This window comes from Sphingomonas mangrovi (assembly GCF_047975845.1).
Lineage (GTDB): Bacteria > Pseudomonadota > Alphaproteobacteria > Sphingomonadales > Sphingomonadaceae > Sphingomonas.
Window position 1 is genome coordinate 1 of the sequence record NZ_JBIUCZ010000004.1, and the last position, 56,883, is coordinate 56,883.

Here is a 56,883-nt window from a genome sequence, read left to right on the forward strand (position 1 = left end):
CTTCATCCGTGCCTTCGTCCGCGACTATAACCACACCCGATTGCGATGCCTTGACTACCAGGCGCCCGCTGAACGCCTCCTCAACCTCACGAAACACTACACGCAAGCAGGAGCACGGTTTTCCGATGCGCGTTACGCCCGGTTCAGGGTAAAGCTCCCCGACACGCCTTCCGCTTCGGCCGAGGGGGCGACCCACAGGCGGAACAGCCCCGGCTCGACGGTCGGGCGGTTGTCGCGGCCCAGGAACTGGAGGTCGGCGCGCGTCAGGGTGAAGCGCACCTCCGTCGAGTGGCCGGGCGCCAGCTTGATCTTGCGATAGTCCTTGAGCTCGCGCACCGGCCGGGTGAGGCTGGCGGTCTGGTCGTGGATATAGAGCTGCACCACCTCCTCGGCGGCACGTGTGCCGCGGTTGGTGATCGTCGCCCGCACCGTCAGCGTTCCGTCCCCGGCGAGGCTGCCGCCGCCCAGGTCGAGCGCCGAATAGGCGATCTTGCCGTAGGTGAGCCCGTGGCCGAACGGGAAGCGTGCGGCGTTCGACGCCTCGCGATAATGCGCCTTGTACGGCTGGAGCGGTCCGGGCGGGTTGGGGCGGCCGGTGCTCTTGTGCGCATAGTAATAGGGCACCTGCCCCGGAACCTGCGGGAAGCTGACCGGCAATCGCGCCGACGGGCTTTCGCGCCCGAACAGGATGTCGGCGGTGGCGGGGCCGCTCTCCGACCCCAGGAACCAGGTCACCAGAATCGCCGGCGCGGCGAGGACCGCACCTTCGAGCGCGAGCGCGCGGCCGTTCTTGAGCAGCACCACGATCGGCTTGCCGGTCTTCGCCACCGCCTCGGCCAGCGCCTGCTGCGCGGGCGGGAGCACGATCAGGTTGCGCGACTGCGCCTCGCCCGACATGTTCTGGCTCTCGCCGATCGCGAGCACGACGATGTCGGCGGCCTGGGCGGCGGCGACCGCCGCGTCGATCCCGCCCGGCAGCGGCTCGGTGACGCCCGAGCCGTCGGTCGCGGTCACCAGCGACGGGTCGGCCATCGCGGCGCGCACGCCGGTGAGCAGGTCGACGGCCTCGGCATCCGAGCCATAGACGTTCCACGTGCCGATCAGGTCGTGCTGCCCTTGCGCGAACGGGCCGATCAGCGCGATCCGCTTGCCCGAGCGGGGCAGGGGCAGCAGGTCGCCGTCGTTCTTGAGCATCACGATCGAGCGGCGCGCGACCTCGCGCGAGACGGCGAGGTTGGCGGTGGTACGCACGCGCGCCTTTTCTCGGCGGGGATCGATGCGGCGGAACGGATCGTCGAACAGGCCCAGCCGGACCTTCAGCGCGAGCACGCGCCGCACTGCCTGGTCCAGCCGCGCCATCGGCACCTCGCCCGCGGCAACCAGCTCGGGCAGGTGCTTGAGGTAGAAGCCGCTCTGCATGCTCATGTCGACGCCCGCCAGGAAGGCGAGCTTGGTCGCCTCGCGCGCATCGGCGGCGAAGCCGTGGTCGATCAGCTCGTAGTCGCCCGTGTAGTCTGAGACGACCAGTCCGCCGAAGCCCCATTCCTTGCGCAGCACGTCGTCGAGCAGCCACGGGTTGGCGGTGGCGGGGACGCCCGACAGCTCGTTGAACGCCGCCATCACCGTTCCGGACCCGGCGGCGAACGCCGTCTGGAATGGCGGGAAATAGATCTCGCGCAGCGTGTGTTCGGAGACGTCGACCGCACCATAATCGAGCCCGGCCTCGGCCGCGCCATAGGCGGCGAAATGCTTGGCACAGGACATCACGGAGTCGTTCGCCCACAGCGACTTGCCCTGGAAGCCGCGCACCCGCGCCGCCGCCATGTCGCTGCTCAGGCGGACGTCCTCGCCCGCACCCTCGACCCCGCGGCCCCAGCGCGCGTCGCGCGCCACGTCGACCATCGGCGCGAAGGTCCAGTCGATGCCGGCGGCGGCCGCCTCGACCGCGGCGACGCGTGCGGCCTTTTCCACCAGCGCGGGCTCGAAGCTCGCGGCCTCCGCCAGCGGCACGGGGAAGACCGTGCGGAAGCCGTGGATGATGTCGGCGGCGAAGATCAGCGGGATCTTGAGGCGCGACTCGCGCGTGGCGGCGCGCTGCATCTGCCGCGCCATCTCCGCGCCGTTGCCGTTGAACACGCCGCCCAGCCGGCCGGCGCGCGTTTCGGCGAGCTGCGCGTCGAAGGTGCCGTTCTCGGTCGCCGGATTGAGCGCGTTGGCCGCGCCGCCTGCCCAGGCCGCCGCCATCAGCGTGAGCTGGCCCGCCTTCTCCTCCACCGTCATCCGGCCGATCAGCGCCTCGACCGACGCCGGCAGCGCCTTCGTCTCCGCCGCGACGGTGCGTAGCAGCGCATGCGCCGGGCTCGCCCGCCACGCCGCCAGCGTCGCGGCACCCATCACCATCGCGCGCCTGGAAATGCGCAGGTCGTTCATCGTCTTCCTCCCCGTGATCCGTGCCGGTCTTGCCCGGCTTCTATCGCCTTCTTGCCGGCCGTGTCGAATTGCTGTAACCGGTTACACATACGATGATCGGCGGCGCGACGGCAAGCCGCAGGCATGGGTCGCATCGCGCGGCCCCGGGTTCAGGAAGGACGTCGAGAGGGCATGGCGCACGCCACCATCCGCGATGTGGCTCGCGAGGCGGACGTTTCGGTCGCCTCGGTGTCGCGCGTGCTCAACGGCCACAGCAACGTCCGTCCCGCCGTGCGCGATCGCGTCCAGGCCGCCGCCGCCGCGCTCGGCTATGTGCCGCACGCAGGCGCGCGCAACCTCAGCCTCGCGCGGACCAACGCGATCGGGGTGGTGCTGCCGGACCTCCACGGCGAGTTCTTTTCCGAGACCGCGCGTGGCATCGACCGAGAGGCATCGGCGCGCGGCTTGCAGCTGCTGCTCTCCAACGCCCATGCCGATCCGGCGCGCGCGATCGAGACGCTGCGCACCCTGCGCGGCCGCGTCGACGGCGTCATCGTGATGGCCCCCGACATCGACCCCGACCTGCTGTTCGCGCACCTGCCGGCGAGCATCCCCGCGGTGCTGATCAACTGCCGCGAGAACGGCAACGGCCGCGCCGAGCTGCGCGTCGACAACGTCGCGGGTGCTGCGGCGATGGTCGACCATCTCGTCGCCGTCGGGCGGCGGCGGATCGTCCACCTCGCCGGGCCCGAGGGCAACCGCGAGGCGCAGGCGCGCGTCGCCGGCTATTGCGCGGCGATGGCGCGCTACGGCCTCGCGCCGCGGGTGCTGCCCGGCGACTTCTTCGAGGAGGCGGGCGCTGCGGCGGCGGAGACGCTGCTCGACGAGCTCGACGATCCCAACGGCCCGGACGCGCTGTTCGCGGCCAACGACATGATGGCGATCGGCGCGATGATGCGCTTTCGCCGCGCCGCGGTCTCGGTACCGGGGTGCATCGCAATCGCCGGCTTCGACGACGTGCCGCTCGCGCGGCTGATCTCGCCGGCCCTCACCACCATGCGCGTCGACATCGCCGGGATCGGCGCGCGTGCGGTCGTCCGGCTCGCGACGCTGATCGAGGGAGGCACCGACCATGCGGTCGAGCCGCGTATCCCCGAACTGGTCGTCCGCGAGAGCACCGTGACGGCCACCTACGAAAAACAACCGGCACGCAGGGAACAAGGGTGAACAACATGAGCAGGACCAAGGCTTTGCGACTGGCGCTCGCTGGCGCGACGATGCTGGCGGCAGGCACGATCGCGGTCGCGCCCGCGGCGGCGCAGGTGGGGCAGGCGTCGTTGCGCGGCACCATCACCGCGCCCGCGGACAACCCGGTCGTCGAAGTCACGGCGATCGAGGTCGCGACAGGCGTCCGTCGTACCGTCACGGCCGGACCGGACGGCAGCTACAACTTCGCCTCGCTGGGCGCGGGCACCTACCGCCTCGAGATCCGCCAGCAGAACGGCACCCGCAACTCGGACGCCTTCACGCTGAACGTCGGCCAGACCGCCGGGCTCGACATCGACCTGACCGAAGCGCCGGCGGGCACGTCCGTCGAAGGGCAGGCGCCGCAGGCCGGTGAAACCGCCGACAGCAGCCAGGGCGCGGCCGAAGGCGACATCATCGTCACCGGCAGCCGCATCCGCTCGCTGGCAGGCGGCCAGGTCGGCATCAACATCACCCAGCGGCTGATCCAGCAACTGCCGCAGAACAGCCGCAACTTCCTGGCCTTTGCCGATCTGGCGCCGGGCGTCCGCTTCCTGGAAAGCTCCGACGGCAGCTCGCGCATTCAGGGCGGTGCGCAGGGCAGCAACTCGGTCAACGTGTTCATCGACGGTGTCAGCCAGAAGGATTACGTGCTGCGCGGCGGCCTGACCGGCCAGGACTCCTCGCCGGGCAACCCGTTCCCGCAGCTCGCCATCGGCGAGTATCAGGTCATCTCGTCCAACTATAAGGCCGAGTTCGACCAGGTCGGGTCGGTCGCCATCACCGCCAACACCAAGTCGGGCACCAACGAGTTCCACGGCGAAGGCTTCTTCGACTACACCGACCAGAGCCTGCGCGACCGCCGCCCGACCGAGCTCTACCCGAACAAGATCGCGAAGGTGGCGTCCACCGACAAGCAGTTCGGCATCGCGCTCGGCGGGCCGATCGTGAAGGACTTGGCGCACTTCTTCGCCACCTACGAAGGCAAGCGGCGCGAAGTGCCGGTCGACATCCTGCCGGGCAATGGCGTCGCCGTCGACACGCTGCCGGCCGAATATCGCGACATCTTCGGATCGTACAACGCGACCTTCAAGCAGGACCTGTACTTCGGCAAGCTCGACCTGACGCCGACCGATGGCGACCTGTTCGAACTCACCGGCAAGTACCGCGACGAATCCGGCTATCAGATCGGCAACGGCATCGCCGCCTATTCCACCGCGACGCTGAGCGAGGTGGAGGAAATCCGCGGCATGGCGCGGTGGCAGCATACCGACGATCGCTGGATCAACGATCTGCGCGTCTCGTACGAGGACGTCACCTGGTCGCCGCGGCCCGCCACCGACGGCATCAGCCAGCAGTTCCGCACGACGCAGCAGACGTCCACCGGCGTCAGCACCTTCGATCTGTTCCGCATCGGTGCCGGCCTGAGCTTTCAGGAGAAGGGGCAGAAGGGCTGGACCGTGCAGGACGACTTCACCTGGACCGGCTTCGACGGGCACACGATCAAAACCGGCGTCAAGGCGAAGTGGGTGAAGCTCAACTCGCTGCAGCAGAACCTCATCAACCCGCTGTTCAGCTACGACACCACGCTGCCGGTGGCGGACGGCTTCAACGACGAGATCCCGTACCAGCTCCAGTTCGGTGCGCTCGGGACGCTGGGCGATGCGCGCATCCGCTCCAACAACTTTCAGTTCGGCGCTTACATCCAGGACGACTGGGACGTAACCGACCGGCTGACGCTGAACATCGGCGTCCGTTGGGATTACGAGCGCACGCCGAGCTTCCTCGACTATGTCACGCCCCAGGAGAACCTGACGGCGGTGTCACCGGAGAACTATCCGAACCTCATCAACGCCGACTACGACATCAACGACTATATCTCGAACGGCAACAACCGCGATGCGTTCACGAGCGCGTGGCAGCCGCGGCTGGGCTTCACCTATCGTCTGGACGAGGCGCAGCGCTTCACGGTGTTCGGCGGCTACGGCCGTTCCTACGACCGCAACCAGTTCGACTTCATCCAGCAGGAACTGGGCAACGGGCGCTACCAGACGCGCACCTTCCAGTTCCAGGGTGCGGACACGCGGAATCCGTGCATCGTCACCAACCCGACCTGCATCCCCTTCGATCCGATCTACCTGACCGAGGAAGGGCGCCAGCAACTGCTTGGCGGGGGCGCGCCGGGCGGCCGCGAGTTCCGCTTCATCAACAACGATCTGAAAGTCCCCTATTCCGATCAGTTCAGCCTGGGGCTGCGCGGTCGGTTCAACCCGCTCGAGCTGGAGGTCGGCTACTCGCGGATCGTCAGCAAGGACGGCTTCGTCTATCTGCGCGGTAACCGCCGTCCGGACGGCTCGTTCTTCGGACCGTCGCCGACCACCGGCGAGCCGCAGGGGCCGGAGAACTTCTCGCCGGCGGGATATGGCAACATCATCATCGGCGACAACGGGCTCGAGACCCGCGCGGACTCCGCCTATTTCAAGCTCACTAAGGCCTATTCGGCAGCGTCGCCGTGGAGCGTCGACGCGACCTACACCTATACCGAGGCCGAGGATAACCGCCCGAACAACGACCAGTCGGCGTACTTCCTGCTCGATTACCCGAGCGCGAAGGACTATCCGTTCTTGCGGTCGGGCGTCGTGCCGCGGCATCGCTTCGTGGTGGCGGGTAGCGTCGATCTGCCGATCGACTTGTCGGTTTCGGCCAAGTTCCAGATCGAGTCGCCGACCTATCTGCGTGCCTTGGTCAACCGCGCCGATCCGTACGAGCGGGTGATCGTCGGAGCGGAGGCGCTGGGCAACGGTGATCGCGCAGGTCGTCGCCAGCTCGATCTCGCGTTCACCAAATACGTCCCGCTGGGCTTCGTGAACGATCAGACGCGGGTGCGCTTCCGCCTCGACATCCTCAATGTGATGAACGACCGCAACTACGTCGACTTCAACAACGATCCGAACGACGCGACGCGGACGCCGGGCTCGCCCAGCATCTATCGCGAGCGTTCGACCTACAGCATCGGCGGCAACCCGCCGCGCACGGTGAAGCTGTCGGCCGGCTTCTCCTTCTAACCCCCCCCCGAACTGGCGGGCGGCGCTTGTGCGCCGTCCGCCATTTTTCTGTTCAGCGAAAGGCGTCCCGATGTTCGACCGACGACAGCTCCTTCTGGCCGGAGCGGGTGGTGCGGCCGGTCTGGTGGCCGCCTGCTCGCCGGGCGGGCGGTTGCTGACCGGCGGCTCGGCGCCTGCGTCGGAAGCCACGGTGGCCTTGCCGTCGCTGATCGCCGACATCCAGCAGCGCACCTTCCGCTTCTTCTGGGAAACCACCGATCCCGCGACCGGGCTCGCGGCGGATCGCTGGCCGACGCCGTCGTTCGCGTCGATCGCCGCGGTCGGCTTCGCGCTCACCGCCTATCCGATCGGCGTCGTCCACGGCTGGGTGACGCGCGAGGCGGCGCGCGCGCGCACGCTCGCCACGCTCGATTTCTTCGCCAATGCCCCGCAGGGGCCGGACGCGACCGGGTTCAGCGGCTACAAGGGCTTCTTCTACCACTTTCTGGGCGTGACAAAGGGGCGCCGCTTCGCCCGCGCCGAGCTGTCGACCGTCGACACCGCGCTGCTGCTGGGCGGCGTGCTGTTCGCGCAGAGCTGGTTCGACGGCGACCATCCCGACGAGGTGCGCATCCGTGCGCTCGCCGACCAGATCTATGCCGCGGTCGAGTGGACGTGGATCACACCGCGCGCGCCGTTCCTGTCGATGGGCTGGCACCCGGAAAGCGGCTTCATCCCGCATGACTGGAACATCTACAACGAAGCGAAGCTGCTGTACGTGCTGGCGCTCGGATCGCCGACGCATCCGCTGCCCGCCGAGACCTGGGCGGCGTGGACGCAGACCTTCGAGCCGAGCTGGACCGGCCGCTTCGGCGGGGACCCGTACCTCCACTTCGCGCCGATGTTCGGCCATCAGTATAGCGAGACCTGGATCGACTTCCGCGGCATCCGCGATCCGTACATGGCCGCCAAGGGCATCGACTATTTCGAGAACAGCCGCCGCGCGACCTATGCGCAGCGCGCCTATGCGGCCGCCAATCCGGGCGGGTGGGACGGCTATAGCGCCGACGTGTGGGGGCTCACTGCCTGCGACGGGCCGGGCGATTTCAAGATCCGCATCGACGGGCGCGAGCGCGAGTTCTTCAGCTATTCGGCGCGCGGGCCGGGCGACCGCGACGACGGCACGCTGGCACCCACCGCCGCGCTCGGCTCGATCGCCTTCGCGCCGGAGATCGTGGTGCCCGCGGTCGAGGCGATGCACGCGCGCTACGGATCGGCGATCTACACCAAATACGGCTTCCTCGACGCGTTCAACCCGACGCTGACGGCGCCGCGCGCGCCGCTCAAGCACGGCAAGATCGTGCCCGGGATCGGCTGGGTCGACGTCGATCATCTCGGCATCGACCAGGGGCCGATCGTCTGCATGATCGAGAACTGGCGCTCGGGGCTGATCTGGCAGACGATGCGGAAGAACCCGCATATTCGCCGTGGCCTCCAGCGTGCGGGCTTCACCGGCGGGTGGCTGGCGTGACGCGGTCGCTGCTCGCGCTGCTGCTGGCCGCAGCCGCGCCTGCGGCGCTGGCGCAGGGCGCGGGTGAGGGGCTGCTCGACGGGTTCGAGACGCTGGCGCCGTGGCAGGCGAGCGCGTCCGACGGGGTGCGCTCCGCGATTCGCGCGGTGCCCGGCACGACCGGCCAGGCGATGCGGCTCGACTACGACTTCGGCCAGGTCTCCGGCTATGCCTTCGCGCACCGCGCGCTGCCGGTCGCGTTTCCCGACAACTACCTGCTGAGCTTCCGCATTCGCGGCACGGGCGGGGTCAACGACCTCCAGCTCAAGTTTGCCGACCCCTCGGGCGCGAACGTCTGGTGGCACGAGCGGCGCAACTTCCGCCCCTCTGCCGAGTGGCAGACGATCCGTATCCGCCCCCGTGACATGGCGTTCGCCTGGGGACCCACCGACGACAAGACGCTGCGCCGCACCGCCTCGGTCGAGCTGGTGCTGGTGCGCGGCCGCGACGGCGGTGCCGGGCATCTCGAGATCGACGACCTCAAGCTGGAGCCGCTGCCCGCGCCGGCAAGCCTGCCGCCGCCCAAGGCGAGCGATCCTGCGGCGATCGACGGACGGCGCGACACGGTCTGGCAGGCACGCGCCGGCCGGCCACTGACGATCGACTTCGGCGGTCCCAAGGAGCTCGGCGGACTGGTGCTGCACTGGCAGGAGGGCGCGTCGGCCTATGCGATCGAGGCGTCGGACGACGCACGCCGCTGGCGGATGTTGCGCACTGTCACCGACGGAAACGGCGGCGACGATCCAATTGCCTTGCCCGAAACGCTCACCCGCTACCTGCGCGTCGTGCTGCCCGAGGGCGCACACCCCGCGGCACTCGCCGAGCTGGAGGTGCAGCCGCTCGGTTTCGCCGCCACGCCGAACGCCTTCGTTGAGGCGCTCGCCAAGAAGGCGCCGCGCGGCAGCTTCCCGCGCGGCTTCACCGAGCAGAGCTACTGGACGCTGGTCGGCACCGACGGCGGATCGGCGAGCGGGCTGATCGGCGAGGACGGCGCGATCGAGGTGGCCAAGGGCGGCTTCTCGGTCGAGCCCTTCGTCGTGGCCGACGGGCGGCGCTTCACCTGGGCGGACGTGGCGATCGATCACAGCTTGGCCGAGGGGTATCTGCCGATCCCCACGGTCGGCTGGACGGCGCCGGGCTGGCGGCTGGAGACGTCGGTGTTCGCCGACGAGACCGCGCCGCGGCTGATGGCGCGATGGCGGCTGACGAACACCGGCAGCGCGCGGCGCACGCTACGGCTGGTGCTCGCGGTACGCCCGTTCCAGGTCAACGGCCCGCTCCAGTTCCTCAGCCAGCAGGGTGGGGTGAGCCGGATCGCGGCGGTGCGTTGGCAGGACGGTGCGCTGGCGGTCACGACGCCGCCGGCGATCCCCGGCGACCCGGTGATCACCCGCCGACTGCTGCCGCTGCGCACGCCCGATGCGGTCGGAACGCGCAGCTTCGACGGCGGCGGGCTGGAGATGCCCGCGCAACCCGGCACCGCGCGAGTGCTGGACGATCCGACCGGGCTGGGCTCGGCGGCGCTCGCCTACGACCTCACGCTGGCTCCCGGCGAAAGCGCCGAGCTGCCGATGGCGATCCCCTTCGGCGACGGGATGCCGATCGACGCGGAAGGCTTCGCCAAAGCACGCGCCGCGACCGTCGTCGAATGGAAGGCGAAGCTCGACCGGGTCGCCATCACCGTGCCTGCGGGCAAGCAGCCGGTGGCGGACACGGTGAAGAGCGCGCTCGCTCAGGTGCTGATGAGCCGTGACGGCCCGGCACTCAAGCCCGGTACGCGCTCGTACGACCGCAGCTGGATTCGCGACGGGGCGATGATCTCCGACACGCTGCTGCGGCTGGGCGTGGTCGATCCGGCACGGGCGTTCGCCGACTGGTACTCCACCAATCTGTTCGACAACGGCAAGGTGCCGTGCTGCGTCGATTTCCGCGGCCCCGATCCGGTCCCGGAGAACGACGCGCAGGGGCAGTATATCCACCTGCTCGTCCAGCTCTATCGCTACACCGGCGACCGCGCAGCGCTGGAGCGCGAATGGCCGCTGCTGGAAAAGGCATGGCGCTACATGGAGGCGCAGCGCCAGTCGGAGCGCACCGCCGCCAACCGCACGCCCGAACGGCGGATGCTGTACGGGCTGATGCCGCCGTCGATCAGCCACGAGGGCTATTCGGCCAAGCCGCAATACAGCCTGTGGGACGATTTCTGGGCGCTGACCGGCTACAAGGACCTGGCCGAGGCGGCGCGGCTGCTCGGCAAGCCGGAGGCGGCGGAGATCGCCCGCCAGCGCGACGAATTCGCTCGCGACATCCGGGCCGCGATCGACGCGGCGGCGGCCTATTGGAAGATCGACTATATTCCCGGCGCGACCAGCCTGGGCGATTTCGACGCGACCTCGACCACGATGGCGTTCGATCCGGCGGGTGAGGCCGACCAGCTCGACCAGCGGCTGCTGCGCAATACCTTCGAGCGCCAGTGGCGGCGGGTGATGGACCGCGACCAGCCGGGCGCCGACTGGGCGGACTATACGCCGTACGAGCTGCGCAACGTCTCGGCGATGGTGCGGCTGGGCTGGCGCGAGCGGGCGAACCAGCTGCTCGACTTCTACATGGACGATCGCCGCCCGCATGCGTGGAACGGCTGGGCCGAGGTGGTCGGCCGCGACCTCCGCGAGCGGCGATTCCTGGGTGACGTGCCGCACGCCTGGGTGGCGTCGGACTTCATCCGCTCGGCCCTCGACCTGTTCGCCTACGCCCGTGACGGCGATGATGCGATCGTGCTGGGCGGCGGGATGGACGAAAGCTGGCTGGCGGGTGCGGGCTCGGCGGTCCGCGGGCTGCGGACGCCCTCGGGCACGATCGATCTGGCGATGCGCGCCGATGCCGACCGGCTGGAGGTGACGGTAGGCGGCAGCGCGCGGCCTGCGGGCGGCTATGTGCTGCCGTGGCCGCTCGCCGGCGGGCCGGGGGCGGCGACGATCGACGGCAAGCCGGCGCGCTTCGCCGTGGACGGGCTGCACATCCCGGCGATCGGCAAGCCGGTGCGCGTGGTCGTGCGCCGCGGCCGCTAGGTCGGACCGACCGTCATCCATTCCCGTTCGTCTCGAGTAGGGATCGAGCTTGTCGAGAGCCCGTATCGAGAGAGATGCATGCGGCCTCCTCTCGATACGCCGTCTCGACAAGCTCGACGGCTACTCGAGGCGAACGGATATGGGGAAGGTCGGGTGCCGGAGCCGGACGCCGATCCGACTAGTTCGTCGTCGCCTCGACCTTGCTGTAGGGCGTGAACTCGCTCAGCCCGATCGACCCGGACGGGAAGCGACTGGTGCGGTCGACCAGCTGGACGATGTCGATGCTGCAAAGCTGCGACGTGAAGGTCCTGGTGACCAGAATGTCGTTGCTGTCGAGCAGCCCGGCACCCGAGGGCCGGTTCACGTAGATCTTGCCGTTGTAGAGGCGGTAGAGGATCGCGGTGTTGTCGACGATCTCGGTCGAGCGGATGTCGCGCAGGTTGATGCACTTCACCGGATCGCCCGCGGTGCGCCCTTCGAGCGCCTTGGCGAGTTTGGCTTCGTAGCGGTTGTCGGCCTGCGGCGCGGCGGCCGCAGCAGTACCGCCGGCGAGCAGCGCGGCGGCGAAGAGGGCGAGACGGAAACGCATCGCAGAACCTTTCGTTGATCGGCACGGGGATGCCACATTCCGGCTGAACGATCGATGAGCGCGATTGTCCCCACAGGCCGTCCGCGGTAGTTGAAACAAAATTACGGGCAGACGGCCAGCAGACGCCGCGTCCACAGGAGAGAATGCCGATGCGTATCATCGACCATGTCGTCGCCCGCGACGACCAGACGGCGGGCGGCGCCGGGAGCGGTGGCCGGACCGCGCGCGTCTTCGACCCCAACAGCGGACAGGTGCAGGCCGAGGTGCGGCTCGGCACCCGCGCCGACCTCGACCATGCGGTCGCGGCCGCGCAGGCGGCGCAGCCCGGCTGGGCGGCAACCAACCCGCAGCGCCGCGCGCGCGTGCTGTTCCGCTTCAAGGAACTGGTCGAGGCGGAGATGGACGCGCTCGCCCGGCTGCTGTCGTCGGAACACGGCAAGGTGCTCGCCGACTCGCGTGGCGACGTCCAGCGCGGGCTGGAGGTGATCGAGTTCGCATGCGGCATCCCGCATGTGCTGAAGGGCGAATACAGCCTGGGCGCGGGGCCGGGGATCGACGTCTATTCGATGCGGCAGCCGATCGGCATCGGCGCGGGGATCACCCCGTTCAACTTCCCCGCGATGATCCCGATGTGGATGTTCGGCATCGCCATCGCCTGCGGCAACGCCTTCATCCTCAAGCCCAGCGAGCGCGATCCGTCGGTGCCGGTGCGGCTCGCCGAGCTGATGCGCGAGGCGGGCGCGCCGAAAGGCATCCTGCAGGTCGTCCAGGGCGACAAGGAGATGGTCGACGCGATCCTCGATCATCCTGCGATCGGCGCGGTGAGCTTCGTCGGCAGCTCCGACATCGCCCATTATGTCTATCGCCGCGGGACCGAGGCGGGCAAGCGCGTCCAGGCAATGGGCGGGGCCAAGAACCACGGCGTCGTGCTGCCCGATGCCGACCTCGACCAGGTGGTCGCCGACCTGGCGGGCGCCGCGTTCGGTTCGGCGGGCGAGCGCTGCATGGCGCTGCCGGTGGTGGTGCCCGTCGGCGATCGCACCGCCGAGGCGCTGCGCGAGAAGCTGGTGCCCGCGATCGAGGCGCTGCGCGTCGGCGTTTCCACCGATGCGGAGGCGCATTACGGGCCGGTCGTGACGGCCGAACATCGCGCGCGCATCGAGAACTGGATCCAGCGCGGCGTCGACGAGGGCGCCGAGCTGGTGGTCGACGGTCGCGGCTTCGCACTGCAGGGGCACGAGGACGGCTTCTTCATCGGCCCGTCGCTGTTCGACCGGGTGACGCCGGACATGGCGAGCTATCGCGAGGAAATCTTCGGCCCGGTGCTCCAGATCGTCCGCGCGCCCGACTTCGAAACCGCGCTGCGGCTGCCGTCGGAGCACCAGTACGGCAACGGCGTCGCTGTCTTCACCCGCAACGGCCATGCCGCGCGCGAGTTCGCCGCGAGGGTCAAAGTCGGCATGGTCGGCATCAACGTGCCGATCCCGGTGCCGGTCGCCTATCACAGCTTTGGCGGGTGGAAGCGTTCGGGCTTCGGCGACGCCAACCAGCACGGCATGGAGGGCGTGCGCTTCTGGACCAAGGTCAAGACGGTGACGCAGCGCTGGCCGGACGGATCGGCATTGCCCACCGGCAGCGAAGACGGCGGCCCCAGCCGCGTGCAGGACGCGTTCGTCATCCCGACGATGGGGTGACCGGTGGGAATACGGATTCTCCTTTCTCGTCATGCTGACGGAAGTCAGCATCCATTCGCGGTACGTCTGGCAACTGCCGGAGCGGCAATGGATCCTGACTTCCGTCAGGATGACGAGCAAGAGTGACAGCTTATGACCAACCAGTTCGACCTCACCGAAGAGCAGCGCGAGATCCAGGAACTCGCGCGGCGGTTCACCGCCGATCGCATCACCCCGCATGCCGGCGAGTGGGACGAGAAGCACATTTTCCCGCGCGACGTCATCAAGGAGGCGGCGAGCCTGGGTTTCGCCGCGATCTACGTGTCGGAGGAAGCGGGGGGCATCAACCTCGGCCGGCTCGAAGCCGCGCTGATCATGGAGGCGATGGCCTATGGCTGCCCGTCGACCAGCGCGTTCATCTCGATCCACAACATGGCCTCGTGGATGCTCGACCGCTTCGGCTCGGATGCGCTGAAGGCGAAGTATCTCCCGGACCTCGTCACGATGGACCGGATGGCGAGCTATTGCCTGACTGAGCCGTCCTCGGGCTCCGACGCGGCGGCGCTGCGCACGCGCGCGGTGCGCGACGGCGACGACTATGTGCTGACCGGCACCAAGCAGTTCATCTCCGGCGCGGGCGAGAACGACCTCTACCTCGTGATGGCGCGCACCGGCGAGGAGGGGCCGCGCGGCATCTCGTGCTTCGCGGTGGAAAAGGACATGGCCGGCGTGTCGTTCGGCGCGCAGGAGCGCAAGCTCGGCTGGCATTCGCAGCCGACCGCGCAGGTCAACCTGGACGGCGTGCGCGTGCCGGCCGAGAACCTGGTGGGGCAGGAAGGCGAGGGCTTCCGCATCGCGATGAAGGGACTCGACGGCGGCCGGCTCAATATCGGCGCCTGTTCGCTGGGCGGGGCGCAGCGCTGCCTGGACGAGGCGATCCGCTACACCCGCGACCGCAAGCAGTTCGGCCGCGCGATCGCCGACTTCCAGAACACGCAGTTCACCCTCGCCGACATGGAGACCGAGCTGCAGGCCGCGCGCATGCTGCTCTACACGGCGGCGGCGAAGGTCACGGCGGAGGCGCCGGACCGGACGCGCTTCGCCGCGATGGCCAAACGCTTCGCCACCGACACCGGATCGTCCGTGGTGGATCGCGCGCTTCAGCTCCACGGTGGCTACGGCTACCTCATGGACTATCCGATCGAACGCTTCTGGCGCGACCTGCGCGTGCATTCGATTTTGGAGGGGACCAATCAGGTGATGCGGATGATCGTGGGACGGGAGCTGGTGCGCGAATGACGCAGGACGTGCGGATCGAAATCGACGGCAAGGCCGGGCGCATCCGGCTGGATCGCCCGCGCGCGCTGCATGCGCTGAACGAGGGCATGTGCGGCACGATGCTGGCGGCGCTGGAGAACTGGCGCGAGGATGCGGCGGTGGAGGTCGTGCTGATCGACCATGCCGAGGGTCGCGGCTTCTGCGCGGGCGGCGACGTCCGCCGCGCGGCCGAGAGCGGCAGGGGCGACGGCGTCGAGGCGCGCGCCTTCTTCGCCACCGAATACCGGCTCAACCACCGGCTGTTCACCTATGCCAAGCCGGTCGTCGCGTTCATGGATGGGGTGGTGATGGGCGGCGGCGTCGGCATCTCGCAGCCGGCGGGGTTCCGCATCGCGACCGAGAACACGCTGTTCGCGATGCCCGAGACCGCGATCGGGCTGTTCCCCGACGTGGGCGGCGGCTGGTATCTGTCGCGCCTGCCCGGGCGGATCGGCCAGTATCTGGCGCTGACCGGCGCGCGGATCGACGGCGCGGACTGCTGCGCGCTGGGGCTCGCCACCCATTATCTGCCCGCCGACCGGCTGGAGACTGCCAAGGCGCGGCTGGCCGAGGCGCCGCAGGAGGCGGCCGACAGACTCGACGAACTCGCCGAAGCGCCGCCTGAGGCCGGCATCCTCGCCTATCGCGACGCGATCGACCGGCTGTTCGCGTCCGATCGGCTGGAGGACATCCTCGCCGCGCTGGAGGCGGACGGCGGCGAATGGGCGACCGAGCAGGTGCGCGTGCTGCGCAGCCGTTCGCCCCTATCGATGAAGGTCGCGCTCAAGCTGCTGCTCGACGGCGCGACCATGCCGACGTTCGAGGACGAGATGCGGCAGGAATATGCGGTCGCGGCGCATATCGTGCAGCGCCCCGACTTCGCCGAGGGCGTGCGCGCGGTGCTGGTCGACAAGGACCATGCCCCGCGCTGGCAGCCCGACACGCCGGAGGGCGTGACCGACCACATGATCGACCGCATCTTCGCGCCGCTGCCGGCCGAGGACGAGTGGCGCCCGCAAGCGTGAAGGAGAGCCGCAATGGCCGAATATGAAACCATCCTCGTCGAGCAGCGTGACGCCGTCACGCTCATCACGCTCAACCGGCCCAAGGCGCTGAATGCGCTCAACGCACAGGTGCTGGCCGATCTGGTCGCGGCGCTGAGTGCGTTCGATCGGGACGCCTCGCAGGGCTGCGCCGTCATCACCGGCAGCGAAAAGGCGTTCGCGGCCGGCGCGGACATCAAGGAAATGGCCGAGATGGGCTTTGCCGACATGTACGGTACCAACCATTTCGCCGATTACGACCGGGTCACCGCGACCCGCAAGCCGGTGATCGCCGCGGTCGCCGGCTATGCGCTGGGCGGCGGGTGCGAGCTGGCGATGATGTGCGACTTCATCCTCGCCGCCGATACCGCGAAGTTCGGCCAGCCGGAGATCAAGCTGGGCGTCTCGCCCGGCATGGGCGGGTCGCAGCGGCTGGCGCGCGCGGTCGGCAAGGCCAAGGCGATGGAGATGTGCCTCACCGGCCGGATGATGGATGCCGAGGAAGCCGAACGCGCCGGCCTCGTCAGTCGGATCGTGCCCGCCGGCGATCTGGTGGAGGAGGCGGTGAGGACCGCCGCCACCATCGCCGGCATGGCGCCGCTGGCGGTCAAGGCGAACAAGGAGATGGTCAACGCCGCCTATGAGACCGGGCTGACCCAGGGCATCCAGTTCGAGCGCCGGCTGTTTCACGGGCTGTTCGCCACCGCCGACCAGACCGAGGGCATGGCCGCCTTCGTCGACAAGCGGCCGGGCAACTGGACCGGGCGCTAAGAGAGGGATTTCGCAAGATGGCACGGATCGGCTTCATCGGGCTCGGCAACATGGGCGGCGGCATGGCGGCGAACCTCGCCAGGGCGGGGCACGACGTGCGCGCCTTCGACCTATCGGCCGAGGCGATCGAGCGCGCGCGCGAGGCGGGCTGCCTGCCGACCGACGACGCGCGGGCAGCGGCGGACGATGCGGAGGCGGTGGTGACGATGTTGCCCGCCGGCCATCATGTCGCGCAGGTCTATGAAGAGGCGGTGTTCGGCGCGGCGGCACCGGGTGCGGTGCTGATCGACAGCTCGACGATCGACGTCGCGACGGCGCGGCGGCTGGCGGAGACGGCGACCGCCAAGGGGCTGCACGCGGTCGACGCGCCGGTGTCCGGCGGCATCGCCGGTGCCAGCGCCGGCACGCTGACCTTCATGGTCGGCGGCAGCGACGCGGCCTTCGCGCGCGCCGAGCCGCTGCTCCAGACGATGGGCAAGGCGGTGATCCACGCGGGCGAGGCCGGCGCGGGGCAGGCGGCCAAGGCGTGCAACAACATGCTGCTGGGCGCGACGATGATCGCGACCTGCGAGGCGTTCCTGCTCGCCGAGCGGCTCGGGCTCGATCCGCAGACCTTCTACGACATCAGCTCGGCGAGCTCGGGCCAGAGCTGGTCGATGACGAGCTATTGCCCGGTGCCCGGCGTCGGGCCGGAGACACCGGCCGACCACGACTATCAGGGCGGGTTCGCCGCGGCGCTGATGCTCAAGGACCTGCGGCTGGCGCTGGATGCCGCGAGCGGCGCCAACGTCGACACGCCGATGGGCGCGCGGGCGGCGGAGCTCTACGGCAGCTTCGTCAGCGACGGCGGGGCCACCACCGACTTCTCCGGCATCATCCGGATGCTGGGCAAGCGCGGGTAGGGCTGCCGACAACCGGCGCTTGCGGGGCGCCGTACTTTTCTGGCTTGGTTGCAGGCGTCGCGTTCGGCACAGGTCGCCGCGATGCGCCGTTTCTTTGTTCCCATTCTTGCCGGCGGTACGCTGCCGGATCGTCTGTTCGCCTGCCTGGGCGCCGTGTTCGGCATCGCGCTGACCGGCGCGATCAGCGTCTGGTTCCTGGGCGACATGGGGGCGCTGCCGCTGCTGGTCGCGCCGATGGGCGCGGCGGCGGTGCTGGTGTTCGCGGTGCCGGCGAGCCCGCTCGCCCAGCCGTGGTCGGTGGTGGGCGGCAACATCGTCTCGGCATTGGTGGGGGTGACCGCGGCGCGGTTCGTGCCGGTGCCGCACCTGGCTGCCGGCGTCGCGGTCGGCGGCGCGATCCTGGCGATGTCGCTGCTGCGCTGTCTGCATCCGCCGGGTGGCGCGGCGGCGCTGACGGCGGTGGTCGGCGGGCCGGCGGTGCTGGCGGCGGGCTATGGCTTCGCGCTGGTACCGGTCGGGCTGAACGCGGTGCTGCTGATGCTGGCGGGGGTCGCGTTTCACCGGCTGTCGGGCCACTCCTACCCGCATCGGCCGGGTCCTGCCGTGCCGGCGCCGGCCGAGAGCGTGCCGCACCCGGAGGATCTCGACCGCGCGCTCGCGGATCTGGGCGAGACGTTCGACGTCAGCCGCGAGGACCTCGACCTGCTGTTCCAGCGGATGGAGCACTACGCGGAGGAGCGGCGGGCGCGGGGCGGGTAGGCTCCTATCGACCTACCTCGTACCCCGGCGCAGGCCGGGGCCCAGGTGGGAAGGCCTTTGCGGTATCGTGCAATCCTGCGACGGTACCGCAACTGGGCCCCGGCCTTCGCCGGGGTACAGGAGCGCTCGTTAGGCTCTACTCGCGATCTGAAATCGTCGCCCCGACATGCTCCGCACCGCGCGCCTCGGCGAGCTTTTCCTGGCGGTGGCGCTCGGCGTAGCGGGCGCGGTCTTCGTCGCTGCGCTGGTGGTAGCAGGCGGGGCAGCTGACGCCTTCCTCGTAGAGCGGCGAGCCCTGGTCGGCGACGCTCACCGGCATGCGGCAGGCGTGGCACAGCGCGTGGCTGCCCGGGGCAAGGCCGTGGCCGACGGCGACACGCTGGTCGAAGACGAAGCATTCGCCGTTCCAGCGGCTGTCCGCCTCCGGAACCTCTTCCAGATACTTCAGGATGCCGCCCTTGAGGTGGTAGACCGCGTCCACGCCCTCGGCCCGCAGCAGCGCGGTGGCTTTTTCGCAACGGATGCCGCCGGTACAGAACATCGCCACCTTCGACTTGCCCGCGAGCAGCGTGTCGCGATGGTCGCGGAACCAAGCTGGGAAGTCGCGGAAGCTGTCGGTCGCGGGATCAACCGCGCCCTCGAAGGTGCCGACCGCGACCTCATAGGCGTTGCGCGTGTCGATCAGCACCACCTCCGGATCGGCGATCAGCGCGTTCCAGTCCTCGGGCGCGACATAGGTGCCGACCTGGCCGACGGGATCGACGTGCGGCTCGCCCATCGTCACGATCTCGCGCTTCAGCCGCACCTTCATGCGATGGAACGGCATGGTCGCGGCGCGCGACTCCTTGTGCTCCAGCGCGGCGCAGCCCGGCAGCGCGCGGATCGCCGCCAGCGCGCCCTCGATCGCCGCATCGGTGCCGGCGATGGTGCCGTTGATCCCCTCCGGCGCGAGCAGCAGCGTGCCTTTCACCCCCAGGCTGCAGCACGCCTTGGCCAGCGGCCCGCGCAAGCCGGCGGGATCGGCAAAGGCGGTGAAACGATAGAGCGCGACGACGCGGATCGGCAGGGGATCGGACACGGGTTTTCTCGAAATACGGGGGCGCCGCGGCTGTAGAGCATCGGGCGGGCGCTCGCCAGCAGCGCCGCGCCGCTTTTCGGCTGTTGCAGCCACGCGCAACTTTCGTTCGCGAAAAGCCATGCTACACTCGGGCAAAACAGAACAGATGGAGAGGCCGTTTTGACCCCCGACTTCGACTTCGCGCTCGGCGAGATGGCCGAGGCGATCCGCGACACCACGCGCCGCTTCGCGAGCGACCGCATCGCGCCGCTCGCCGCGCGCGTCGACGCGGAGGACTGGTTCCCGCGCGATCTCTGGCCCGCGATGGGCGAACTCGGCCTGCACGGCATCACCGTCGAGGAAGAGTTCGGCGGGCTGGGGCTCGGCTATCTCGAGCACGTCGTCGCGGTCGAGGAAGTCAGCCGCGCCTCCGCCTCGGTCGGGCTGAGCTATGGCGCGCACTCCAACCTATGCGTCAACCAGATCCGCCGCTGGGGCAATGCCGAGCAGAAGGCGAAGTATCTGCCCAAGCTGGTGTCGGGCGAGCATGTCGGCAGCCTGGCGATGTCCGAGGCGGGCGCCGGATCCGACGTGGTGTCGATGAAGCTGCGCGCCGAGGCGGTCGACGGCGGCTTTCGCCTGAACGGCACGAAGTTCTGGATCACCAACGCGGCCTATGCCGACACGCTCGTCGTCTACGCCAAGACGGGTGAGGGCAGTCGCGGCATCACCGCCTTCCTGATCGAAAAGGACATGGCCGGCTTCTCGATCGGGCAGAAGATCGACAAGATGGGGATGCGCGGCAGCCCCACCGCCGAGCTGGTGTTCAACGACTGTTTCGTGCCCGAAGAGAACGTCATGGGGCCGCTCAACGGCGGCGTCGGCGTGCTGATGTCGGGACTCGATTACGAGCGTGCGGTGCTGGCGGGCATCCAGCTCGGCATCATGCAGGCGTGTCTCGACGTGGTGCTGCCGTTCGTGCGCGAGCGGCGCCAGTTCGGCCGACCGATCGGCGAGTTCCAGCTGATGCAGGCCAAGGTCGCCGACATGTACGTCGCGCTCAATTCGGCGCGCGCGTACGTCTATGCGGTGGCGCGCAGCTGCGACGCCGGGCGGACGACGCGTTTCGACGCGGCGGGCGCGATCCTGCTGGCGAGCGAGAATGCGGTGAAGGTCGCGCTGGAGGCGATCCAGGCGCTGGGCGGCGCGGGCTATACCAAGGAGTGGCCGGTGGAGCGGTTCCTGCGCGACGCCAAGCTGCTCGACATCGGTGCTGGCACGAACGAGATCCGGCGGATGCTGATCGGGCGTGAGCTGGTCGGCAACAATCCGCCGGTGGCGCAGTGAGGATGAACCGGACGAACCGTCACCCTGAACTCGTTTCAGGGTCCATCTCTCCGCTTGCGATGTCGGTGCTTGGGGCACGGTGGATGCTGAAACAAGTTCAGCATGACGGGGGAGGAAGCCGGTGAGCGCGCCGGTCCTGTCGACCAACGTCGCGCCCGACAGCCAGACGTTCAAAGCCAACGCCGCACACAACCGCGCGCTGGCCGAGCGGCTCCGCGCTGACGTCGCAACCGCGGCTCTCGGCGGTAGCGAGCGTGCCCGCGAGCGCCACACCGCGCGCGGCAAGCTGCTGCCGCGCGAGCGCGTCGAGCGGCTGCTCGACCCCGGCGCGCCGTTCCTGGAGATCGGCCAGCTCGCCGCGCACGACCTCTACGGCGGCGAGGTGCCGGGCGCCGGGCTGATCGCCGGCATCGGCCGCGTGTCGGGCCGGCAGGTGATGATCGTCTGCAACGACGCGACGGTGAAGGGCGGGACCTACTACCCGCTCACCGTCAAGAAGCACCTGCGCGCGCAGGAGATCGCCGAGGCCAACCGGCTGCCGTGCATCTATCTCGTCGACAGCGGCGGCGCCAACCTGCCGCACCAGGCCGAGGTATTTCCGGACCGCGACCACTTCGGCCGCATCTTCTTCAACCAGGCCAACATGTCGGCGCTCGGCATTCCGCAGATCGCCTGCGTGATGGGCAGCTGCACCGCGGGCGGCGCCTATGTGCCCGCCATGTCGGACGAGAGCGTGATCGTGCGCAACCAGGGCACGATCTTCCTCGCCGGCCCGCCGCTGGTGAAGGCGGCGACGGGCGAGGAGATCAGCGCCGAGGAACTGGGCGGGGCGGAAACGCACGGCCGCACCTCCGGCGTGGTCGATCATGTCGCCGAGAACGACGAGCATGCGCTGACGATCGTGCGCGACATCGTTTCGACGCTGCCGCCGCCCGCGCAGGCCAGCGTCAACCGCCAGCCGCCGCGCCCGCCCAAGCACGACCCGCAGGAGCTCTACGGCATCGTGCCGCAGGACGTGCGCGCGCCGTACGACGTGCACGAGGTGATCGCGCGGCTGGTCGACGGCAGCGAGTTTCACGCGTTCAAGCCGCTCTACGGAAGCAGCCTGGTGTGTGGCTTCGCGCACATCTGGGGCCAGCCGGTCGCGATCCTCGCCAACAACGGCGTGCTGTTCAGCGAAAGCGCGGTGAAAGGGGCGCACTTCATCGAGCTCGCCTGCCAGCGCCGCGTGCCGTTGCTGTTCCTCCAGAACATCTCCGGCTTCATGGTGGGCGGCAAGTACGAGGCGGAGGGGATCGCCAAGCACGGCGCCAAGCTGGTGACCGCGGTCGCCACCGCCTCGGTGCCCAAGATTACGGTGCTGATCGGCGGCAGTTTCGGTGCCGGCAACTATGGCATGTGCGGGCGCGCCTATTCGCCCAGGTTCCTGTTCAGCTGGCCCAACAGCCGGATCAGCGTGATGGGCGGCGAGCAGGCGGCGAGCGTGCTCGCCACCGTCCACCGCGACGCCGATCGCTGGTCGCCGGAAGAAGCGGAAGCGTTCAAGGCGCCGATCCGCGAGAAGTATGAGGACGAAGGCAACCCCTGGCACGCCACCGCGCGGCTGTGGGACGACGGTATCCTCGATCCGGCGCAGACGCGCGACGTGCTCGGGCTGGCACTGGCGGCGACGCTGGAAGCACCGATCCCAGAGACGCCGCGCTTCGGCGTGTTCCGGATGTGAGCATGCTTCCCACCCGTCGCCCTGAACTCGTTTTAGGGCCCGCTTCGCCGCGGGCGCGGAGCTATCGGCGGCAGACCAAGCCCGACAGCAAGGTCATGCCAGTCCGGGTTTTCGGTGTCGATGAGGTTGATTTTCCAAGCACGGTGCCACCGCTTCAGCTGCTTCTCGCGCGCGATGGCGGTCGGCATGTCCGCGAACAGCTCGTACCGCACGAGGCGGTGGACGGCATAGGCGGAGGTGAACTGAGACCCATTGCTCTCGCGGTGCTCGTAGAGGCGCCGCACGAGATCGCTGGTGACGCCGATGTAGAGCGTGCCCAGCGGCTGGCTGGCCAGGATGTAGACGCAGGGCTGCTTCGGCATCGCCAACACCATAGCATCGCGCGTGGGGAGACATGGATGCTGAAACAAGTTCAGCATGACGGAGGGAAGGCATGATCGGCTCGTTGCTCATCGCCAACCGGGGCGAGATCGCGTGCCGGATCATCGGCACGGCGCGACGGCTGGGGATCCGCACCATCGCCGTCTACTCCGAGGCCGATGCGAACGCCCGGCACGTGCGGCTGGCGGATGCAGCGGTGGCGATCGGGCCGGCGCCGGCGCGCGAGAGTTATCTGGTGGGCGAGCGCATCCTCGCCGCCGCGCGCGAGAGCGGGGCGGAGGCGATTCATCCCGGCTACGGCTTCTTGTCCGAGAACGCCGACTTCGCGGAAGCGGTGGTCGCCGCCGGACTGGTGTGGATCGGGCCTGACGCGGCGAGCATCCGCGCGATGGGGCTGAAGGATGCCGCCAAGCAGCGGATGATCGACGCCGGCGTGCCGGTGACGCCGGGCTATCTCGGTGAGGACCAGAGCGCCGAACGGCTGGCGGCCGAGGCGCAGGCGATCGGCTATCCGGTGCTCATCAAGGCGGTGGCCGGCGGCGGCGGCAAGGGGATGCGGCGCGTGGACGATGCCGCGCAATTCGCCGAGCTGCTCCAGTCGTGCCGGCGCGAAGCGGCGTCGGCGTTCGGCGACGACCGCGTGCTGATCGAGAAATACATCGCCCGCCCGCGCCACATCGAGGTGCAGGTGTTCGGCGACACCCACGGCGACGTTGTCCACCTGTTCGAACGCGACTGCTCGCTCCAGCGCCGCCACCAGAAGGTGATCGAGGAAGCGCCCGCGCCCGGCATGGACGGCGACACGCGCGAGGCGATCTGCGCCGCCGCGGTGCGTGCGGCCAAGGCGGTCGACTATGTCGGGGCGGGGACGATCGAGTTCATCGCCGACGGATCGGACGGGCTGCGCGCCGACCGGATCTGGTTCATGGAAATGAACACGCGGCTGCAGGTCGAGCATCCTGTGACCGAGGAGATCACCGGCATCGACCTGGTCGAATGGCAGCTGCGGGTCGCGAGCGGCGAGCCGCTGCCGCTGCGCCAGGACGAGCTGGCGATCGGCGGCTGGGCGATCGAGGCGCGGCTCTATGCCGAGGACCCGGCGACGGGGTTTCTACCGTCCACCGGCCCGCTCGACGTGCTGCGGCTGCCGAATCCTGAGGCGGGCCTGCTCGACCTGCGCACGGACATGGGCGTCGAGGCGGGCGACCGCGTGTCCGACCAGTACGACCCGATGCTCGGCAAGCTGATCGCGCGCGGCGACACCCGCGAGGCCGCCGCGGAGGCGCTCGCCACCGCCTGCCGGCTCGCGCAGGTCTGGCCGGTGCGCACCAACCTGGGCTTCGCCGCGCGGTGTCTCAGCCATCCGGAGTTCCGCTCCGGCGCGGTCGACACCGGCTTCATCGAACGGCATCTGGCCGAACTGACCGAGCCGGCGCTGCCGCTCGATGCGATGGCGCGCTGGGCCGCCGACGAACTGGCGGCGCCGGAAGGCGAGGGGCCGTGGGAGCGGGGGAGCGGCTTCCGCCTCAACGCCGCCCCGCGTCGGGAGGTCGCGCTGGTCGACGATCGCGGCGGGCGCTACGCGGTAGACCTCATAGCCCCGGCAACGCAGGCGTTCGGCGGCTTCGACACCGACGAAGGCCCGGTGGTGCAGCACGACGGCGAGCTGCGCCGCTTCCGCCGCTTCCGCGCCGAGGGTGCGGCGGGCGGGGGCGCTGCCGACGGCAGCCTGCTGGCGCCGATGCCGGGCCGGGTCACCGCAGTCGACGTGGCGGCAGGGCAGGCGGTCGCCAAGGGCCAGCGGCTGCTGACGCTGGAGGCGATGAAGATGGAGCACGGGCTGGTCGCGCCGTTCGACGGCACGGTCGCCGAACTGCCGACGGCGGCGGGCGCGCAGGTGCGCGAAGGGGCGCTGCTGGTGCGTGTCGAGCGGGAGGAGGGCTGATGGCAGGACGCTTCTACGACCAGTGGCAGGTGGGCGACCGGCTGGTCCACGACATCCGCCGCACGGTGACCGAGACGGACAACCTGCTGTTCTCGACCATGACCCACAATCCGCAGCCGCTGCACCTGGATGCGGAGGCGGCGCGCGCGTCGGAGTTCGGGCAGATCCTGGTCAACGGCACCTTCACCTTCGCGCTGATGGTGGGGCTGTCAGTGGGCGACACGACGCTCGGCACGCTGGTCGCGAACCTAGGCTATGACAAGCTGGTCCATCCGCAGCCGGTGTTCCTGGGCGACACGCTGCGCGCCGAGACCGAGGTGGTGGAACTGCGCGACAGCCGCTCGCGGCCCGAGGCAGGGATCGTCACCTTCCGCCACCAGCTGTTCAACCAGCGCGACGCGGTGGTGTGCGACTGCCTGCGTACGGCGCTGTTGCGGCGGAGCGGATCGTGAGGCTGCGGTCGCTGCTGTTCGTTCCTGCCGACCGGCCCGAGCGTTTCGCCAAGGCGGCGGCGAGCGGCGCGGATGCGATCATCCTCGACCTGGAGGATTCGGTGCATCCGGATGCCAAGGAGGCCGCAGCGGCGGAAGTCGCGAAGTTCCTGGCGCAACCCGCCGACGGCGTGTTGCGGCTGGTGCGGATCAACCCGCTCGATGCCGGTCGGCTCGATGCCGACTTGGCGGTCGCGCATGCCGCCGACGCGATCGTGCTGCCCAAGGCGGAGGGCGCTGCGAGCGTTCGCCGGCTGGCCGAGCGGTTGGGCGAGGGTGCGCCGCCGATCCTGCCGATCGCGACCGAGACGCCCGCGGCGGTGTTCGCGCTCGGCAGCTACGCCGAGGTCGCCGACCGGCTCCTCGGCATCAGTTGGGGGGCCGAGGATCTGCCCGCCGCCATCGGGGCCGCCACTTCTCGTGAGGAGGACGGCCGGTATACGCCGCCTTACGAGATGGTGCGCGCGCTCGCGCTGTTCGGCGCGCATGCCGCGGGCGTGGCGGCGATCGACACCGTCTATCCCGCGCTCGCCGATGCCGAGGGGCTGGCGCGCTACGCGGCGCGCGCGGCGCGCGACGGCTTCACCGGCATGCTCGCGCTCCATCCGGCGCAGGTGCCGGTGATCAACGCCGCCTTCACCCCCACGCCCGCGCAGGTCGCCGACGCAGAGGCCGTGGTCGCCGCCTTCGCCGCGGCGCCGGGCGCGGGGGTCCTGCGCCACGAAGGCCGGATGCTCGACGCACCCCACCTCAAGCAGGCGCAGCGGCTGCTCCAGCGGGCGGGCGTCTAGCGGAGCAGGGCAAGCGCCGCGTCGGCAGCGGCTTCGCCGGTCGCCAACGCGCCGTGCGCGGTGGAGAAGTCGGTGCGCGAGCACGCCTCGCCGGCGAAGAGCAGGCGATCGTCGGGGCCGGCGAGCGTCGTGCGCGCATCCGCGTGGCCGGGCAGCGCGTGGCTGTACGATCCGCCGAACCCGTCGGCCTGTCCCCAGGCGGAGGCGGCGACCAGCCGCAGCCCGCGCGCAAAGTCGCTGCCGAGCAGCGCGCCCAGTTCCTCGCGCGCGAAGGCGGCGCTGGCATCGGCGCCCGCCGACTCGAGATCGGCGGCGCCGCTGCCGCCGAAGAAACCCTCCACCACCGGCCGGCCGAACGGTCGGAGGTAATAGCTGCCGGTCCCGGCCGAGTGCGGGTTGCCGAGCAGATGGCTTTCGGGCGGCACCGCCTCCGGATCGGCGAGGCGCAGGAACAGCTTGTTGGCGAGGCCGAGCGGCAGCCGGGCGGCAGCGTGGCAGCGGTCGTCGTAGCGCGCCGGCAGTCGCAGGCCGCCGTTGGCTAGCACCGGCGTCGCGACGGTGACGATCGCCACCCGCGCCCGCACGGCGCCGCGCGGCGTCTCCAGCACCAGCCGGTCGCCGTCGTCGCGGATGCGGCGGACGGGGGTGCTTGTCCGGACGGGGATCGGCGGCAGCTGCGAGGCGACGAGCGTGCCATAGCCTTCGGGAACCCGCCAGTTGGTGTCGCTGGCGGCATCGTCATAGGCGCGATAGTCGGCGACCGAGAGATCGGCGAGGCCGGTGCCGTTGATGTAGCCGCTCAGCGCCTCGACGTAGGCATTCCACCGCCCGTCCCTCGGCAGCGCGTCGGCGGCGCGGTCGCTGGCGGGAGGATCGTCGCGCAGCCGTGCGTCCCAGGTGGCGAACGCGGCGCCGGCGGCCTCCTGCTCGGCGGGCGGAAAGCCTACGTCGCGCAGCTGCTCGCCCCAGGCCGAGGTGCTGCGGTCGATCGCGAAGCCGGCGTGCTCGGCGATGCCCACCCAGGGATTGCGCTCGGCCGAATGCAGCCAGCCGCAGCCCAGATCGAGCGGCATGCCCTGGACGCCCAGCGTCCATGCCCGCCCGCCGATGCGGTCGCTTGCCTCGACCAGCAGCACGCTGCGCCCGCGTCCATGCAGCCGACGTGCGGCGCCGATGCCGGCGGCACCGGCGCCGATGATGGCGATGTCGATCTCGGTCATGGCAGGCGTGGCGGCTCGGACGAGCGCAGAAGCAGGGGCGGGTTCATGCCACCCCAACGCGCGACCCGTCCGGGCTTTCCGCCTACACCGCCTTGCTGAAGCGCTGCGCGTCAGGCTGGCGATAGCGGTCGAACGCCGCGGCGGCGAGGCGGGCGTACGGCCGTCCGTCGGCGAGCACCGTCACCCGGCTGCCGTCGAGCCGCACCAGGCCTTCTTCCGCCAGCTCGGCCAGCGCGGGCAGGGCGTCGGGGGCGGGGGCGGCGTCGACCTGGCCGTCGCACAGCAGCCGCTCGATCAGCCCGGAGCGCAGCCGGTCGTCGGCGGTGCGCTCTACGCCGCGCACCGCAGCGAGTCCGCCGTTGGCGACGCGCAGCCGATAGCGCCCGACATGTTTCTCGTTCTGCACCAGCAGGCCATCGTATTGGCTGATCGACGAGGCGCCGAGGCCGACGATCGCCTCGCCCGGCTCGTCGGTGAAGCCCTGGAAGTTGCGGCGCAGCGTCCCCGTTGCGGCGGCACGGGCGAGGCTGTCTTCGGGACGGGCGAAATGGTCGAAGCCGATCGCGGCATAGCCCGCGGCGACGAGGATGTCGTAGGCGAGCGCGCTCTGGGCGAAGCGCTGCGCGGCGTCGGGCAGTGCTTCGTCGGGGATCATCCGCTGGCGCGGCAACAATCGGGGCATATGCGCATAGCCAAACATCGCGATCCGGTCCGGCGCGAGGTCGAGCGCCGCAGCGAGCGTGTCGGCCAGATCCTCGGAGGTCTGGTGCGGCAGGCCGTACATGAGGTCGAGGTTGACCGCGGCGATCCCGGCGGCGCGCAGGTCGAGCACCGCCTGGCGCACCATCTCATAGGGCTGGATGCGGTTGATCGCGCGCTGGACGTGCGGTGCGAAGCACTGCGCGCCCAGGCTGACGCGGGTCACGCCGGCGCGTGCCAGCGCCTCGGCATAGCGCGCGTCGAGAGTCCGCGGATCGAGCTCGGCGGCGATCTCCAGCCGCTCGGCGCAGGCGAAGCTGCGGCGGAGCAGGTCGGTCAACCGCACGAAGTCCTCGGGCGGCAGCGCGTTGGGGCTGCCGCCGCCGAAGTGGATCGCCACGACCCGGCCGTGCATCCGCGCCGCCACCGCCGCGACTTCCTGCTCCAGCGCTGCGAGATAGGCGTCGAGCCGAGAGGCGCGGCCGATCGCGCCGGTGTTGCACCCGCAGTACCAGCAGATCTCGTGGCAATAGGGGATGTGGACGTAGAGCGAGACCGGCGTGTCCGGCGCGATCGCCGCCAGCGCCTCGGCCTGCTCGGCCGGGCCGACGCCGGCGTGGAACTCCGCCGCGGTCGGATAGCTGGTGTAGCGGGGCACGGAACGGCGCGCGAGATCGGGCAGATAGCGGTGCATGCGTTGCCTTTCCGCTCCCGGAGGTCCGCGTACGTTGATGCGCGTCAAACTCGGGCGCGGCGCTTTTGACGCCGGTCAACGCCGCGGCGCAGTGCGCCCCGCACAACGCCGGTCGGAGGTCCCCCCATGATCCACGCCCAGCCCCTGCACGACAGCATTCGGCCCTATGCGCGTCGGTGGCACGTGATCGACGAGATCGACCTCGTGCCCCTGCTGTCCGAGCACATCCGCACCGAGCAGCTCTGCCAGCTGCTGGAAGGGTGCGCCGACGGCCTGCCCGACCTCCCCGAAGCCGAGGAGATCGCCGAGCTGTGCCATCGCCTCGACGCGCATGCCACCGACCAGATCGCGCGCGAGGAGGCGTTGCTGGAAACGCTGTTCGGCGGGCCCGACGCGGAGCCGCTCGGCGACACGCTGCTCGGCCATGTCCGTGCGCGCCATGTCGCCTGCGCGGTGCAGGCGCAGGACCTGCTCTCGGCCCTGCGCCCGCACACGGTGGAGCGCGGGCCCTGCGCGGCGACGCTCGGCTATATGCTGCGCTGCTTCTTCGATGCGTGCCGGGGGGCGATCGCGTTCGAGGAACTGGCGATCCGCACGCTCGCCGACAAGCGGCTGACGATCGCGGCGCGGATGCTGCTCGACACGCGGCTGCAGGCGAGCTGCCGCAGCGGCTGAGCGGCGGCAGCCGGGACGCGGCTCAGGCCGGTTCGGCGCGTTCCTGGAGTGCGGCGCGGTCGCGCAGCGTGATCGCGCGGCCGCCGGGCAGTCCGATGACGCCAGCGGTCTTCAGCTTGGTCATCTGGCGGCTGACCGTCTCGATCGTCAGGCCGAGCACGTCGGCGATCTGGCCGCGGGTCAGCGGCAGGTCGAAGGTGATCGGCCCCTCGACGCTCGCGCGGCAGGCGGTGCTGCCGGCGCGATCGGCCATGTCGAGCAGGAAGCCGGCGATTTTCTCCTCGGCCGACTTGCGGCCCAGCATCAGCATGCGGCTGCGCGCCTCGTCGAGCGCGGCGAACGTCCGCTGGAGCAGCAGCCGCTCCATGCGGGCGTGATCCTCCAGCACCTGTTCGAACTGCTTGCGCGGAAAGACGCAGAGCTCGGAGTCGGTCAGCGCGGTGACGGTGAAGTCGGCGGCATCGGCATAGGGGCGGCCGATGAAGTCCGCCGGATAGTGCAGCCCAACGATCTGCTCGCGGCCGTCGGCGGTCGAGGCGCTGAGCTTGAGCACGCCGGACAACAGGTTGCCGCAGACAACGCTCTCGTCGCCGGCCCAGATCATCGTCTCGCCCTTGGTGAGGTGCTGGCGACGACCCAGCGCGTTCAGCGCCGTGAGTTCGCCGTCCGTCAGGCTGCCGCACAAAGCCAGGTCCCGCACCGAACAGTCGGCGCAAATCTCGATCGCTGCCATGACGCGCCCTATAGGCAACATGGATTGCTTTGTCGCCTAAAAGCCGACCGGAACGACGTTGATACGGGTCAATGCGTCTTGGCGGCAACTGTGCGAACGAGGATAGGATCGCCGCCCGGACGCTCTCGCGAGCCTCCGCGCGACAATCTTCCCCCCTTGACGGGCTGCCCGTGCGGCGGCCCGCCTTTTTTTCAGATGCCGTCCCGAATCTCGACCGCGGCGATGCCCGGCACGTCGACCTCGAACGCGAACAGGTCGCCGGCGTGCGGCTGTTCGGCGCGCTCGGCGTCGGACAGGTGCTTGGCGGCGGTGGTCGCATAGAGGGTGCGCCGGTCGGGACCGCCGAACGCCACCTTGGTGATCGCGCTCACCGGGAAGTCGATGTGCTCGAGCAACTCGCCCGCAGGCGAATAGCGGCGCACGCCCCAGCCGTTGTAGAGCCCGACCCAGATGCAGCCCTCGGCATCGACGGTCGGGCCGTCCGGGTGGCCTTCCGCATTGGGGATCGAGGCGAACAGCCGCGAGTCCGTGAGCGTGCCATCCTCGCCCACTGCGCAGGCGTGGATCAGCCCCTTGGCGGTATCGACGTGGTAGATGGTGCCGCCGTCGGGGCTGAACGCCGGGCCGTTGGTGATCGCGCACGACGGCGTCGAGGCGACGCACCGGCCGTCGGCGGCGAGGCGGTAGATCGTCCCGCTCTCGGCGGTCTCGCCGTCGTCCATCGTGCCGAACCACAGCCGGCCGCGCGGGTCGACGGTGCCGTCGTTGAGGCGATTCCCCGGCAACTGCGGCTCGGGATCGACCAGCGGTTCGAACGCGCCGGTCGCCGGATCGAAGCGGGCGAGGCCGGTCTGGAGCCCGGCGACGAACTTGCCGTCCGCGGACGGCAGCACGAAGCCGCACTGGCCGGGGGCCTGCCAGCTGCGCGTCGCATTGCTGACCGGATCGAGGCGGTGGATACGGTGGCTCTTGATGTCGACGAACCACAGCGCGGCCTCGCGCTCGACCCACACGGGGCCTTCGCCGAGCGGGGCGCCGAGCTGAAGGATGCTGACCGGCTCGCTGCGCTGTACCGCCATCACAACGCCTCCGTGCAGGAGGAGACGGCAAGGAACGAAAGGCGCGAAAGGATCACGAACGAGGCCCTCTTGTCGCGGGGAGAGGGCGTGCGGCCGCAGCTTGCGCGACAAGCCTGCAGCGATCCTCTCCTACCGCCGGTGGTGATGGTCCGGAGCAGCATCCGGGGCCGGTCGCGCACTGTCAAGCAGGCGCTCCGGCAGACGGCCGGCAAACCGCGCCCGATGAGAGTCGCGACGCCGTTAACCATCCGGTTACCTGTCCCGTGCGAATCTGGGACAGTTCAGGGAGTGGAAGCGTAATCATGTATCGAGCTCATAAGCTGCACCTCCTCGTCGCCGTGGGCGCGCTGGCGTTGGCGAGTTGCGCCCGCAAGCCGGAACCCGCGCCGCCGCCTCCGCCGCCCGCGCCCGCGCCGACCCCGGCGCCGATGCCGACGCCGCCATCCGGCGCCGCCGCGGGGCTGATGACGCCGGTGGCGCTGCCCGACGGCAGCTATCCGACGCCCAATCGCGCGCTCTCGTCGGCGGCGACGGTGTGGCACCTGCGCAGCGCGCTCAACGTCGCCGCGCTCCAGTGCAACGTGTCGGACCCGACCATCGTCGCGCAGTACAACACCTTGCTCCGGACGCAGGGCAAGAACCTGACCGCGGCGTACAAGACGCTGGAGGCGGAGTATCGCAAGGGCGGCGGCGACTGGCAGGACCGCCTGGATGACTCCATGACGCGCCTCTACAATTTCTTCGCCCAGCCGCCGGTGCAGAAGGAGTTCTGCGCACGCGCGGTGCCGATGATCGCCAGCGCCGCGGCGCTGCCGGCCGGCGGGTTCGAGAGCTTCGCGCTCGGCGCCCTGCCGCAGCTCGACCAGCCGTTCGTCGAATTTTATCGCAACTACGACCTTTATCGCGTCGAGCTTGCGGCGTGGAAGTCCGGCCAGCAGTCGCCCGTACCGCGGCTCGGCGTCGACCCGGCGGTGCTGCTCGGCTCGACCGAGGTGACGATGGCCAAGGGCGTGCGCGTCGCCTCTCGGTGAGGGAGCGCTCCGCCGGTTTGCATCCGGTGACTCCCGGCGGCTAGGGTAGGGGACGGACGTGGGCGCAGGCGCGTGCCCATGCCGTCCCCGACTTTTTTGGAGTGGCTGTTGGAGTCCGTGACGATCGTTCTCGTGCTGCTGCTGGCGGTGGTGGTCAGCGGCGCACTCTCGCGGATGGTGCCCGTTTCGGTGCCGACGCCGATCGTGCAGATCGCACTGGGCGGTGCGATCGGGCTGGCAGCCGAATGGCGGGTCGAGCTCGACCCCGAGCTGTTCTTCTTCCTGTTCCTGCCGCCGCTGCTGTTCCTCGACGGCTGGCGTATTCCCAAGGACGAGCTGTTCAAGGACATCTCGACCGTGGTCGACCTCGCGCTCGGGCTGGTCGTGCTGACGGTGATCGGCATGGGGCTGTTCATCCATTGGATGATCCCGGCGATGCCGCTTGCGGTGGCGTTCGCGCTCGCGGCGGTCGTCTCTCCCACCGATCCGATCGCGGTCTCCGCCATCGCCGCGCGCGTGCCGATCCCCAAGCGGATGATGCACATCCTGGAGGGCGAATCGCTGCTCAACGACGCGTCGGGGCTCGTCTGCCTGCGCTTCGCGGTCGCCGCCGCGCTGACCGGCAGCTTCTCCGCCTCCAGCGCGGCGCTCAGCTTCCTGTGGGTCGCGTTCGGCGGCCTCGCGATCGGCGTCGCCGTGACGATGGCGGTCACCTGGACCAAGTACCGCGTGTCGAAGCGCTTCGGCGAGGAGACGGGATCGCAGATCCTGGTCAGCCTGCTGATCCCCTTCGCCTCCTATCTGCTCGCCGAGCATTTCCACTGCTCCGGCATCCTCGCTGCGGTGGCGGCAGGCGTCACGATGAGCTTCGCCGAGATTTCCCGGCAGGCGCTGCCCGCCACCCGCATGCGGCGTAATTCGGTGTGGGACACGATCCAGTTCACCGCCAATGGCATCATCTTCGTGCTGCTGGGCGAGCAGCTGCCGGCGATTCTGCGCGGCGCCAGCGCCACGGTGCAGCAGTCCGGACATCAACATGCCTGGTGGCTGGCGGCCTATGTGTTGGCGATCACCCTCGGTCTCGCGGCGTTGCGCTTCGCCTGGGTCTGGTTGTCGCTGCGGTTGACGTTGCTCCGCCGCCGACGTCGCGGCGACACGACGCGCAGCCCCGAATGGCGGCTGGTCGCGGCGATGTCGTTTGCGGGGGTTCGCGGTGCGATCACGCTGGCGGGCGTGCTGACGCTGCCGCTGGTCGCCGCGGACGGCACGCCGTTTCCCGCTCGCGATCTCGCGATCTTTCTCGCCGCCGGGGTGATCGTCACCTCGCTGATCATCGCCAGCATCGGCCTACCGCTGCTGCTTCGCGGGCTGAAGATGCCGGGGGACGATTTGGCGCATGCCGAGGAAGATGGCGCGCGCGTCGCCGCGGCCGAAGCGGCGATCCGCGAGATCGAGCGGGTCCAGCACGAACTCGCCGCCGGACGCAGCGACGCCGACCTTTATGCCGCCGCAGGCGCACGGGTGATGGATCTGTATCGCGGCCGGATCGAAGCGCGTAGCCAGTCGGGCGAGGCGGCGGAAGCAACGCGACGTCAGGACCGCATCGAGCGCGACCTCCGCCTCGCCGGCCTCAAGGCGGAGCGCGCCGCGATCTTCCGCAGCGCGCGCGATCGCAGCATCGGCTCGGCCACCGCCAACAAGCTGGTGCGCGAACTCGACCTGCTCGAGGCACGCTACCGCGACTGAGGCCGGGCGGCTCCGGGGGCGTCACTGTCTCGGAGCGATGGTGCCGACGGAAGGCTCAGCAGACGCCGGCTGCGAGGAAGATGGAGGCCCGACCGGGAATCGAACCCGGGTGCAAGGATTTGCAGTCCTCTGCGTCACCACTCCGCCATCGGGCCTCGACGTCGGGAGGCGGGCACTTGCTCGGTTTTCGCCGTCCGGTCAACCGCGTTTCGCATCCGGCGCTTCGGGGCCGGCCGGCATGCGGGCCCAGGTGGCTCCACTCCGGCACCGAAAAATGGCGCCGGTCGCTTGGCGCCACCGCAGGCGCGAAGTACATAGCGTCTTCTCAACTAGTGTATTGCACGAATAATACAGACGTGCGACAGGAGCATCATGGACGGTTCGGCAGCTACTCTCCGCTTCGAGGACATGCGGCACGCGATGGTGGTGAGCCAGCTGCGGACCAGCGCCGTGGACGATTCGCGGGTCGTAAAGGTGATGGGCGAGGTGCCGCGCGAGCGGTTCGTGCCGGCGGCGCAGCGTGCGATCGCCTACCATGACCGGGAAGTGGCGCTGGGCAACGGCCGCGCGATGAACCCGCCGCTCGCCTCGGCCCGGCTGGTGACCGAGGCGGACGTCGCCTCGACCGATCGCGTGCTGCTGATCGGCGCGGCGACCGGCTACACCGCGGCCGTGCTCGCCAAGCTGGCCGGATCGGTGGTCGCGCTGGAGGCGGATGCCACGCTCGCCGGTCAGGCGCGCGACGCGCTCGCGGGGGCGGGCAACGTCACGGTGGTCGAGGGGCCGCTGGCAGCCGGCTGGGCCGAGGGCGGACCTTATGACGCGATCGTGATCGACGGCGCGGTGGACTCCGTGCCGGACGCGATCGTCGCTCAGGTCAAGGCCGACGGGCGGATCGTCACCGGCATCGCCGACCGCGGGGTGACGCGGCTGGCGGCGGGCCGGCGCAGCGAAGGCGGCTTCGGACTGGCCGATTTCGCGGATACCGATTGCGTGGTGCTGCCGGGGTTCGCGAAACCGCCAAGCTTCCAGTTCTAAGCCGCGCAAGCCAAAGGGGGGAGTATGCGCGCGTTTCGGTGGATCGCCGGGGTCAGTCTGGCGGCATGTGCGGCGTCGTCCGCGGGGGCGGAGACGCTGCGCGATGCGCTGTTGCGGACCTATGCCAGCAACCCGCAGCTGACGGGGGAGCGCGCCAACCTGCGTGCCACCGACGAAGGCGTGCCGATCGCGCGCGCCTCCGGCCTGCCGCAGCTGAGCGCCGACTCCACCTTCACCGAGAATGTGCTCAACACCAACAACGCCAGCATCGCGCAGCCGCGGCGCACGGCGTCGGCGGGGGTGAACCTGTCGGTCCCGCTCTACGCCGGGGGTGCGGTCCGCAACTCGGTGCGCGCGGCCGAGCGGCGGGTCGAGGCGGGGCGCGCGAACCTGCGCAGCGTGGAGGCGAACGTCTTCACCCAGGTGGTCGCCGCCTACAACGACGTGCTCCGCGACGAGGCGATCGTCCGCCTCAACCAGCAGAACCTGCGCGTGCTGGAGGTCAACCTTCAGGCATCGCGCGACCGCTTCGAGGTGGGCGACCTGACCCGCACCGACGTCGCCCAGTCGGAGGCACGGCTCGCCTCGGCCCAGGCGCAGCTGCGCAGTGCCGAGGCGCAGCTGATCAGCAGCCGCGAGACGTACGTCGAGGTGACGGGCGCGTCCGCCGACGTGCTGGCGCCGCCGCCCGAGCTTCCGAACCTCCCCGCCGATCCGCAGGGCGCGGTGTCGGTGGCGATCGACAACAATCCCGCGCTCCAGGCGGCGCAGCGCGAGAGCGACGCCGCCGGCTTTGACGTCCGCGTCGCCCGTGCCGGCCGCCTGCCGAGCGTCGCGGCCGTGGCGGGCGGCAACTATTCGACCACGCTCAATTCGGTGCCCGACGTGAACGGCATCCGCATCCAGCAGGACGGCGCCGCCGCCACCGCGGGATTGCAGCTGTCGTTGCCGCTGTTCCAGGGCGGCCGTCCCGCCGCGCAGGTGCGCCGCGCGCAGGCGATCGAAAGCTCGGCGATCGAGCGCGTGACTCAGGTCGAGCGCGGCGTGGTGTCCGACGCGCGATCGGCCTTCGCCGCCTGGCAGTCGTCGCTGCGCGTCATCCAGTCCTCCGAGGTGCAGGTTTCGGCCAACCGCCTGTCGCTGGAGGGCGTGCGCGCCGAGAACAGCGTCGGCACGCGCACCATCCTGGACATCCTCAACGCCGAGCAGGAACTGCTCAACTCGCAGATCCAGCTCGTGTCCGCCCGCCGCGACGCCTATGTCGCCGGGTTCGCGCTGCTGGCGGCGATGGGACGTGCGGAGGCACAGGACCTGGGGCTCGACGGCGGTGCGCTCTACGATCCGACCGCCAACTACAGCCGCGTGCGCAACCGCATCTGGGACTGGGACAGCGATCCGCAGCCGACGCCCGTCGCCAGCACGACGGTTGGCACGCCGGCGCAGACTCCGGTGGTCACGCGCGAGCTGGAGCCGGAGCTTCGCCACGACGTCAATCCGTACGGCGTCACCGACGGCAGCGATGCGGCGAGCCGGCGCGGCGGCGACGCCACGACGCGCCCCGTTGACACCAATCCCGCAAACCCCGACAGCTGATCGGTCAGGAAGGCCATGAGGTTCGCCGTGGGGGACATCAGTACCGAGACGTCGATGGAGGACATCCTCTCTTCGATCAAACGGATCATCGCCGAGGAAGGCGAGGGCCCCGGCGTCCCGCGCGGTCGCCGTCCGCTCCGCCAGCCGCTGCCGCCGGCGCCCGACGAGGACGACGACGAGGTGCTGGAGCTCAACGACGCGGTGTCCGAGCCGCTGCCGCCGCGTGCACAGCCGCAGCCGGCGGCGCACCGCGCCGAGCCGGCCGCCACCGATCCGACAATCCTGTCCGAACGCGCCGCCGAGGCGAGCCGCGGCGCGCTGGAGGCGCTGTCGCGGATGGTGGTGAAGCCCGGCGCGCCCGGTGCCGATTCGCTCGAAGGGCTGGTGCGCGAGATGCTGCGCCCGATGCTGCGCGACTGGCTCGACGCCAAGCTCCCCGAGATCGTCGAGGCGATGGTCGCGCGGGAGATCGCCCGGATCAGCGGCCGCGAATAGCCGCGCCGCCGCGGGCGCGCTTGCGTCCGCGCGGTGGCTGCGCCATGCGCTCGGCCTATGACCGAGCTTGCAAAGACCTTCGATCCCGCCGCCATCGAAACGCGCTGGTATGCGCATTGGGAAGAGCAGGGGCTGTTCCGTCCCGAGCGCACGGGCGCCGAGCCTTGGACGATCGTCAACCCGCCGCCCAACGTCACGGGCAGCCTCCACATCGGCCACGCGCTCGACAACACGCTGCAGGACATCCTCGTCCGCCACGCCCGGCTGCAGGGCAAGGACGCGCGCTGGGTGGTCGGCACCGACCATGCCGGCATCGCCACGCAGATGGTCGTCGAGCGCAACCTCGCCAAGGACGGCGTCAAGCGCACCGACCTCGGCCGCGAGGCGTTCGTCGACAAGGTGTGGGAGTGGAAGGCCGAGAGCGGCGGCCAGATCACCGGCCAGCTGCGCCGGCTGGGCTGCTCGATGGACTGGGCCAACGAGCGCTTCACGATGGACGAGGGCTTTTCGAAGGCCGTGCTCAAGGTCTTCGTCCAGCTCCACCGCGACGGGCTGCTCTACCGCGACAAGCGGCTGGTGAACTGGGACCCGCATTTCGGCACCGCGATCAGCGACCTGGAGGTCGAGACGCGCGAGGTGCAGGGCAGCTTCTGGCACCTGCGCTATCCGCTGGCGGATGGATCGGGCGAGATCCGCGTCGCCACCACCCGGCCGGAAACGCTGCTCGCCGACATGGCGGTGGCGGTGCATCCCGAGGACCCGCGCTACACCGCGCTGATCGGCAAGCAGGTGCGGCTGCCGATCACCGGCCGACTGGTGCCGATCGTCGGCGACGAGCATGCCGATCCGGCGCTCGGTTCGGGCGCGGTCAAGATCACGCCGGGCCACGACTTCAACGACTTCGAGGTCGGCCGCCGTGCCGGAATCGAGGCGCGCGACATGCTCAACATGCTCGACGCGAAGGCGCAGGTCACCCAGACCGCCGACGGGCTGATCCCGGCTGAGCTGATCGGCCTCGACCGCTTCGAGGCGCGCAAGGCGATCGTCGCGCGGTTGAAGGAAGAGGGCTTCCTCGTGCCCTACGTCGACAAGGACGGCAACGAGCACGACGCCGAGCCGCGCACCATCCAGACGCCCTATGGCGACCGTTCGGGCGTGGTGATCGAGCCGTGGCTGACCGACCAATGGTATGTCGATGCCAAGGCGCTTGCCCAGCCGGCGATCGAGGCGGTGCGTTCGGGCAAGACGCAGATCGTGCCCAAGAGCTGGGAAAAGACCTATTTCAACTGGATGGAGAACATCCAGCCGTGGTGCGTCTCTCGCCAGCTGTGGTGGGGCCACCGCATCCCTGCGTGGTTCGGGCCGGACGGCATACCTTTCGTTGCAGAAAGTGAAGAAGAAGCCGCTAAGCTGGCTCTGGACCACTATGCTGGCGATGCCTCGCCTCCGTCTAAGGTGCGCTTCTTGGACACGGAGAATGTTTGGGCGGGGAATGACGTCTTCGGTTGGGTAGGAAAGCCGCAAGACATTTCCTCGAGTCCATCTGACGCTAGAACCCTTACACTCCGCCGCGATCCCGACGTGCTCGACACCTGGTTCTCCTCGGCCTTGTGGCCGTTCGCGACGCTCGGCTGGCCGGAGAACACCGACCCGACGCTCGGCGGGCGCTACGCCAACGACGTGTTGATCTCGGGCTTCGACATCCTGTTCTTCTGGAACGCGCGGATGATGATGCAGGGGCTGCACTTCATGGGCGAAGTGCCGTTCCGCAAGATGTACCTGCACGGGCTGGTGCGTGCGGCTGACGGTGCCAAGATGTCCAAGTCCAAGGGCAACACCGTCGATCCACTCGGGCTGATCGATCGCTACGGCGCGGACGCGCTGCGCTTCTTCATGGCGGCGATGGAGAGCCAGGGCCGCGACATCAAGATGGATGAGAAGCGGGTCGAGGGATACCGCAACTTCGCGACCAAGCTGTGGAACGCGTCGCGCTTCGCCCAGGCGAACGGCATCGCCGCCTCGACCACGCTGGAGCCGCCGGCGGCCACGCTCGCGGTCAACAAGTGGATCGTCGCGGAAACGGTCGCCTGTGTGCAGGCGGTCGACCTGGCGCTTGCCGACCTGCGCTTCGACGGGGCGGCCAACACGATTTACCAGTTCGTGTGGAGCCGCTTCTGCGACTGGTATCTCGAACTCATCAAGCCGGTGCTGCAAGGCGAGGGTGCCGAGGGCGCCGAGGAGACCCGCGCGGTCGCCGGCTGGGTGCTCGACCAGATCCTGGTGCTGCTCCACCCGTTCATGCCCTTCATCACCGAAGAGCTGTGGCACGCGATGGGCACGCGTTCGAACGACCTGATCATCGCACGCTGGCCGATCGCCGACGCGCGCGCGCTCGATCCGGCGGCGAGCCAGGAGATCGACTGGGTGATCCGCCTCGTGAGCGAAGTGCGCGCGGCGCGTACCGAGCTCAACGTGCCGCCGGGCGCGCGGCTGCCGATCCACGTGCGCGACGCCTCGGCGCTGACGGGCGAGCGGCTGGGCGCGCAGGAGAGCGTGCTCGCCCGCCTCGCGCGCGTCGACGTGACGCAGGGCGAGGCGCCTGCGGGCGGCGCGTTGCAGATCGTGGTGGACGAGGCGACGTTCGTGCTGCCGCTCGAAGGCGTGATCGACCTAGACGCCGAGCGCGCCCGCCTCACCAAGGCGATCGCGGCGGCGGAAAAGGAGCGCGACTCGCTGGCCGGCCGGCTCGACAACCCGAGCTTCGTCGGCCGGGCCAAGCCGGAGGCGGTCGAAAAGGCCCGCGCCGACCACGCCGACAAGCAGGCGGAAGCGGCCCGGCTCCAGGCGGCGCTCGGCCGGTTGGGGTAGGGGCAGGGGGCGCGGGGACCGGGGCGTTCGCCATCCCGGTTCGTCATCCTGACGGAAGTCAGGATCCATTGCCGCTACCGCAGGAAGCGCGAGCGTTGCGCGTCTGGATGCTGACTTCCGTCAGCATGACGGGGGCGGGGAGGTGTCCCAAAACCCTGGGCCCCTGCGGAGGCAGGGGCCCAGGGTCACAGGCGCTCTGCTTGCCGCCCTAGGCTCCTGCCTGCGCAGGAGCACAGAGCCTGCTCGCCCTTACCGGCAGCTGCTCGCCGGCCCCGCGTCCAGATCCAGGCACCGCCCGTCGATCTCGCCTGCCGGCACCGGCAGCCGGATCAGCGCCGCCAGCGTCGGCAGAATGTCGACCGTCTCGACGCCGAACGGCTGTTCGAAGCCGGTCATGCCCTTGCGCCAGAACAGCATCGGCACGCGGCGGTCATAGTCCCAGAAGCTGCCGTGCGACGCCACCGTCGAGCCGACCGGCAGCGTCACCGGCGTTACTCGTGGCTTGAGCGGGACCAGCAGGTCGCCCGAACGCTCCGGGTCGAACGAGGCGCGGGCGCGTTCCAGCAACGACCAGGTCTGCGGCTCGGTGTGGCCGGGCATCGGCGTCGCCAGCACCTGCGCGCGGGTGAACACCGCCTCCACCTGCGGCGCGGCCGAGAGGCGCGCGATCGCCTCGCGCTCCACCGCGGCGCGCTGGGCGGCCGTCAGCTTGACGTCGTACCAGATGTCGCCGTTGAGCCCGCCGAGCAGTACCGGGCCGGCGATGCCGAGCTTCTGGCCGATCGCCGCGCCGACCTCCTTGACGGTCGGGCTGGCGGTCTGGCGCTGCGCGTCGGTCAGCCCATGCTGCGCGTGGCGCTCGGCGATGTCCTGGCCGCCGTGGTCGGCGGTGAGCACCACCTGATAGTCGACGCCGGTCGCGTCGAGCACCGCGAAGAAATCGCCGAGCGAGCGGTCGAGCGCCAGCATCTGCAGGCACATCTCGCTGCCCTCGGTACCGAAGCCGTGGCCGACGTAATCGGTCGCGGAGGCGCCGATCGAGATGATGTCGGTCGCCGATCCCTGGCCGAGCTTCATGTCCTGGATCAGCCCGGCGGCGAGCGCGAGCACCGCGCCATCGAACTCGGGCGAGCGGCGGAAGGCGCCGGTGTCGCCGGCGGCGCGTTCGAGCCGGCCGTTGCCGACGGTGCGGGTGCCGACCTGCACCGGCAGCGCGCGCGCCTGGCACAGCGGCGGCAGTTCGAGCGGCGGCTGCGCGGTGGCGATCTGCTTGGCGACTGCGGCGTTGGTCCGCTGCACGACCGCGGGCATTTCCCGCCCGGCATAGGAGACGAAACCGTCGCCACCCCACCACCACAGCTCGTCGACCTTGTGGCCGCCCATCATCACCGCGGCGCGGTCCTTGCCCGCGACCGAGACGACGCGCGTCGCCGGGTTGGCGTTCTTCATCCGCTCGCCAAGCGTCGGCACCTTCAGGTGGCGGTCGGAGACGGTGTAGTCGCCCGAGCTGCTGCCCGGCACCGTCTCGTCCTCGGCGCAATAGACCTTCTTGTCGGCGCGTGCCGCCTTCTGGTCGATCCAATCGTTGGCCATGATCCCGGTGCGGTAGGGCCGCGATCCGGTGAGGATGGTCGAGTGGCCGGGGCAGGTCTCGGTCGCGGCGTGGCTCTGGTAGCCCGAGGGGAACACCGCGCCGTCGAGCAGCCGCGCGAAGCCGCCGGTGAAGCGATTGCGATATTCCGCGAACAGATTGGCCGAGAACTGGTCGACCGAGATCGCGACGATCAGCTTGGGCGGGGTCGCGGGATAGGTGGGGGCGGCGGGGGCCGCCGGCGCGGCGGGCGCATCCTGCGCGCCAAGCGGGGCGATCGCGGTGCTGCCGAGCAGGCTGGCCGCGACGAGCGACGCGAGCGGACGAACAAGACGCATGAAAGAGACTCCTGAGAATGGCAGGGGTGCATCCGGGGATGGACGCGGCTATCCCCCATCGCAGCCGATGCGGCAAGGAAGGTTGATGGCGCGCTTCTGTTTCATGCTGATGGCTCTGCTGGCGTGGCTGGGGGCGGGCGCCGCACACGCGCAGGGGCAGACGCGGCACATCGCCATCACGCTGGTCGCCGAAACCGAAACGCCGGCGGCCGGGGGCGAGGTGACGCTGGCGTTCGATTCCCGCCCGGAACCCGGCTGGCACGGCTATTGGCAGAACCCGGGCGATGCCGGCGTCGAGACGCGGCTCGACTGGACGCTGCCCACCGGGGTGACCGCTGGGCCGCTCCGCTATCCGGTGCCGCAGCGGCTCAGCATCGCCGGGCTGATGAACTACGTCTACGAGGGGCCGTTCGCGCAGCTGGTGCAGCTGACGCTGCCCGCCGGGCTTGCCCCCGGCACCCGCCTGCCGATCCGCGTGCAGAGCGACTATCTGGTGTGCACCGAGCAGCTGTGCGTCCCCGAACGCGCCGACCTGGCGATCACGCTCACCATCGGCGACGGGCGGATCGCGCCGGAGCGGCGTGCCGCGTTCGACCGCTGGCGCGCCGCGCTGCCGCGTCCGCTCGGCTCTCCGGCGCGCTTCGCCATCGCTGAGGAGGACGGCGCGGCACGGGTGCGGATCGGGGTACCCTTTCCGGCCGATCAGGCGATCGGCGATGCGTATTTCTATCCCCTGACGCCCGACGCCTTCTCGTACAGCGCGCCGCAGCACGTGGCGCGTGCCGGCGACACGCTGGTGATCGAGACCGCGGCTGCCGAGGGTGCGAGGCCAGACCGGATCGAGGGCGTGCTGGCGACGGGCACCGGCCCGGCGTTCCGCGTGACGGCGCAGCCGGGCGTGGTGGCGAGGCCGGAGGGGCCGTGGCGCACTACGCTGCTGGCGCTGCTGGGCGCGATCCTTGGGGGGCTGATCCTCAACGTCATGCCCTGCGTCTTTCCGATCCTCAGCCTGAAGGCGCTGCATCTCGCCCGCGCGGGCGAGTCCGCGCGCGGCGCCCGGCGCGAGGCGCTGGCCTATACCGCGGGCGTGCTGCTGACCTGCCTGGCACTGGGCGGCGCGCTGCTCGCGTTGCGCGCGGCGGGTGTGGCAGCGGGCTGGGCGTTCCAGTTGCAGGATCCGCGCGTGATCCTGCTGCTGCTGCTGCTGGTCACCGGCGTCGCGCTCAACCTCGCCGGCCTGTTCGTGCTGCCGACGCCGCGCTTCGCGGGGGAGAGCGGCGCGGCCGGTGCGTTTGCCACCGGTGCGCTTGCGGCGTTCGTCGCGACGCCGTGCACGGGGCCGTTCCTGGGGGCCGCGCTCGGGGCGGCGCTGGTGCTGCCGACTGCGGCCGCGCTGGCGGTGTTCGCGGGGCTGGGGCTCGGGCTGGCGCTGCCGTTCCTGCTGCTCGGCTTCGTGCCCGCGTTGCGGCGGCGGCTGCCGCGGCCGGGCGCGTGGACCGGCACGCTCCAGCGCATCCTGTCGGTGCCGATGTTCGCCACCGCGCTCGCGCTCGCCTGGATCCTCGGGCGGCAGGCGGGAGTCGACGGCATGGCGCTAGGGCTCGGGGCGGCGTTGCTGCTCGCGCTCGCCTTGTGGTGGACGGGTCTGAGGCAGGCGAGCGGCCGCGCGCGCGCCGCCTGGCCGCTGCTGCCCGCGCTGCTGCTCGGCATCGGGGCGATCGTCGCGGTCGAACGGGCGCCGGCACAGGCGCATGCAACCGCCGGGGGCGAGCCGTTCGACGAAGCGCGGCTCGCCGAGCTTCGCACGGCAGGAACGCCGGTGTTCGCCTATTTCACCGCCGACTGGTGCGTCACCTGCAAGGTCAACGAAAAGACCGCGATCGAGACCGCACGGGTGACCGACGCGTTCCGTGCGCGCGGCGTGCGCGTGCTGGTCGGCGACTGGACCGACGGCGATCCCGCGCTCGGCCGGTTCCTCGAAGCGCACGGGCGTGCCGGCGTGCCGCTCTACCTGTGGTACGCGCCCGGCGCCTCGGAGCCGAAGGTGCTTCCGCAACTGCTCACACCCGATCTGCTCGTCGGCCTCGCGCAGTAGGCATCTGCCCCGCTTTCGGCCTGCGAATACCGGAAACGGCGCATTTGCCGGCTTGTGCACTGCGGAAAGCCGGAGCAGCATGGAACCGTTCGTTCCGCTGCGGCTTGAAGAGGGTTCATGGGTAGAACGGCATTCGACGAGATTTGGGGGCATGGCGGGCCGCAGGCGCCGCGGCCGGAGTTCGCCGCCCTCGCGCGGTGGATGCGCGAAACGCCCGAACGCGACCTCGCCCGCCGCCAGCGCGCCGCCGAAAACACCTTCCGCCAACTTGGCATCACCTTTGCCGTCTACGGCGAGAACGAGGCGGCCGAGCGGATCATCCCGTTCGACATCGTGCCGCGCGTGTTCCTGGCCGACGAGTGGGAGCGGCTGTCGCGCGGCCTGGTGCAGCGGGTCGAGGCGATCAACGCCTTCCTGAGCGACATCTACGGCGAGCGCCGCATCCTGAAGGAGAACATCCTTCCGCCCGAGCTGATCTGGAACAACCCGCAGTTCCGGCCCGAAGTCACCGGCATCCGCCCGCCGCACGACATCTGGGCGCATATCTGCGGCATCGACCTGGTGCGTACCGGCCCCGACGAGTTCTGGGTGCTGGAGGACAATGCCCGCACCCCCTCGGGCGTATCCTATATGCTCGAAAACCGCGAGGCGATGATCCGGCTGTGTCCGGAGCTGTTCCGCGAGTTCCGCATCGCTCCCGTCGACAGCTATCCCGACCTGCTGCTCGAAACGATGCGCTCGGTCACGCCGCACGGCTGCGGCCCGCAGCCGGTCTGCGTGGTGCTGACGCCGGGCCACTTCAACTCGGCCTATTACGAGCACAGCTTCCTGGCCGATTCGATGGGCGTCGAGCTGGTAGAGCCCGCCGACCTGCTGGTCGACGACGGCGTGGTCTACATGCAGACGATCGCCGGACGGGTGAAGGTCGACGTCATCTATCGCCGGATCGACGACGATTTCCTCGACCCGCTGGTGTTCCGCGCCGATTCGATGCTGGGCGTGCCGGGAATCATGGCCGCCTATCGCGCGGGCAACGTCACGCTGCTCAACGCGCCGGGCAACGGCATCGCCGACGACAAGGCGATCTACAGCTACATGCCCGAGATCGTCCGCTTCTATTCGGGCGGCGAGCCGCTGCTCCCCAACGTCGGAACCTGGCGCTGCCGCGAGCCCGAGGCGCTGAAGTACGTCCTCGATCATCTCGACGAACTGGTGGTGAAGCTGGTCGACGGATCGGGCGGCTACGGCATGCTGGTCGGGCCGACCGCCAGCCGCGACGAGATCGACACGTTCCGCGCTGCGCTCGTCGCCGAGCCGCATCGCTACATCGCCCAGCCGACGCTCGCGCTCTCCACGGTCCCGACGATGACCGACAAGGGGTTGAGCCCGCGCCACGTCGACTTCCGCCCCTTCGTGCTGACCGGCAGCAAGGGGGTGCAGGTGGTGCCCGGCGGGCTCACCCGAGTGGCGTTGCGCGAAGGCTCGCTGGTGGTGAACTCCAGCCAGGGCGGCGGGACCAAGGACAGCTTCGTGCTGCTCGACGGCGAGGCTGCGTCCGGCGGCAGCCAGCAGCAGAGCCAGACCGGCATGCGCCAGATGCAGGCGGAGGGCTGAGGCATGGCGATGCTCTCCCGCACCGCGGCGTCGCTCTACTGGCTTGGCCGCTATGTCGAGCGTGCCGACTTCCTCGCCCGGCTGGTCGAGGCGACGGTGCGGCTCGACGCGCTGTCCGCGCGCCCGGCGGGGGAGGCCGCCTGGCGAAGCGCGCTCAGCGTCAGCTATACCGAGGAGGCGTTCGCCGCCACCGGCCATCCGGCGACCCAGGCGCATGTCGCCCGGTTCCTCACCTGCAACCGCGACCATCCCGGCTCGATCCTCTGGTGCCTCGACGCCGCGCGCAACAACGCCAAGGCGGTGCGCACCGCACTGACCCGCGACGCGTTTTCGGCGATCAACCGCGCCTGGCTGCAGTTCAACGCGCCGACGGCGGGCGACGAGCCCGCCGAAGTGCTGGGGCTGGTCGAGTCGATCAAGGCGGAGGCACGCGGCTTCGAGGGCGCGGTGCAGCGCATGATGAAGAACGAGGCGAGCTGGTTCGTCCAGCTGGGCGCCGCGATCGAGCGCGCCGACAACACCGCGCGGCTCATCGACGTCAAATATCACCTGCTGCTGCCCGAGGGCGAGAAGGTCGGCGGCGTCATCGACCGCGACCAGTGGACGACGATCCTCCAGACGGTGTCCGCGGTCACCGCCTATCGCTGGCTCTACAACGAGGGGTTGCGGCCCGGCCTGGTGATCGAGCTGCTGCTGTCGCGGGGCGAGGTGCCGCGCAGCCTCGCCGCCTGCGGCGAGGAGACGGTCGAGATGCTCAACCTGCTCGGCAAACGCGCCGGGTTCCAGGGCGAGGCCGACCGGATGGCGCGCACCCGCCTCGCGCGCATGCAGAAGACCCGCGCGCACGAGGTGATCGTCAGCGGGCTGCACGAATATCTCACCGCCTTCATCCGGGAGAATGCGATGCTCGACGCCGCCATCGCCCGCCAGTTTAGGTTCATCTGATGCGGATCGAGGTCGAGCATCACAGCCGCTACCGCTTCACCGAGGCGCAGGCGCGCGTCGTCCAGCTGCTGCGGCTGTTTCCCGACGACACGGTGAACCAGACGGTGGTGTCGTGGCGGATCGATGTCGACTGCGATGCGCGGCTGCGCGAGAGCCGCGACGGCTACGGCAACCTGATCCGCATGCTCTATGCCGAGGGGCCGCTCGAGACGATCGGGATCACCGTGTCGGGCGAGGTGCTGCTCGCCGAGCAGCCGCGCGGGATCGAGGCGGAGGGGGAGCCGCTGCCGCCCGCCTTCTACCGGCGGACGACGTCGCTCTCGGCCGCGGACGAAGCGGTCGCGGCGTTCGCGCAGGCCGCGGCAGGCGACGGGGAGGCGCGGGCGCGTCTCGATCGGCTGACCGGCGCGCTGCGCCGCCGCTTCGCGATCGAGCGGCGCGACGGCGACGGCGTGCTGTCGGCGGCGGACGCCTTCGCACGCGAGCGGCTCAGCCCGCGCGACCTCGCGCAGCTGCTCGTCGGCTGCATCCGCGCGATCGACCTGCCCGCGCGCTACGTCTCCGGCTACAGCCTCGACGGGTGCGACCGCCGCGAGCGACCCGCGCCGCACGGCTGGGCCGAGGCCTTCGTCGAGGGGCATGGCTGGCTGGGGCTGGACCCGTCGACGGGCGCCATGCCGGGACGCGACCACGTCCGTGTGGCGGTCGCGCTCGACAGCGCGGGCGCGGCGCCGATCTCCGGCACGCGGATCGGTGCGGGGGACGAGCAGCTCGACGTGGATGTCGCGGTGGAGCGGTTGAGCGGCGAGGGGTAGGGGGCGGGGTGAGCCCTCAGCCGTCATGCCAGCGCAGGCTGGCATCTCCCGGCTGGGCTCGCGGCAGGAGCCGCGGGAGACCCCGGCGTTCGCTGGGGTGACGAGGGGGGCGAAGAACGACGCCTCCCTCACGGCCAACCCACGCCGCCGGTCTCGCCGTAGATCTGCCCCGTCGTGTAGGTCGATCCCGCCGCCGCCAGCTCGACATAGACCGAGGCGAGCTCCGCCGGCTGGCCGCGACGCTTCATCGGCGTGTTCTTGCCGAAGCTCTTCAGCCCTTCCGCGGTCTGGCCGCCGGTCACCTGCAGCGGCGTCCAGAATGGGCCCGGCGCGACGCCGTTCACGCGGATGCCCTTGTCGATCACCTGCTTGGCGAGGCCGCGCACGAAGATCATGATCGCCCCCTTGGTGCAGGCATAGTCGAGGATGTTCTCGCCCGGAGTCTGGGCGTTGACCGAGGTGGTGCAAACGATCGCCGACCCGGCCGGCAGATGCGGCAGCGCCGCCTTGGTGATCCAGAACAGCGCATAGACGTTGGTCTTCATCGTCTGGTCGAGCTGCGCGGTGGAGATGTCCAGCAGCGAGGTCTGCGCGTGCTGGAAGGCGGCGTTGTTGACCAGCGTGTCGAGCCCGCCGAGTTCGCGCACCGCCTGCGCCACCAGCTTGCTGCAAAAGCCCTCGTCGCGGATGTCGCCGGGGATCAGCACCGCCTTGCGCCCCGCCTCGCGGATGTAGCGGGCGACGTCGCGCGCGTCGGGCTCCTCGGCGGGCAGATAGTTGACCGCGACGTCAGCGCCTTCACGGGCATAGGCGATCGCCGCCGCCCGGCCGATCCCCGAATCGCCGCCGGTGATCAGCGCCTTGCGCCCCGCCATCCGGCCCGAGCCGCGGTAGCTGGTCTCGCCGCAGTCGGGCACCGGCGTCATCTTCGACTGGAGCCCCGGCCACGGCTGCGACTGCATGGCGAACGGTGGCTTGGGATAGCGGTGCTGCGGGTTGCCGAGCTGCGGTGCGGTCGCGGGCTGGCTACCATCCTGCGCGAGGGCGGGCGTCGCGAGGGAACCGGCAAGTCCTGCGGCGGCGATGCCGCGGAAGACGTCGCGACGGGAGGTGGGAAACTCTTCGGCCATGTCGAACCCCTTGGTTCAGCGAGAGTGCTCTCGGCTGAACGGGGCAGGACGCCGCTGGTTCACGGCGTTTCGGCCGCGTACCAAACAAAAGGCGTCAGGCGGGAACCTGCACCGGCGCCTCCTCGGGCATGGTCGCGTGCGGCTCCTCGATCCGCTTCCAGCCCGACGGCCCCAGCGCCTCGATCGGGCGGTAGCGGGTCTTGTACGCCATCCGCGCCGACCCCTTCACCCAATAGCCGAGATAGACGTAGGGCAGTCCCATCGCGCGGGCGCGCAGGATGTGATCGAGGATGATGTAGCTTCCCAGGCCCGGCCGCGTCGGATCGTCGGTGCGGAAGAAGCTGTAGATCATCGACAGCCCGTCCGAATGCTGGTCGGTGATGCACGCGCCGACCAGCGCCCCCGGCCGGCCGCTCTCGTCGGGCTCGCGATATTCGATGATGTGCGAGTTGACCGTGGTCTGCTCGACCATGTCGGCATAGTCGCTCTCGTCCATCATCGTCATGCCGCCGCCGGGGTGCCGTGCGGACAGATAGCGGCGCAGCAGCTGGAACTGCTCGTCGGTCGCCCAGGGGCGGCAGGCGGTGACCACCAGGTCGCTGTGGCGGCGGCGCAGCTTGCGCTGGGTGGCGTTGAGCTGGAACTCGCCCGCGACCACCCGGACCGAGACGCACGCGGTGCAGCTGCCGCAGCTCGGCCGATAGGCGACCGACTGGCTGCGGCGAAAGCCGATCCGCCCGAGTGCGTCGTTGAGCTCGCCGGCGTGCGGCCCGGTCAGTTCGGTGAACACCTTCCGCTCCTGCCGGTCGGGCAGATAGGGGCAGGGCGAGGGGCTGGTGACGAAGAAACGCGGAAACCGAAACGGAGCTGTCACCTCACGACCCTTCCACCGCACCTTGTCGCGGACTGTCTTGCCGGGAGACTATGGAGCGCGGCGCCGGCGAAGCAAAGCCGTTTACCATCCTCCGGCGTCCATCCCCGGGACGCCGCCGTTTTTTCGTGCGCGAGGTCGCGGCCGCACGCATGGGGATGCTGGCGCAGCGCGGCGCAAGCCCGTATGCCGCGCGCCATGAAAATCGCATTCATCGGCATGGGCGTGATGGGCGCCCCGATGGCGGGGCACCTGGTGCGCGCCGGGCACGAGGTCACCGTCTACAACCGCACCCGTGCCAAGGCCGCTGCCTGGGCGGCAGAGCATGGTGGCCGCGTCGCCGCGTCGCCGGCCGAGGTTGCCGACGGCGCGGACGTCGTGCTGACCTGCGTCGGCAACGATGCCGATCTCGCCGAGGTGACGCTGGGCGAGGCGGGCGCGTTCGCCGCGATGCGGAGCGGCACGCTGTTCGTCGATCACACTACCGTGTCGGCCAAGATCGCGCGGCGGCTGGCGGAGGAAGGCGAGACGCGCGGGCTGCTGGTGCTCGACGCGCCGGTCTCCGGCGGTCAAGCCGGGGCCGAGAAGGGTGCGCTGTCGATCATGTGCGGCGGCACGGCCGAGGCGATGGCGGCGGCAGAGCCGATTCTGCAGAGCTATGCCGCGCGGATCGTCCACGTCGGCGCGGCGGGTGCCGGCCAGACCACCAAAATGGTCAACCAGATCTGCATTGCCGGGGTGCTCGGCGGGCTGAGCGAAGCGCTGCGCTTCGCCCAGGCGTCCGAGCTCGACCTCGACAAGGTGTTCGAGGCGGTGTCCGGCGGCGCGGCGCAAAGCTGGCAGATGGTCAACCGCTGGGGGACGATGGCGGAGGACCAGTTCGACTTCGGCTTCGCCGTCGACTGGATGCGCAAGGACCTGGGCCTCGCGCTGGAGGAGGCGCGCAGCAACGGCGCCAGCCTGCCGGTCGCGGCGCTGATCGATCAGGGCTATGCGGAGGTGCAGAAGATGGGCGGCGGACGGCAGGACACGAGTGCGCTCGTGCGGAGGCTCGCCAAGTGACGCGCCGGATCGCCGCCCCGCTCGCCACCGTCCTGGCCATGCTGCTCGCAGCCGCGCCCGCGCATGCCGACGCGCTGGTCGACAATGTCGACGGCGTCGCGCTCGACGCGCGCGGCAACGTCGTCCGCTTCGCCGGCGTGCTGATCTCGCCCGACGGCAAGGTCGTCAAACTGCTCAAGAAGGGCGACAAGCGCCCCGACAAGCTCGACTGGCGATCGGACATGAAGGGGCGGGTACTGATCCCCGGGATGATCGACGCGCACGGCCATGTCATGGAACTGGGCTTCCGCGCACTCCAGCTCGACCTCTCCAAGACGCGCTCGCTCGCCGAAGCGCAGGCGGCGGTGGCGCACTATGCGTCGGCGAACGGCAACCGTCCGTGGATCGTCGGCGGCGGCTGGAACCAGGAAGTGTGGGGGCAGGGCTTCCCCACCGCGGCCGACCTCGACACCGCCTATCGCGATAAGCCGGTGGTGCTCGCCCGCGCCGATGGCCACGCGCTGTGGGCGAACTCGGCGGCGATGAAGGCCGCGGGGATCACCGCCAAGACCGCGGCGCCCGCCGGCGGTCGCATCGAGAAGCTACCCAACGGCCAGCCCAGCGGCGTGTTCGTCGACGCGGCGATGGCGCTGATCGAGAGCCATGTTCCCAAGCCCTCGCCGCGCGAGCGCAACGCCGCCTTCCTCAAGGCGCAGGAGACGCTGCTCGCGAACGGCGTCACCGGCACCGCCGACATGGGTACGACGCTCGACGACTGGCTGACCTTCCGCCGGATGGGCGACATCGGCCAGCTGCGCGTGCGGATCATGAGCTATTCCGCCGGCGTCGACGTGGCGCTGCAGGTCGGCGGCAACGGCCCGACGCCGTGGCTCTACGACGACAAGCTGCGGATGGGCGGGGTGAAGCTCTACGCCGACGGCGCGCTCGGATCGCGCGGGGCGTGGCTCAAGCGCCCCTATGCCGACGCGCCCAAGGAAACCGGGCTCGGCTTCCTCGCCGACGACCAGCTGCTCAATCTGATGAGCCGCAGCGCGATGGACGGCTTCCAGCTGGCGATCCACGCGATCGGCGACCGCGCCAACGCGCAGGTGCTCGATGCGATCGACGAGATCGCCTCCAGCTACAAGGACGACCGCCGCTGGCGGATCGAGCATGCGCAGATCGTCGACCCGGCCGACCTGCCGCGCTTCAGCCGGCATGGCATCATCCCGTCGATGCAGCCGGTGCACCAGACCTCCGACCGGACGATGGTGGAGGCGCGGCTCGGGCCCGACCGGCTCGGCGGCGCCTACGCCTGGGCGACGCTGCTCAAGGAAGGCGGGCATCTCGCCTTCGGATCGGACTATCCGGTGGAGAGCCCCAATCCGTTCGTCGGCTGGGCGGCGGCGTTCACCCGCCAGGATCCGCAGGGCCAGCCGCCGGGCGGGTGGCAGCCGCAGGAGGCGGTGACCCGGCTGCAGGCGTGGCGCGCCTTCACCACCGATGCCGCCTACGCGGGCTTCGCCGACAAGCGGTTCGGTACGCTGGCGCCAGGCATGCGCGCGGACTTCGTGATCGTCGACCGCGACCCCAGCGAGGCGACGCCGGAGGCGCTGCGCGAAACGCGCGTGCTGGAGACCTGGGTCGGCGGCGAGAAGGTGTGGAACGGCGCGAGTTCGGGCAGCCGCTGACCCGAATGCCGTCTCGTGCGTTCGGATGGGGTAGGGCGGCGCCGACGGTGCCGCATCCCCCAGCGGAGGAGAAGTCATGATCCGGCTGTTTCACGTCAGCGACGTCCATTTCGGCGCGGAGGATCAGGCGGCGATCGCCTGGTTCGACGAGGCGGTGCAGGCGGAGAAACCGGACGCGATCATCATGACCGGCGACCTGACGATGCGCGCGCGGTCGCGTGAGTTCGAACAGGCGTCGGCATGGCTGGAGAAGCTCGACCGCCCGACGACGGTCGAGGTCGGCAACCACGATCTCCCCTATTTCAACCCGTTCGCGCGCTTCCTGATGCCGTACCACCGCTACAAGAAGCTCGAATCGGTGATCGAACGGCCGCTCGACATCAAGGGCATCGCCGTGGTGCCGCTCAAGACCACCGCGCGGTTCCAGCTGCGGCTCAACTGGTCAAAGGGCTATGTCGGCAGGAAGGGCCTGGCGACCTCGCTCGCGCTGCTCGACGCGGTGCCCAAGGGCGATCTGGTGTTCGTCGCCGCGCATCATCCGCTAATTGAGGCCGGCACCCGATCGACCGCCAAGACGCGCAACGGCCGCGAGGCGCTGGAGGCGCTCGCAGCCGCCGGCGCCGACGCGGTGCTCTCGGGCCACGTCCACGACCCGTTCGACGTCGAGGAGACCATCAACGGTCGCCCGGTCCGGCTGGTCGGCGCGGGCACGCTGTCGGTGCGCACGCGCGACGACCCGCCCTCGTTCAACGAGATCCGCGTCGAGAACGGCAAGTTCGAGACGATCGCCCGTCGCATGGGGCAGAGCGACTATACGGTAACCGAGCCCGGCACCGCGACCGCTCCGAAGGGATGATCTCGGCCGGATTGACATTCAGCCGCTTCCCGTTCGTCTCGAGTAGGGATCGAGCTTGTCGAGAGCCCGTATCGAGAGAGCCGCGAGCGCCGACCTCTCGATACGCCGTCTCGACAAGCTCGACCGCTACTCGAGGCGAACGGATGGAGGGGGGAGGTTCGCCGCCAACATGAATGGCGATCGGTATTAACGCAGCCGGGTGCCGATCAGCGTACCCTTGGTGCCGCGGTTGACCAGCTCGAACCGGAAGTTCGGCCAGCGCCGGCGCCAGCGGGCGGCGATCACCCGCTCGCCCGGCCGTGCGGCGTCGTCGAGCAGGATGGTGCCGCCGAGCGGGATGCGGTCGAACAGCGTCTCGGCCGCACCGCGCACGAAGGGGTGGATGCTCCACGGCGGCCCGTCGATCAGCAGCAGGTCGATCGTGTCGGGCACTGGGCTGGTGTCGTACCAGACCCCCTCCCAGTCGCGCGGCGAGCGTCGCAGCGGGACCGCGTGGAGCGCGGCGTCGACTCCGTGCTCGTGCAGCCAGTCGAGCGTCGCGCGGACGAAGCCGGCGTGCTGGTCTAGGCTGGTGAGCCGTCCGCCGCCATGCAGCTGGAGCGCCTTGGCGGTGACCAGGCTGGACGCGCCGGCGCCAAGCTCGACGACGCTGCGCGGCTGCGCGGCCTTGATGTGGTCGACGATCAGCGAGAGATAGCCGGTGTCGGCCTTCCAACTGCCCAGATTGGGCAGCGCGTCGGGCGCGAGCCCCAGATCGGCGATCAGCGCAGCCTTGGCAGCCTTCGACCCGCCCGACAGGCTGCGCAGCAGCCACGGCCACTGGATCAGCGCGAAGCCGACCGTCTTGAGCGTCTCGACGATGGTGCGGTTGAGCTCGTCCTGCCAGCCGTCGGCATGGGCGAGCGGCAGGAACGAGGTCGTCTCGCGCGAGGTCATGCGGAGCGGGGCCGGCAGGTGCGCCGAAGCGCGCACGGGAACGTTAGGGTCGGCAACACGGGTCCTTTCACGCAGCACCGATGGCGCTGCTATCACTCGCTTGCGCTCGGGCAAACAGAAAGGGCCTTTTCCCGCGGGGAGCGAGCGCCGAAATGCGATGAGCCGCCGGTCGTGAAGCAGCCGGGATGACCGGGAGATGCGCTTGTCGCGGCGTCGATCCCGCGATCTATTATCGGCCACACAGTCGGCGAGGAATGCGCGGGACCCATGATCCGCAAAGATCGAGACTATTGGCAACGGCTCAGGGTGGATCGGCGCTCGAGTATCGCGACCCTTCTCACTGCGGTGGCTGCCGTGATCGCGATCGTCGATCTCACGGTGCTGCTCGTTCCCGGTACGCACTATGCCGCGCGGGCGACACCGCTCTACTGGCTGTTGATCGTCCCCGTCGCATGGTGGATCTCCGAGCTTGCCGGGTACGAACCCTGGGCCGTCCGCAGCTGGAAGGTCGTACTCGCGCTGCTGTGCGGGGTGAACGCAGCCTGTTTCGCACGGTCCGTCGTGCGCGGCGAGGTCATGGTGTTGGAGATCGTCAGCTTCGCGCTCGTCCAATGTTGCGCAGCCGCGAGCATGATCGCCTATCGCGGCAGCCTGGTTGCCCGCGAAGGGCCGGCGCGGTGAAGGGCGGAACGAGCCTGTTCGGCGTCCTGGAGCGGCTGTGGGTCGGCTGGCTGCGATTCCGGTCGCCGGCCCCGCCGCCGCCCTCGCGCGCGTGGATGGTCGTCTCCGAGGAAGCGGCTATCGCCGCAGCCCGCCACTTCAACGATGCCAACTGCCACGATCCGTGGGAGGAGTGGTCGATCAAGGTTCGTCCGGAGATGATCGAAGGTCGGCTTACCTGGGTCGTCCGGGTGTATTGCGTGTTGTGGCCCGAGGAGGAGCAGTGGATGCAGGTATCGAACACGATGGAGTATTTCGTCGACGGCACCACGGGGGAGTTCTTCGGATTTGCGACCGAGCGTTCCCGTACGATCTTCAAGCGTGCACCGATGCGCGAGGCCGGGTGCGAAGATATATGAGGCGGCGCTAGCACCCGGATTGCGGGCAAGGCCGATCCTCCGCCGCGCAGCCGCCCACGAAAAAGGGCGCCGTTTCCGGCGCCCTTCTGCGGCAAACCCGAAGGCTTGCGATCGTCCTCGCGCTTAGCGCTTCGAGAACTGGAAGCTGCGGCGGGCCTTCGCCTTGCCGTACTTCTTACGCTCGACGGCGCGGCTGTCGCGGGTCAAGAAGCCGGCGGCCTTGATCGGCGCGCGCAGCACCGGCTCGTAGCGGGTGATCGCCTGGCTGATGCCGTGCTTCACCGCACCGGCCTGGCCCGACAGACCGCCGCCCTTGACGGTGCAGATCACGTCGTACTGACCTTCGCGCTCGGCGATGCCGAACGGCTGGTTGATGACGAGGCGCAGCGTCGGACGCGCGAAATAGACTTCCTGATCCCGACCGTTGATCGTGATCTTGCCCGAACCCGGCTTCAGCCAGACGCGTGCGACCGCGTCCTTGCGGCGGCCGGTGGCGTAGGCGCGACCGTACTTGTCGATCTCCTGCGCGCGCAGCGGGGTGGTCGGCTGGGCCGGCGCCTCGGGCGCCGCGGCGTCGGGGGCCGGAGCCGCCGCGTCGGTGCCGGCGGGCGCCGCCTGCGGAGCGGCCGGCGCCTGCTGGGTCAGGTTGCCCAGGTCGGACAGGGACTGGCGATTGTCGGACATCAGGCGCCCACCTTGTTCTTGCGGTTCATGCCCGCGATATCGAGGACTTCGGGGTTCTGGGCCTCGTGCGGGTGCTCGGTGCCCTTGAAGATGCGCAGGTTGCGCATCTGCTGGCGGCCGAGCGGGCCGCGCGGGATCATGCGCTCAACCGCCTTCTCCAGGATGCGCTCCGGGAAACGACCCTCGAGGATCTTGTCCGCGCGCACTTCCTTCAGGCCGCCGGCATAGCCGGTGTGCTTGTAGTAGAGCTTCTGCGTCAGCTTCTTGCCGGTGAACTTCACCTTGTCGGCGTTGATGACGACGACGTTGTCGCCGCAATCGACGTGCGGGGTGAAGCTCGGCTTGTGCTTGCCGCGCAGGACGTTGGCGATGATCGTCGCCGCGCGACCGACCACCAGGCCTTCCGCGTCGACGATATGCCACTTCTTCTCCACCTCGTGCGGCTTCGCCGACTTGGTGGTCTTCATCAGCGCCTTCATGGGCTTGAGACCTCTTTGCTGGGTCGTTGCTACATGCAACACACCGCCCCCACGGGGGAGCGGCGAGACCGGCGCCGAATGCGCGAGCAACGCCGGAAAGTCAAGCGAACCGCGGCTTTCCCGACAGGTATTATGATACCGGGCGGTGCTTCAGCGAGTCTCGTCCGCCACCCACGCGGCGACCGCATCGGACGTCTCGGCGGTCCACCATTCGATCGCGGGCAGGTCGTACTCATGCAACTCGGCGATGGCGGCCGCGAGACGTTCCGCGAGATCCAGGCGGGTCTTGAACAACGCAGGCACTTCGGCAGTCTGCTCGACCGCGCCCTGCCAGCGGTAGATCGAGATGCAGGGCGCGGCCACGTTGACGCACGCGGCGAGGCGTCGCTCGACCATCGCCCGGCCGATCCGCTCAGCCTCGTTGGTGTCGGCGAAAACCGCCTGGACGAGCGCGATCCAGGTCACGCGCGACGACGGCCGACGGCGTGCGCGCCCCACGCGACGCTGGCGACCAGCAGCGCGCCGACCAGCTGGTGGAGCGTGGCGAGCACGATCTCGACGCCGGTCACCACCGTGGCGATGCCGAGCAGGATCTGGATGCCGAAGGCGCTGTGGATCGCGACCGAGGCGCGGCGATCGCCGGCGCGTCGTGCGAGTCGCGCGAGGACTACCAGCGCCGCCACCGTCACCCACGCCCACCAGCGATGGACGAAGTGGATCAGATA

At 70.0% G+C, this 56,883-nt stretch carries 46 protein-coding genes, 1 tRNA gene and 1 pseudogene (1 of these 48 only partly in view); 31 read left to right on the forward strand and 17 right to left on the reverse strand.

Annotated elements, in window-relative coordinates; genetic code table 11:
* Positions 1-132 precede the first annotated feature (132 nt).
* Positions 133-2,430, reverse strand: coding sequence for a glycoside hydrolase family 3 N-terminal domain-containing protein (locus ACBY01_RS03370; protein WP_416459358.1), 2,298 nt, complete (start codon positions 2,428-2,430; stop codon positions 133-135).
* A gap of 171 nt (positions 2,431-2,601) precedes the next feature.
* Here ACBY01_RS03370 and ACBY01_RS03375 point away from each other — a divergent pair, with 171 nt between their 5' ends.
* The 4 genes from ACBY01_RS03375 (at position 2,602) to ACBY01_RS03390 (ending at position 11,333) form a co-directional block, all read left to right on the forward strand.
* Entirely contained in the window at positions 2,602-3,636 is a 1,035-nt protein-coding gene (locus ACBY01_RS03375) for a LacI family DNA-binding transcriptional regulator (RefSeq protein WP_416459359.1), read from the forward strand.
* Between the two features lie 5 nt (positions 3,637-3,641).
* A complete protein-coding gene (locus tag ACBY01_RS03380) occupies positions 3,642-6,719 on the forward strand; it encodes a TonB-dependent receptor (RefSeq protein WP_416459360.1) in 3,078 nt (1,025 codons plus the stop codon).
* Positions 6,720-6,789: 70 nt separating this feature from the next.
* Positions 6,790-8,229, forward strand: a complete 1,440-nt coding sequence (locus ACBY01_RS03385) for a glucoamylase family protein (RefSeq protein WP_416459361.1) — start codon at positions 6,790-6,792, stop codon at positions 8,227-8,229.
* A complete protein-coding gene (locus ACBY01_RS03390; RefSeq protein WP_416459362.1) occupies positions 8,226-11,333 on the forward strand; it encodes a discoidin domain-containing protein in 3,108 nt (1,035 codons plus the stop codon). The genes ACBY01_RS03385 and ACBY01_RS03390 overlap by 4 nt, the downstream gene beginning before the upstream one ends.
* A 178-nt stretch (positions 11,334-11,511) precedes the next feature.
* Here ACBY01_RS03390 and ACBY01_RS03395 read toward each other — a convergent pair whose 3' ends face one another.
* Entirely contained in the window at positions 11,512-11,922 is a 411-nt protein-coding gene (locus ACBY01_RS03395) for a hypothetical protein (RefSeq protein WP_416459363.1), read from the reverse strand.
* 149 nt (positions 11,923-12,071) lie between these two features.
* Here ACBY01_RS03395 and ACBY01_RS03400 point away from each other — a divergent pair, with 149 nt between their 5' ends.
* From ACBY01_RS03400 to ACBY01_RS03425, 6 genes are all read left to right on the forward strand, one after another.
* On the forward strand, positions 12,072-13,616 hold the full coding sequence (locus tag ACBY01_RS03400) for a CoA-acylating methylmalonate-semialdehyde dehydrogenase (protein WP_416459485.1): 1,545 nt from the start codon (positions 12,072-12,074) through the stop codon (positions 13,614-13,616).
* Between the two features lie 132 nt (positions 13,617-13,748).
* Positions 13,749-14,894 carry an acyl-CoA dehydrogenase family protein gene (locus ACBY01_RS03405; RefSeq protein ID WP_416459364.1) on the forward strand — a complete coding sequence of 382 codons (1,146 nt, stop codon included), beginning with the start codon at positions 13,749-13,751 and terminating at the stop codon, positions 14,892-14,894.
* Complete coding sequence (locus ACBY01_RS03410; RefSeq protein ID WP_416459365.1) at positions 14,891-15,937, forward strand: enoyl-CoA hydratase/isomerase family protein; 1,047 nt, start codon at positions 14,891-14,893, stop codon at positions 15,935-15,937. The genes ACBY01_RS03405 and ACBY01_RS03410 overlap by 4 nt, the downstream gene beginning before the upstream one ends.
* Before the next feature lie 12 nt (positions 15,938-15,949).
* The gene (locus tag ACBY01_RS03415; RefSeq protein WP_416459366.1) at positions 15,950-16,726 is read left to right on the forward strand and encodes an enoyl-CoA hydratase; all 777 of its coding nucleotides are present in this window, start codon (positions 15,950-15,952) and stop codon (positions 16,724-16,726) included.
* A 17-nt stretch (positions 16,727-16,743) separates the two neighbouring features.
* Positions 16,744-17,628, forward strand: coding sequence for a 3-hydroxyisobutyrate dehydrogenase (gene mmsB / locus ACBY01_RS03420; RefSeq protein ID WP_416459367.1), 885 nt, complete (start codon positions 16,744-16,746; stop codon positions 17,626-17,628).
* A gap of 81 nt (positions 17,629-17,709) precedes the next feature.
* Complete coding sequence (locus tag ACBY01_RS03425; protein ID WP_416459368.1) at positions 17,710-18,387, forward strand: HPP family protein; 678 nt, start codon at positions 17,710-17,712, stop codon at positions 18,385-18,387.
* Between the two features lie 136 nt (positions 18,388-18,523).
* On the opposite strand, the gene trhO is transcribed toward ACBY01_RS03425, so the two are convergent.
* A complete protein-coding gene (trhO, locus tag ACBY01_RS03430; protein WP_416459369.1) occupies positions 18,524-19,465 on the reverse strand; it encodes an oxygen-dependent tRNA uridine(34) hydroxylase TrhO in 942 nt (313 codons plus the stop codon).
* Positions 19,466-19,624: 159 nt separating this feature from the next.
* On the opposite strand from trhO, the gene ACBY01_RS03435 reads away from it, so the two are divergent.
* Both ACBY01_RS03435 and ACBY01_RS03440 read left to right on the forward strand, forming a co-directional pair.
* Entirely contained in the window at positions 19,625-20,791 is a 1,167-nt protein-coding gene (locus ACBY01_RS03435) for an isovaleryl-CoA dehydrogenase (protein WP_416459370.1), read from the forward strand.
* 121 nt (positions 20,792-20,912) lie between these two features.
* On the forward strand, positions 20,913-22,514 hold the full coding sequence (locus ACBY01_RS03440; RefSeq protein WP_416459371.1) for a carboxyl transferase domain-containing protein: 1,602 nt from the start codon (positions 20,913-20,915) through the stop codon (positions 22,512-22,514).
* 32 nt (positions 22,515-22,546) lie between these two features.
* Here ACBY01_RS03440 and ACBY01_RS03445 read toward each other — a convergent pair whose 3' ends face one another.
* Positions 22,547-22,876: a GIY-YIG nuclease family protein gene (locus tag ACBY01_RS03445; RefSeq protein WP_416459372.1), complete on the reverse strand. Its 330-nt coding sequence runs from the start codon at positions 22,874-22,876 to the stop codon at positions 22,547-22,549.
* Between the two features lie 71 nt (positions 22,877-22,947).
* Here ACBY01_RS03445 and ACBY01_RS03450 point away from each other — a divergent pair, with 71 nt between their 5' ends.
* The 3 genes from ACBY01_RS03450 to ACBY01_RS03460 are packed head-to-tail and all read left to right on the forward strand — an operon-like array spanning position 22,948 to position 26,122.
* Positions 22,948-24,840 (forward strand): acetyl/propionyl/methylcrotonyl-CoA carboxylase subunit alpha, encoded by a 1,893-nt coding sequence (locus ACBY01_RS03450; RefSeq protein ID WP_416459373.1) that lies wholly within the window; start codon positions 22,948-22,950, stop codon positions 24,838-24,840.
* Positions 24,840-25,292 carry a MaoC family dehydratase gene (locus ACBY01_RS03455; protein WP_416459374.1) on the forward strand — a complete coding sequence of 151 codons (453 nt, stop codon included), beginning with the start codon at positions 24,840-24,842 and terminating at the stop codon, positions 25,290-25,292. The genes ACBY01_RS03450 and ACBY01_RS03455 overlap by 1 nt, the downstream gene beginning before the upstream one ends.
* Positions 25,289-26,122: an HpcH/HpaI aldolase/citrate lyase family protein gene (locus tag ACBY01_RS03460; RefSeq protein ID WP_416459375.1), complete on the forward strand. Its 834-nt coding sequence runs from the start codon at positions 25,289-25,291 to the stop codon at positions 26,120-26,122. Before ACBY01_RS03455 ends, ACBY01_RS03460 begins: the two co-directional genes overlap by 4 nt.
* Here the strand turns inward: ACBY01_RS03460 and ACBY01_RS03465 are convergent.
* On the reverse strand, positions 26,119-27,342 hold the full coding sequence (locus ACBY01_RS03465; protein WP_416459376.1) for a flavin monoamine oxidase family protein: 1,224 nt from the start codon (positions 27,340-27,342) through the stop codon (positions 26,119-26,121). The genes ACBY01_RS03460 and ACBY01_RS03465 overlap by 4 nt on opposite strands.
* Positions 27,343-27,424: 82 nt before the next feature.
* Positions 27,425-28,735 carry an oxygen-independent coproporphyrinogen III oxidase gene (hemN, locus tag ACBY01_RS03470; protein ID WP_416459377.1) on the reverse strand — a complete coding sequence of 437 codons (1,311 nt, stop codon included), beginning with the start codon at positions 28,733-28,735 and terminating at the stop codon, positions 27,425-27,427.
* Between the two features lie 126 nt (positions 28,736-28,861).
* Here hemN and ACBY01_RS03475 point away from each other — a divergent pair, with 126 nt between their 5' ends.
* A complete protein-coding gene (locus ACBY01_RS03475; RefSeq protein WP_416459378.1) occupies positions 28,862-29,410 on the forward strand; it encodes a hypothetical protein in 549 nt (182 codons plus the stop codon).
* A 22-nt stretch (positions 29,411-29,432) separates the two neighbouring features.
* Here ACBY01_RS03475 and ACBY01_RS03480 read toward each other — a convergent pair whose 3' ends face one another.
* Both ACBY01_RS03480 and ACBY01_RS03485 read right to left on the reverse strand, forming a co-directional pair.
* Positions 29,433-30,143, reverse strand: a complete 711-nt coding sequence (locus ACBY01_RS03480; RefSeq protein ID WP_416459379.1) for a Crp/Fnr family transcriptional regulator — start codon at positions 30,141-30,143, stop codon at positions 29,433-29,435.
* A 191-nt stretch (positions 30,144-30,334) separates the two neighbouring features.
* A complete protein-coding gene (locus ACBY01_RS03485; RefSeq protein WP_416459380.1) occupies positions 30,335-31,222 on the reverse strand; it encodes an SMP-30/gluconolactonase/LRE family protein in 888 nt (295 codons plus the stop codon).
* A gap of 428 nt (positions 31,223-31,650) precedes the next feature.
* On the opposite strand from ACBY01_RS03485, the gene ACBY01_RS03490 reads away from it, so the two are divergent.
* Together ACBY01_RS03490 and ACBY01_RS03495 are read left to right on the forward strand one after the other, a co-directional pair.
* The gene (locus ACBY01_RS03490; protein WP_416459381.1) at positions 31,651-32,253 is read left to right on the forward strand and encodes a hypothetical protein; all 603 of its coding nucleotides are present in this window, start codon (positions 31,651-31,653) and stop codon (positions 32,251-32,253) included.
* Between the two features lie 108 nt (positions 32,254-32,361).
* Complete coding sequence (locus ACBY01_RS03495; RefSeq protein ID WP_416459382.1) at positions 32,362-33,999, forward strand: Na+/H+ antiporter; 1,638 nt, start codon at positions 32,362-32,364, stop codon at positions 33,997-33,999.
* An 81-nt stretch (positions 34,000-34,080) separates the two neighbouring features.
* Here the strand turns inward: ACBY01_RS03495 and ACBY01_RS03500 are convergent.
* A tRNA-Cys gene (locus ACBY01_RS03500) sits at positions 34,081-34,154 on the reverse strand.
* 217 nt (positions 34,155-34,371) lie between these two features.
* Between ACBY01_RS03500 and ACBY01_RS03505 the strand changes: the two genes are divergently transcribed.
* Genes ACBY01_RS03505 through ACBY01_RS03520 form a run of 4 tightly spaced genes read left to right on the forward strand, consistent with a single transcriptional unit; the run spans position 34,372 to position 39,993 of the window.
* Positions 34,372-35,037, forward strand: coding sequence for a protein-L-isoaspartate O-methyltransferase family protein (locus ACBY01_RS03505; RefSeq protein ID WP_416459383.1), 666 nt, complete (start codon positions 34,372-34,374; stop codon positions 35,035-35,037).
* A gap of 24 nt (positions 35,038-35,061) precedes the next feature.
* Positions 35,062-36,630: a TolC family outer membrane protein gene (locus tag ACBY01_RS03510; RefSeq protein WP_416459384.1), complete on the forward strand. Its 1,569-nt coding sequence runs from the start codon at positions 35,062-35,064 to the stop codon at positions 36,628-36,630.
* Positions 36,631-36,645: 15 nt separating this feature from the next.
* The gene (locus tag ACBY01_RS03515) at positions 36,646-37,125 is read left to right on the forward strand and encodes a DUF2497 domain-containing protein (RefSeq protein WP_416459385.1); all 480 of its coding nucleotides are present in this window, start codon (positions 36,646-36,648) and stop codon (positions 37,123-37,125) included.
* Between the two features lie 57 nt (positions 37,126-37,182).
* Entirely contained in the window at positions 37,183-39,993 is a 2,811-nt protein-coding gene (locus ACBY01_RS03520; protein ID WP_416459386.1) for a valine--tRNA ligase, read from the forward strand.
* Between the two features lie 249 nt (positions 39,994-40,242).
* Here ACBY01_RS03520 and ACBY01_RS03525 read toward each other — a convergent pair whose 3' ends face one another.
* Positions 40,243-41,922, reverse strand: coding sequence for an alkaline phosphatase family protein (locus tag ACBY01_RS03525; RefSeq protein ID WP_416459387.1), 1,680 nt, complete (start codon positions 41,920-41,922; stop codon positions 40,243-40,245).
* Positions 41,923-42,007: 85 nt separating this feature from the next.
* Between ACBY01_RS03525 and ACBY01_RS03530 the strand changes: the two genes are divergently transcribed.
* From ACBY01_RS03530 to ACBY01_RS03545, 4 genes are all read left to right on the forward strand, one after another.
* Positions 42,008-44,017 carry a protein-disulfide reductase DsbD family protein gene (locus tag ACBY01_RS03530; RefSeq protein ID WP_416459388.1) on the forward strand — a complete coding sequence of 670 codons (2,010 nt, stop codon included), beginning with the start codon at positions 42,008-42,010 and terminating at the stop codon, positions 44,015-44,017.
* Positions 44,018-44,134: 117 nt separating this feature from the next.
* The gene (locus tag ACBY01_RS03535; RefSeq protein WP_416459389.1) at positions 44,135-45,631 is read left to right on the forward strand and encodes a circularly permuted type 2 ATP-grasp protein; all 1,497 of its coding nucleotides are present in this window, start codon (positions 44,135-44,137) and stop codon (positions 45,629-45,631) included.
* A gap of 9 nt (positions 45,632-45,640) precedes the next feature.
* Positions 45,641-46,576, forward strand: a complete 936-nt coding sequence (locus tag ACBY01_RS03540) for an alpha-E domain-containing protein (protein WP_416459486.1) — start codon at positions 45,641-45,643, stop codon at positions 46,574-46,576.
* Positions 46,576-47,391 carry a transglutaminase family protein gene (locus tag ACBY01_RS03545; RefSeq protein ID WP_416459390.1) on the forward strand — a complete coding sequence of 272 codons (816 nt, stop codon included), beginning with the start codon at positions 46,576-46,578 and terminating at the stop codon, positions 47,389-47,391. The genes ACBY01_RS03540 and ACBY01_RS03545 overlap by 1 nt, the downstream gene beginning before the upstream one ends.
* Positions 47,392-47,519: 128 nt before the next feature.
* Here ACBY01_RS03545 and ACBY01_RS03550 read toward each other — a convergent pair whose 3' ends face one another.
* Entirely contained in the window at positions 47,520-48,521 is a 1,002-nt protein-coding gene (locus ACBY01_RS03550) for an SDR family oxidoreductase (RefSeq protein ID WP_416459391.1), read from the reverse strand.
* A gap of 94 nt (positions 48,522-48,615) precedes the next feature.
* A complete protein-coding gene (locus tag ACBY01_RS03555) occupies positions 48,616-49,395 on the reverse strand; it encodes an arginyltransferase (protein ID WP_416459392.1) in 780 nt (259 codons plus the stop codon).
* A gap of 141 nt (positions 49,396-49,536) precedes the next feature.
* Here ACBY01_RS03555 and ACBY01_RS03560 point away from each other — a divergent pair.
* The 3 genes and pseudogenes from ACBY01_RS03560 to ACBY01_RS03570 all read left to right on the forward strand — a co-directional run.
* Positions 49,537-50,454: pseudogene (locus ACBY01_RS03560) on the forward strand (NAD(P)-dependent oxidoreductase); the annotation flags it as partial.
* Positions 50,455-50,492: 38 nt separating this feature from the next.
* Entirely contained in the window at positions 50,493-52,124 is a 1,632-nt protein-coding gene (locus ACBY01_RS03565) for an amidohydrolase (RefSeq protein ID WP_416459487.1), read from the forward strand.
* 76 nt (positions 52,125-52,200) lie between these two features.
* Positions 52,201-52,980, forward strand: a complete 780-nt coding sequence (locus tag ACBY01_RS03570; protein WP_416459393.1) for a metallophosphoesterase family protein — start codon at positions 52,201-52,203, stop codon at positions 52,978-52,980.
* Between the two features lie 186 nt (positions 52,981-53,166).
* On the opposite strand, the gene ACBY01_RS03575 is transcribed toward ACBY01_RS03570, so the two are convergent.
* The gene (locus ACBY01_RS03575) at positions 53,167-53,952 is read right to left on the reverse strand and encodes a class I SAM-dependent methyltransferase (RefSeq protein ID WP_416459394.1); all 786 of its coding nucleotides are present in this window, start codon (positions 53,950-53,952) and stop codon (positions 53,167-53,169) included.
* Positions 53,953-54,183: 231 nt separating this feature from the next.
* On the opposite strand from ACBY01_RS03575, the gene ACBY01_RS03580 reads away from it, so the two are divergent.
* Both ACBY01_RS03580 and ACBY01_RS03585 read left to right on the forward strand, forming a co-directional pair.
* Positions 54,184-54,597, forward strand: a complete 414-nt coding sequence (locus ACBY01_RS03580; RefSeq protein WP_416459395.1) for a hypothetical protein — start codon at positions 54,184-54,186, stop codon at positions 54,595-54,597.
* Positions 54,594-54,995, forward strand: a complete 402-nt coding sequence (locus tag ACBY01_RS03585) for a hypothetical protein (protein ID WP_416459396.1) — start codon at positions 54,594-54,596, stop codon at positions 54,993-54,995. Before ACBY01_RS03580 ends, ACBY01_RS03585 begins: the two co-directional genes overlap by 4 nt.
* A 123-nt stretch (positions 54,996-55,118) precedes the next feature.
* On the opposite strand, the gene rpsI is transcribed toward ACBY01_RS03585, so the two are convergent.
* The 4 genes from rpsI to ACBY01_RS03605 all read right to left on the reverse strand — a co-directional run.
* Positions 55,119-55,679 carry a 30S ribosomal protein S9 gene (gene rpsI, locus ACBY01_RS03590; RefSeq protein WP_416459397.1) on the reverse strand — a complete coding sequence of 187 codons (561 nt, stop codon included), beginning with the start codon at positions 55,677-55,679 and terminating at the stop codon, positions 55,119-55,121.
* Complete coding sequence (gene rplM, locus ACBY01_RS03595) at positions 55,679-56,158, reverse strand: 50S ribosomal protein L13 (protein ID WP_416459398.1); 480 nt, start codon at positions 56,156-56,158, stop codon at positions 55,679-55,681. The genes rpsI and rplM overlap by 1 nt, the downstream gene beginning before the upstream one ends.
* Positions 56,159-56,308: 150 nt before the next feature.
* A complete protein-coding gene (gene cutA / locus ACBY01_RS03600; protein WP_416459399.1) occupies positions 56,309-56,623 on the reverse strand; it encodes a divalent-cation tolerance protein CutA in 315 nt (104 codons plus the stop codon).
* Positions 56,620-56,883, reverse strand: the end of a protein-coding gene (locus ACBY01_RS03605; protein ID WP_416459400.1) for a COX15/CtaA family protein. 795 nt of this gene lie beyond the right edge of the window; only the last 264 of its 1,059 coding nucleotides appear in the window; its start codon lies beyond the right edge, outside the window — the gene reads right to left on this strand; it ends in the stop codon at positions 56,620-56,622. Before ACBY01_RS03605 ends, cutA begins: the two co-directional genes overlap by 4 nt.

What these genes read in the sequence shown, in the direction of transcription:
- ACBY01_RS03370 (WP_416459358.1), bottom strand. Translation starts at nt 2,430, where the DNA reads ATGAACGACCTGCGCATTTCCAGGCGCGCGATGGTGATGGGTGCCGCG.
- ACBY01_RS03375 (WP_416459359.1), top strand. Translation starts at nt 2,602, where the DNA reads ATGGCGCACGCCACCATCCGCGATGTGGCTCGCGAGGCGGACGTTTCG.
- ACBY01_RS03380 (WP_416459360.1), top strand. Translation starts at nt 3,642, where the DNA reads ATGAGCAGGACCAAGGCTTTGCGACTGGCGCTCGCTGGCGCGACGATG.
- ACBY01_RS03385 (WP_416459361.1), top strand. Translation starts at nt 6,790, where the DNA reads ATGTTCGACCGACGACAGCTCCTTCTGGCCGGAGCGGGTGGTGCGGCC.
- ACBY01_RS03395 (WP_416459363.1), bottom strand. Translation starts at nt 11,922, where the DNA reads ATGCGTTTCCGTCTCGCCCTCTTCGCCGCCGCGCTGCTCGCCGGCGGT.
- ACBY01_RS03400 (WP_416459485.1), top strand. Translation starts at nt 12,072, where the DNA reads ATGCGTATCATCGACCATGTCGTCGCCCGCGACGACCAGACGGCGGGC.
- ACBY01_RS03405 (WP_416459364.1), top strand. Translation starts at nt 13,749, where the DNA reads ATGACCAACCAGTTCGACCTCACCGAAGAGCAGCGCGAGATCCAGGAA.
- ACBY01_RS03410 (WP_416459365.1), top strand. Translation starts at nt 14,891, where the DNA reads ATGACGCAGGACGTGCGGATCGAAATCGACGGCAAGGCCGGGCGCATC.
- ACBY01_RS03415 (WP_416459366.1), top strand. Translation starts at nt 15,950, where the DNA reads ATGGCCGAATATGAAACCATCCTCGTCGAGCAGCGTGACGCCGTCACG.
- mmsB (WP_416459367.1), top strand. Translation starts at nt 16,744, where the DNA reads ATGGCACGGATCGGCTTCATCGGGCTCGGCAACATGGGCGGCGGCATG.
- ACBY01_RS03425 (WP_416459368.1), top strand. Translation starts at nt 17,710, where the DNA reads ATGCGCCGTTTCTTTGTTCCCATTCTTGCCGGCGGTACGCTGCCGGAT.
- ACBY01_RS03445 (WP_416459372.1), bottom strand. Translation starts at nt 22,876, where the DNA reads ATGCCGAAGCAGCCCTGCGTCTACATCCTGGCCAGCCAGCCGCTGGGC.
- ACBY01_RS03450 (WP_416459373.1), top strand. Translation starts at nt 22,948, where the DNA reads ATGATCGGCTCGTTGCTCATCGCCAACCGGGGCGAGATCGCGTGCCGG.
- ACBY01_RS03455 (WP_416459374.1), top strand. Translation starts at nt 24,840, where the DNA reads ATGGCAGGACGCTTCTACGACCAGTGGCAGGTGGGCGACCGGCTGGTC.
- ACBY01_RS03465 (WP_416459376.1), bottom strand. Translation starts at nt 27,342, where the DNA reads ATGACCGAGATCGACATCGCCATCATCGGCGCCGGTGCCGCCGGCATC.
- hemN (WP_416459377.1), bottom strand. Translation starts at nt 28,735, where the DNA reads ATGCACCGCTATCTGCCCGATCTCGCGCGCCGTTCCGTGCCCCGCTAC.
- ACBY01_RS03475 (WP_416459378.1), top strand. Translation starts at nt 28,862, where the DNA reads ATGATCCACGCCCAGCCCCTGCACGACAGCATTCGGCCCTATGCGCGT.
- ACBY01_RS03480 (WP_416459379.1), bottom strand. Translation starts at nt 30,143, where the DNA reads ATGGCAGCGATCGAGATTTGCGCCGACTGTTCGGTGCGGGACCTGGCT.
- ACBY01_RS03485 (WP_416459380.1), bottom strand. Translation starts at nt 31,222, where the DNA reads ATGGCGGTACAGCGCAGCGAGCCGGTCAGCATCCTTCAGCTCGGCGCC.
- ACBY01_RS03490 (WP_416459381.1), top strand. Translation starts at nt 31,651, where the DNA reads ATGCCGACGCCGCCATCCGGCGCCGCCGCGGGGCTGATGACGCCGGTG.
- ACBY01_RS03505 (WP_416459383.1), top strand. Translation starts at nt 34,372, where the DNA reads ATGGACGGTTCGGCAGCTACTCTCCGCTTCGAGGACATGCGGCACGCG.
- ACBY01_RS03510 (WP_416459384.1), top strand. Translation starts at nt 35,062, where the DNA reads ATGCGCGCGTTTCGGTGGATCGCCGGGGTCAGTCTGGCGGCATGTGCG.
- ACBY01_RS03515 (WP_416459385.1), top strand. Translation starts at nt 36,646, where the DNA reads ATGAGGTTCGCCGTGGGGGACATCAGTACCGAGACGTCGATGGAGGAC.
- ACBY01_RS03520 (WP_416459386.1), top strand. Translation starts at nt 37,183, where the DNA reads ATGACCGAGCTTGCAAAGACCTTCGATCCCGCCGCCATCGAAACGCGC.
- ACBY01_RS03525 (WP_416459387.1), bottom strand. Translation starts at nt 41,922, where the DNA reads ATGCGTCTTGTTCGTCCGCTCGCGTCGCTCGTCGCGGCCAGCCTGCTC.
- ACBY01_RS03530 (WP_416459388.1), top strand. Translation starts at nt 42,008, where the DNA reads ATGGCGCGCTTCTGTTTCATGCTGATGGCTCTGCTGGCGTGGCTGGGG.
- ACBY01_RS03535 (WP_416459389.1), top strand. Translation starts at nt 44,135, where the DNA reads ATGGGTAGAACGGCATTCGACGAGATTTGGGGGCATGGCGGGCCGCAG.
- ACBY01_RS03540 (WP_416459486.1), top strand. Translation starts at nt 45,641, where the DNA reads ATGCTCTCCCGCACCGCGGCGTCGCTCTACTGGCTTGGCCGCTATGTC.
- ACBY01_RS03545 (WP_416459390.1), top strand. Translation starts at nt 46,576, where the DNA reads ATGCGGATCGAGGTCGAGCATCACAGCCGCTACCGCTTCACCGAGGCG.
- ACBY01_RS03550 (WP_416459391.1), bottom strand. Translation starts at nt 48,521, where the DNA reads ATGGCCGAAGAGTTTCCCACCTCCCGTCGCGACGTCTTCCGCGGCATC.
- ACBY01_RS03565 (WP_416459487.1), top strand. Translation starts at nt 50,493, where the DNA reads ATGCTGCTCGCAGCCGCGCCCGCGCATGCCGACGCGCTGGTCGACAAT.
- ACBY01_RS03570 (WP_416459393.1), top strand. Translation starts at nt 52,201, where the DNA reads ATGATCCGGCTGTTTCACGTCAGCGACGTCCATTTCGGCGCGGAGGAT.
- ACBY01_RS03580 (WP_416459395.1), top strand. Translation starts at nt 54,184, where the DNA reads ATGATCCGCAAAGATCGAGACTATTGGCAACGGCTCAGGGTGGATCGG.
- rpsI (WP_416459397.1), bottom strand. Translation starts at nt 55,679, where the DNA reads ATGTCCGACAATCGCCAGTCCCTGTCCGACCTGGGCAACCTGACCCAG.
- rplM (WP_416459398.1), bottom strand. Translation starts at nt 56,158, where the DNA reads ATGAAGGCGCTGATGAAGACCACCAAGTCGGCGAAGCCGCACGAGGTG.